Annotated in this window: 47 protein-coding genes (2 of these 47 running past the window's edge); 20 read left to right on the top strand and 27 right to left on the bottom strand. The window is 70.9% G+C overall.

The features are described from left to right. Positions 1 to 694, top strand: the 3' portion of a protein-coding gene (locus ACH34S_RS28040) for a hypothetical protein (protein ID WP_395955790.1). Its footprint begins 38 nt before the window's first position; only the last 694 of its 732 coding nucleotides appear in the window; the start codon falls outside the window, past its left edge; its stop codon occupies positions 692 to 694. 20 nt (positions 695 to 714) lie between these two features. On the opposite strand, the gene ACH34S_RS28035 is transcribed toward ACH34S_RS28040, so the two are convergent. The 5 genes from ACH34S_RS28035 to ACH34S_RS28015 are packed head-to-tail and all read right to left on the bottom strand — an operon-like array spanning position 715 to position 7,085. Next, on the bottom strand, positions 715 to 2,391 hold the full coding sequence (locus tag ACH34S_RS28035) for an ABC transporter family substrate-binding protein (protein WP_395955789.1): 1,677 nt from the start codon (positions 2,389 to 2,391) through the stop codon (positions 715 to 717). Beyond that, positions 2,388 to 4,226 (bottom strand): dipeptide ABC transporter ATP-binding protein, encoded by a 1,839-nt coding sequence (locus ACH34S_RS28030; protein WP_395955788.1) that lies wholly within the window; start codon positions 4,224 to 4,226, stop codon positions 2,388 to 2,390. The genes ACH34S_RS28035 and ACH34S_RS28030 overlap by 4 nt, the downstream gene beginning before the upstream one ends. Beyond that, positions 4,223 to 5,038, bottom strand: a complete 816-nt coding sequence (locus ACH34S_RS28025; RefSeq protein WP_395955787.1) for an ABC transporter permease — start codon at positions 5,036 to 5,038, stop codon at positions 4,223 to 4,225. The genes ACH34S_RS28030 and ACH34S_RS28025 overlap by 4 nt, the downstream gene beginning before the upstream one ends. Positions 5,039 to 5,040: 2 nt before the next feature. Then, positions 5,041 to 6,045 (bottom strand): ABC transporter permease, encoded by a 1,005-nt coding sequence (locus tag ACH34S_RS28020; RefSeq protein WP_395955786.1) that lies wholly within the window; start codon positions 6,043 to 6,045, stop codon positions 5,041 to 5,043. A 59-nt stretch (positions 6,046 to 6,104) separates the two neighbouring features. Then, complete coding sequence (locus tag ACH34S_RS28015) at positions 6,105 to 7,085, bottom strand: hypothetical protein (RefSeq protein WP_395955785.1); 981 nt, start codon at positions 7,083 to 7,085, stop codon at positions 6,105 to 6,107. A 102-nt stretch (positions 7,086 to 7,187) separates the two neighbouring features. Between ACH34S_RS28015 and ACH34S_RS28010 the strand changes: the two genes are divergently transcribed. Next, positions 7,188 to 7,799 (top strand): TetR/AcrR family transcriptional regulator, encoded by a 612-nt coding sequence (locus tag ACH34S_RS28010; protein WP_395955784.1) that lies wholly within the window; start codon positions 7,188 to 7,190, stop codon positions 7,797 to 7,799. A gap of 393 nt (positions 7,800 to 8,192) precedes the next feature. After that, positions 8,193 to 10,157: a sensor histidine kinase gene (locus tag ACH34S_RS28005; protein ID WP_395955783.1), complete on the top strand. Its 1,965-nt coding sequence runs from the start codon at positions 8,193 to 8,195 to the stop codon at positions 10,155 to 10,157. A 310-nt stretch (positions 10,158 to 10,467) separates the two neighbouring features. On the opposite strand, the gene dapF is transcribed toward ACH34S_RS28005, so the two are convergent. After that, complete coding sequence (gene dapF / locus ACH34S_RS28000) at positions 10,468 to 11,307, bottom strand: diaminopimelate epimerase (protein ID WP_395955782.1); 840 nt, start codon at positions 11,305 to 11,307, stop codon at positions 10,468 to 10,470. Positions 11,308 to 11,337: 30 nt separating this feature from the next. Continuing rightward, positions 11,338 to 12,228 carry a tRNA (adenosine(37)-N6)-dimethylallyltransferase MiaA gene (miaA, locus tag ACH34S_RS27995; RefSeq protein ID WP_395955885.1) on the bottom strand — a complete coding sequence of 297 codons (891 nt, stop codon included), beginning with the start codon at positions 12,226 to 12,228 and terminating at the stop codon, positions 11,338 to 11,340. 118 nt (positions 12,229 to 12,346) lie between these two features. On the opposite strand from miaA, the gene ACH34S_RS27990 reads away from it, so the two are divergent. Further along, positions 12,347 to 12,574, top strand: coding sequence for an antitoxin (locus tag ACH34S_RS27990; protein WP_395955781.1), 228 nt, complete (start codon positions 12,347 to 12,349; stop codon positions 12,572 to 12,574). An 11-nt stretch (positions 12,575 to 12,585) separates the two neighbouring features. Here the strand turns inward: ACH34S_RS27990 and ACH34S_RS27985 are convergent, their stop codons facing one another. Together ACH34S_RS27985 and miaB are read right to left on the bottom strand one after the other, a co-directional pair. Beyond that, on the bottom strand, positions 12,586 to 13,332 hold the full coding sequence (locus ACH34S_RS27985; protein WP_395955780.1) for a hypothetical protein: 747 nt from the start codon (positions 13,330 to 13,332) through the stop codon (positions 12,586 to 12,588). Between the two features lie 52 nt (positions 13,333 to 13,384). Continuing rightward, a complete protein-coding gene (gene miaB / locus ACH34S_RS27980; protein WP_395955779.1) occupies positions 13,385 to 14,926 on the bottom strand; it encodes a tRNA (N6-isopentenyl adenosine(37)-C2)-methylthiotransferase MiaB in 1,542 nt (513 codons plus the stop codon). A 281-nt stretch (positions 14,927 to 15,207) separates the two neighbouring features. On the opposite strand from miaB, the gene ACH34S_RS27975 reads away from it, so the two are divergent. The 5 genes from ACH34S_RS27975 (at position 15,208) to ACH34S_RS27955 (ending at position 21,134) form a co-directional block, all read left to right on the top strand. Further along, on the top strand, positions 15,208 to 15,930 hold the full coding sequence (locus tag ACH34S_RS27975) for an amino acid ABC transporter ATP-binding protein (protein ID WP_395955884.1): 723 nt from the start codon (positions 15,208 to 15,210) through the stop codon (positions 15,928 to 15,930). 106 nt (positions 15,931 to 16,036) lie between these two features. Beyond that, on the top strand, positions 16,037 to 16,906 hold the full coding sequence (locus tag ACH34S_RS27970) for a glutamate ABC transporter substrate-binding protein (RefSeq protein WP_395955778.1): 870 nt from the start codon (positions 16,037 to 16,039) through the stop codon (positions 16,904 to 16,906). A 181-nt stretch (positions 16,907 to 17,087) separates the two neighbouring features. Next, on the top strand, positions 17,088 to 17,771 hold the full coding sequence (locus ACH34S_RS27965) for an amino acid ABC transporter permease (protein WP_395955777.1): 684 nt from the start codon (positions 17,088 to 17,090) through the stop codon (positions 17,769 to 17,771). Continuing rightward, a complete protein-coding gene (locus ACH34S_RS27960) occupies positions 17,768 to 18,760 on the top strand; it encodes an amino acid ABC transporter permease (protein ID WP_395955776.1) in 993 nt (330 codons plus the stop codon). The genes ACH34S_RS27965 and ACH34S_RS27960 overlap by 4 nt, the downstream gene beginning before the upstream one ends. A gap of 259 nt (positions 18,761 to 19,019) precedes the next feature. After that, on the top strand, positions 19,020 to 21,134 hold the full coding sequence (locus ACH34S_RS27955; RefSeq protein WP_395955775.1) for a prolyl oligopeptidase family serine peptidase: 2,115 nt from the start codon (positions 19,020 to 19,022) through the stop codon (positions 21,132 to 21,134). Between the two features lie 208 nt (positions 21,135 to 21,342). Here the strand turns inward: ACH34S_RS27955 and rny are convergent, their stop codons facing one another. The 4 genes from rny to recA form a co-directional block, all read right to left on the bottom strand. Then, on the bottom strand, positions 21,343 to 22,914 hold the full coding sequence (gene rny, locus ACH34S_RS27950; RefSeq protein WP_395955774.1) for a ribonuclease Y: 1,572 nt from the start codon (positions 22,912 to 22,914) through the stop codon (positions 21,343 to 21,345). A gap of 346 nt (positions 22,915 to 23,260) precedes the next feature. Continuing rightward, positions 23,261 to 23,740, bottom strand: a complete 480-nt coding sequence (locus ACH34S_RS27945) for a regulatory protein RecX (protein WP_395955773.1) — start codon at positions 23,738 to 23,740, stop codon at positions 23,261 to 23,263. 121 nt (positions 23,741 to 23,861) lie between these two features. Then, positions 23,862 to 24,095, bottom strand: a complete 234-nt coding sequence (locus ACH34S_RS27940; protein ID WP_395955772.1) for a hypothetical protein — start codon at positions 24,093 to 24,095, stop codon at positions 23,862 to 23,864. A 14-nt stretch (positions 24,096 to 24,109) separates the two neighbouring features. Next, on the bottom strand, positions 24,110 to 25,246 hold the full coding sequence (recA, locus tag ACH34S_RS27935; RefSeq protein ID WP_395955771.1) for a recombinase RecA: 1,137 nt from the start codon (positions 25,244 to 25,246) through the stop codon (positions 24,110 to 24,112). 243 nt (positions 25,247 to 25,489) lie between these two features. Between recA and ACH34S_RS27930 the strand changes: the two genes are divergently transcribed. Beyond that, a complete protein-coding gene (locus ACH34S_RS27930) occupies positions 25,490 to 26,359 on the top strand; it encodes an ATP-grasp domain-containing protein (protein WP_395955770.1) in 870 nt (289 codons plus the stop codon). 8 nt (positions 26,360 to 26,367) lie between these two features. On the opposite strand, the gene ACH34S_RS27925 is transcribed toward ACH34S_RS27930, so the two are convergent. Further along, positions 26,368 to 26,562, bottom strand: coding sequence for a DUF3046 domain-containing protein (locus tag ACH34S_RS27925; protein ID WP_395955769.1), 195 nt, complete (start codon positions 26,560 to 26,562; stop codon positions 26,368 to 26,370). Between the two features lie 9 nt (positions 26,563 to 26,571). After that, on the bottom strand, positions 26,572 to 27,870 hold the full coding sequence (locus ACH34S_RS27920) for an alpha/beta hydrolase fold domain-containing protein (RefSeq protein ID WP_395955768.1): 1,299 nt from the start codon (positions 27,868 to 27,870) through the stop codon (positions 26,572 to 26,574). A gap of 118 nt (positions 27,871 to 27,988) precedes the next feature. On the opposite strand from ACH34S_RS27920, the gene ACH34S_RS27915 reads away from it, so the two are divergent. After that, positions 27,989 to 32,581, top strand: a complete 4,593-nt coding sequence (locus ACH34S_RS27915) for an ATP-dependent helicase (RefSeq protein WP_395955767.1) — start codon at positions 27,989 to 27,991, stop codon at positions 32,579 to 32,581. A gap of 36 nt (positions 32,582 to 32,617) precedes the next feature. Here ACH34S_RS27915 and secA2 read toward each other — a convergent pair whose 3' ends face one another. After that, on the bottom strand, positions 32,618 to 34,945 hold the full coding sequence (gene secA2, locus ACH34S_RS27910) for an accessory Sec system translocase SecA2 (RefSeq protein ID WP_395955766.1): 2,328 nt from the start codon (positions 34,943 to 34,945) through the stop codon (positions 32,618 to 32,620). Positions 34,946 to 35,175: 230 nt separating this feature from the next. Between secA2 and ACH34S_RS27905 the strand changes: the two genes are divergently transcribed. Next, a complete protein-coding gene (locus ACH34S_RS27905) occupies positions 35,176 to 35,307 on the top strand; it encodes a hypothetical protein (RefSeq protein ID WP_395955765.1) in 132 nt (43 codons plus the stop codon). 122 nt (positions 35,308 to 35,429) lie between these two features. Here ACH34S_RS27905 and ACH34S_RS27900 read toward each other — a convergent pair whose 3' ends face one another. Then, positions 35,430 to 36,656, bottom strand: a complete 1,227-nt coding sequence (locus ACH34S_RS27900; RefSeq protein ID WP_395955764.1) for an ROK family protein — start codon at positions 36,654 to 36,656, stop codon at positions 35,430 to 35,432. A 269-nt stretch (positions 36,657 to 36,925) separates the two neighbouring features. On the opposite strand from ACH34S_RS27900, the gene ACH34S_RS27895 reads away from it, so the two are divergent. From ACH34S_RS27895 to ACH34S_RS27865, 7 genes are all read left to right on the top strand, one after another. Continuing rightward, entirely contained in the window at positions 36,926 to 38,191 is a 1,266-nt protein-coding gene (locus ACH34S_RS27895) for an extracellular solute-binding protein (RefSeq protein WP_395955883.1), read from the top strand. Between the two features lie 22 nt (positions 38,192 to 38,213). Then, the gene (locus ACH34S_RS27890; protein ID WP_395955763.1) at positions 38,214 to 39,185 is read left to right on the top strand and encodes a carbohydrate ABC transporter permease; all 972 of its coding nucleotides are present in this window, start codon (positions 38,214 to 38,216) and stop codon (positions 39,183 to 39,185) included. After that, positions 39,182 to 40,072, top strand: coding sequence for a carbohydrate ABC transporter permease (locus ACH34S_RS27885; RefSeq protein ID WP_395955762.1), 891 nt, complete (start codon positions 39,182 to 39,184; stop codon positions 40,070 to 40,072). The genes ACH34S_RS27890 and ACH34S_RS27885 overlap by 4 nt, the downstream gene beginning before the upstream one ends. Further along, positions 40,069 to 41,535, top strand: a complete 1,467-nt coding sequence (locus ACH34S_RS27880) for a glycoside hydrolase family 3 protein (protein WP_395955761.1) — start codon at positions 40,069 to 40,071, stop codon at positions 41,533 to 41,535. The genes ACH34S_RS27885 and ACH34S_RS27880 overlap by 4 nt, the downstream gene beginning before the upstream one ends. A 397-nt stretch (positions 41,536 to 41,932) precedes the next feature. Further along, positions 41,933 to 42,397 carry an RrF2 family transcriptional regulator gene (locus tag ACH34S_RS27875; protein ID WP_395955760.1) on the top strand — a complete coding sequence of 155 codons (465 nt, stop codon included), beginning with the start codon at positions 41,933 to 41,935 and terminating at the stop codon, positions 42,395 to 42,397. A gap of 9 nt (positions 42,398 to 42,406) precedes the next feature. Further along, entirely contained in the window at positions 42,407 to 43,198 is a 792-nt protein-coding gene (locus ACH34S_RS27870; protein ID WP_395955759.1) for a DNA-formamidopyrimidine glycosylase family protein, read from the top strand. A 285-nt stretch (positions 43,199 to 43,483) separates the two neighbouring features. Next, a complete protein-coding gene (locus ACH34S_RS27865; protein ID WP_395955758.1) occupies positions 43,484 to 44,368 on the top strand; it encodes a LysR family transcriptional regulator in 885 nt (294 codons plus the stop codon). A gap of 120 nt (positions 44,369 to 44,488) precedes the next feature. Here the strand turns inward: ACH34S_RS27865 and ACH34S_RS27860 are convergent, their stop codons facing one another. The 10 genes from ACH34S_RS27860 to ACH34S_RS27815 all read right to left on the bottom strand — a co-directional run bounded on the left by ACH34S_RS27860 (position 44,489) and on the right by ACH34S_RS27815 (position 57,306). Next, positions 44,489 to 44,956 (bottom strand): DNA starvation/stationary phase protection protein, encoded by a 468-nt coding sequence (locus ACH34S_RS27860; RefSeq protein WP_395955757.1) that lies wholly within the window; start codon positions 44,954 to 44,956, stop codon positions 44,489 to 44,491. A gap of 179 nt (positions 44,957 to 45,135) precedes the next feature. Beyond that, positions 45,136 to 45,492 carry a helix-turn-helix domain-containing protein gene (locus ACH34S_RS27855; protein ID WP_395955756.1) on the bottom strand — a complete coding sequence of 119 codons (357 nt, stop codon included), beginning with the start codon at positions 45,490 to 45,492 and terminating at the stop codon, positions 45,136 to 45,138. Positions 45,493 to 45,603: 111 nt separating this feature from the next. After that, positions 45,604 to 46,923, bottom strand: coding sequence for a CinA family nicotinamide mononucleotide deamidase-related protein (locus ACH34S_RS27850; protein ID WP_395955755.1), 1,320 nt, complete (start codon positions 46,921 to 46,923; stop codon positions 45,604 to 45,606). Between the two features lie 615 nt (positions 46,924 to 47,538). Continuing rightward, positions 47,539 to 48,144, bottom strand: coding sequence for a CDP-diacylglycerol--glycerol-3-phosphate 3-phosphatidyltransferase (pgsA, locus tag ACH34S_RS27845; RefSeq protein ID WP_395955754.1), 606 nt, complete (start codon positions 48,142 to 48,144; stop codon positions 47,539 to 47,541). Beyond that, a complete protein-coding gene (gene rimO, locus ACH34S_RS27840; RefSeq protein WP_395955753.1) occupies positions 48,141 to 49,562 on the bottom strand; it encodes a 30S ribosomal protein S12 methylthiotransferase RimO in 1,422 nt (473 codons plus the stop codon). Before rimO ends, pgsA begins: the two co-directional genes overlap by 4 nt. A 50-nt stretch (positions 49,563 to 49,612) precedes the next feature. After that, positions 49,613 to 50,365 (bottom strand): RodZ domain-containing protein, encoded by a 753-nt coding sequence (locus ACH34S_RS27835; protein WP_395955752.1) that lies wholly within the window; start codon positions 50,363 to 50,365, stop codon positions 49,613 to 49,615. Positions 50,366 to 50,571: 206 nt separating this feature from the next. Beyond that, positions 50,572 to 53,211 carry a DNA translocase FtsK gene (locus ACH34S_RS27830; protein WP_395955751.1) on the bottom strand — a complete coding sequence of 880 codons (2,640 nt, stop codon included), beginning with the start codon at positions 53,209 to 53,211 and terminating at the stop codon, positions 50,572 to 50,574. A 94-nt stretch (positions 53,212 to 53,305) separates the two neighbouring features. After that, entirely contained in the window at positions 53,306 to 54,991 is a 1,686-nt protein-coding gene (locus tag ACH34S_RS27825; RefSeq protein WP_395955750.1) for a ribonuclease J, read from the bottom strand. Beyond that, on the bottom strand, positions 54,988 to 55,926 hold the full coding sequence (gene dapA / locus ACH34S_RS27820; protein WP_395955749.1) for a 4-hydroxy-tetrahydrodipicolinate synthase: 939 nt from the start codon (positions 55,924 to 55,926) through the stop codon (positions 54,988 to 54,990). Before dapA ends, ACH34S_RS27825 begins: the two co-directional genes overlap by 4 nt. 351 nt (positions 55,927 to 56,277) lie before the next feature. Further along, complete coding sequence (locus ACH34S_RS27815; RefSeq protein ID WP_395955748.1) at positions 56,278 to 57,306, bottom strand: hypothetical protein; 1,029 nt, start codon at positions 57,304 to 57,306, stop codon at positions 56,278 to 56,280. 266 nt (positions 57,307 to 57,572) lie between these two features. Between ACH34S_RS27815 and ACH34S_RS27810 the strand changes: the two genes are divergently transcribed. After that, on the top strand, positions 57,573 to 57,671 hold the 5' portion of the coding sequence (locus ACH34S_RS27810) for a hypothetical protein (RefSeq protein WP_395955747.1). 78 nt of this gene lie beyond the right edge of the window; only the first 99 of its 177 coding nucleotides appear in the window; its start codon is at positions 57,573 to 57,575; its stop codon lies beyond the right edge, outside the window.

Here is a 57,671-nt window from a genome sequence, read left to right as displayed (position 1 = left end):
GCACCGCCGGAAAAAGAAGAGCAACGCGGGGAGGCTCGGGCTCGCCGGGGCCCTCGCCGGAGCCGTGGGCATCGCCGCCGTGGCCGCCGGGATCGTCGTCCTCCGCCCGGACGGGGAGTCCGGCACGGATCCCGCCCGTCCGGCGTCCGCCGGTCAGGGCGACGGCGCCGGGGCGCAGGGCCCGTCCGTGCCCGCCCCGAAGACCGGTCCCCCGATCGGCTTCACGACGCCGGAGGGCTACGGCTACAGCCTCGCCGCCATCAAGGCGGGGACGGACAAGCAGCCGCTCGGCGCCACCGGGGCCCCGCCGTCCGGCACGACGTACGCCTACGCCGACTACGTCCTCACCAACAGCCAGCGGCGGCCCGTGCTGCTGGACTATCCGGCCGACTTGTTCCTGCCGAAGGCGCAGGTCCCGTCGTCCACGCGGGAGCGGTGCATGCCGCAGCCCGGCATCCCGGACGCCATGTGCACGCTCCCGAACCAGAGCAAGATCACCGCCCGGGTCGGCGGGGCGAAGGAGCCCGTCGACGAGAACGGCAGCTTGATGATCCCGGCGGGCGCGTCGTACGTGGTGCGGATCGCCACCGAGCTCCCGGTCGACGCGGGCATCTCCGCCGACGACCTGCGGCTGTACGTGTGGAACGCGCGTTTCACCAACGACCGCAAGGGCGTCCAGCTCGCGTTCCCCTGAGGGTGGTCTCGCTGGTCTTGTTATCGGGGTGCTGTGAACCCGATGTCCTGGTAGGCGGGCTCGAAGAAGCCACAAGCCCCCATATTGGCCAGACCCGCGCGTGTGGCGACGAGCTGGGGACGCTGATACAGCGGCAAGACCGATGCTTGTTGCCAGATGAGCCGATCGGTTCTGTTCACGAGGACGTGAATTCTCGCCGGGTCGATCTCTGCGATAGCGCGATCCATGGCGGTGTCTATGGCCGCCGTACCGATGCGGGAGAAATTCTGCTGGACGCGGTCGCCGTGGGGTCGCGCGAAGACGGCCTGCATCGGCGACACCGGGAAAGACGTGCCGAGCCAGGAGAACGGGACGATGTCGAAGTCTCCGGGCGCGACGTACCGGTCGAACGCGTCGTCGGCGGGCACCGGGACGATGTCCACGCGGACACCGATGCGTTCGAGCAAGGCGCGGGTCAACTCCCCTTCCCGTTTGCTGATCGGAACTCCGGAGGGGACGACGAAGCGTAGGGAAAGCGTCCGTCCCGCTTTGGTCCGGTACTTGCCGTGGCTGGGGAGCGTCCAGCCTGCCTCGTTCAGGAGTTCTCTGGCGCGAGCCGGATCGTACCTTCCGAGGTCTCCGGAGTTGTCCTGGTAGCCGTCCTGGGTGTTGACATAGAAATGGTTGCCGAGCGTCTGTACGGGCACCCCGAGCCCGGACAGATCGGCGCTGGCGATGATGCGCCTATCGATCCCGAGCATGACGGCCCGCCGCACCCGAACATCGGACAGGGCGGGGCCCTTCGCATTGAGCGTGAAATGCCGCCAGTCCGGACCGCCCGCCCGGCGTACCGCTGCTCCTGGAACGCTCTGGACGCGTTTCAGGGCGCCCGCGTCGAGACCGATGTCCATCAGGTCGATCTCGTTGTTGGTGAACGCGCCGGGCATCGCGCTGGTGTCCATGGCGCGGTAGACGATCCGGTCGAGTTTCGCGGGTGCTCCCCACCAGGCGGGGTCACGGACGATGGTGAGAGTCTTGGCCGTCCGGTCGATTTCCTGGAATTTGAACGGGCCGGATGTGACAGGCAGGCGATTCATCCAGCCGGTGTTGAACGCGCGTGGCGTGGAGTAGGCGACGGCAGGGTAGAGCGGGCTGAACAAGCTGCGCCAATCCGCGTACGTCCCATCGAAAGTCACCTTCACGGTGTGCTCGCCTGCGCCTCGCTCGACGCGCCTGATTCGGCTATAGCCGGTGGTGGACGAGACCTCGTACCGCGTGTCACGTCCAGAGAGCGCGTGCGTCTGGGCGACGAAGTCGGCCTGTCCGATGGGGCGGCCGTCCGACCACCTGGCCTTCGGGTTGAGCCGGTAGGTCACGGTCTGGCCATGCTTCGTGCGCTTCAACGTCGCCGACCGCAGATATTCGGGAACAGGGCGCGGCGTGGCCTTCTCGCCGGCCCGCATCAAGTACGGCAGGACTCCCTGAGTGACGTGCTCGACCGCTCCTTTGGTGCCATTGACATGGTTGAAATTCCACTGGGTCGAAAACTCCGGCAGTGGCCAGCGAAGCGTCCCGCCGTCCACGACACGGTCACGCGGGGTCGGATTGACATCGGACGCTGGAAGGCGTCCGGACGCCGTTTGGCTGAACGACTCCCCCGCCGCACTGCAGCCACCCAAGGCCAGCAACAACAAGACGCAAACGACGACACGTGTCATAGTCCGGCCCTAGCTTCGACAAGCGGATAGTGGCAGGCGACAGACTGATCTGCGTCGCCCTCAGGCCGCAGCGGACGGGACGCCGGTTCGTGTTCCTCGCACAGACGTCCGTCGACGGCGGTCAGCGTGGCGTAGCGCGGACACCGAGAACGGAATCGGCATCCCATGGGCGACGAAGCCGGGTCAGGTGGCTCGCCCTGCAAAAGGACAAGGGGACGACGCCGCTCCAGAACCGGATCAGGCAACGGGACGGCGTCGAGCAGCGCGCGTGTGTACGGATGGGCTGGGGCGCCGTACACGTCCCCTACCGAACCGGTCTCCGCGATACGGCCCATGTACATGACGGCGACTCGATCTGCGATCCGGTGGACGACGGCCAAGTCATGAGCGACGAACAGGTAAGCCAGGCCGAGCCGCTCACGCAGTCTCTCCAGCAGGGTGGTGACTTCGGCCTGAACTGACACGTCCAAGGCCGCTAATGGCTCGTCCAGGAGCAGTAGACGCGGCTCTAATGCCAAGGCTCTGGCCAGGCCCACGCGCTGCGCCTCCCCGCCTGAGAGACCGTGCGGGAATCGCCGGGCATGCTCTGGCCCTAACCCCACCAATTCCAGTAGCTCTTCGACACGGCCACCAACCCTGGACGCCGCTACACCATGCGTGGTCAGCGGTTCGGCAAGGATGGATGCCACACGCATTCGCGGATTGAGGGACGCGTAAGGGTCCTGGAACACGACCTGGACATCGCGTCGCAAAGCTTTGCGCTGGGCGGCGCGCAAGGCCGCCGTGTCATGTCCGAAGACTGCGATGCGTCCACTCTGCGGGCGTGACAGCCGCAGGATCTCCATCAGGGTCGTGGTCTTGCCGCTTCCCGATTCGCCCACCAGCGCTAAGGTCTCGCCCTCTCGGACGTCGAAACCGATACCGTCCAAGGCCCGTACCGTCCCGGCTCGGCGTCGCAGCAATGCGCCCCTATAGAGCGGGTAGTGGCGGACGAGCCCGTCCACCGCCAGCACCACGGACCGCCCAGCGCGCTCAACCCCCGCTCTAGGGGCAGACGACTCCCCGATACGCGGAACCGAGCACAGCAACGCCTTCGTGTAGGGGGTGGCCGGCCGCCGGTAGATCTGCTCCACCGGCCCTTGCTCGACGGCGCGTCCCCCGTGCATCACCATCACCCGGTCTGCGAATCCGGCGACGACGCCCATGTCATGGCTGATCAGCACGATCGCCGCGCCGGTGGCGTCCTGGGCGGCCCGCAGCACGTCCAGGACCTGCGCCTGGACGGTCACGTCGAGCGCGGTCGTCGGCTCGTCCGCGATCAGCAGGCCGGGTTCGTTCGCGATCGCCATGGCGATCACCACGCGCTGCCGCATCCCGCCGGACAGCTCGTGCGGGTACGCACGAGCAACCCGGGCGGCGCCCGGAATACCGACCAGCCCGAGCAGTTCGACGGCCCGCGCACGTGCCGCCGCACGGGTGGCCTTGGAATGGATCAGGACCGTCTCGGCGATCTGGTCGCCGACCCTGCGGACGGGCGTGAGCGCTGACAGCGGATCCTGGAAGATCATCGACAGGTCATCGCCGCGTATCCGGGAGAGCTCGGCGTCAGACCGTCCCAGCAATTCCTCACCGCGCAATCTCACCGACCCGGCCACATGGGCGCTCTCCGGCAGAAGCCCGATCAGCGCGAGCGCGAGGGCCGTCTTCCCCGCCCCCGACTCGCCGACGATTCCGAGCACCTCCCCCGGACCGACCGTGAAGCTCACGTGCCGTACGGCGGCGTGCGCCTGCGGCGCGTAGCGAACCGTCAGATCCGTGACCCGCAGGACGGTCAACGCGCACCTCCCGAGGCGGGGTCGAGGCCGTCACGCAGACCGTCGCCCAGCAGATTCACCGCCAGAACGATGAGCACCAGCAGCCCGGCGGCGAACCCGAACGGCAACGGATAGGCGGCCACGGCACCGTGTCCGTCGGCGATCAATGTGCCGAGCGACACGTCCGGCGGACGGACGCCGAGCCCCAGATACGACAGCCCGCTCTCCGCGACGATCGCGACGCCGACGCTGAGGCTCGCATCCACGGCCAGCAGCGACGCGAGCTGCGGCAGGACGTGCCGGACGATCACGCGCGGCGCGCCCACGCCCAGGAACCGGGCGGCCAGCACGTACTCGCGGTCGCGCAGCGAAGCGGTCATGGCGCGCACCATCCGCGCCGTGATCATCCACATGAACGCGGCGAGGAGCGGGATGAGCACGGGCGCGCCCCCATCAAGGTGCGGGGCCAGCAGAACGACGATCAGGAAGGGCGGCAGGGCGAGCAGCAGGTCGACACCCCACATCAGGGTCCGGTCGAGGCGTCCGCCCGCGTATCCGGCGGCGGTGCCGACGACGGCGGCGATTCCGGTCGAGATCACCGCGACGGCGAGACCGATGAGCAGCGACGTCCGCGCTCCGCGCAGGGTGACGGCGAAGACGTCGCGCCCGCTCTCCGTCGTGCCGAGCCAATGCTCCGCTGTCGGCCCGGACCTGAGGGCCGCGAAGTCCGTGTCGTCCCAGCTCCACGGCGCCACGAGCGGCCCAGCGAACACGAGCGCTAGCAATGTCGCGAGCAGAACGAGCCCGGCGACGGCCCGCCGGCTCCGGATCACGATCACACCGCCGCCCGGACGCGCGGGTCGAGGGCGCCCTGCAGAACGTCCGAGATCAGCCCGGCCAGGGCGACCCCGCACACCGCGATGCAGACGATCGCCGCGACCGCGTTCACGTCCCCGCGCGCGATGGAGTCGACGAGCCACTCCCCGGCCCCATGCCAGCCGAAGATCTTCTCTGTGTAGATGCCGCCGAGGAGCAGCAGGCCAAAGGCATAGACGAAGTAGGTCGTCACCGGAGCCAACGCCGTGCGCAGCCCGTGCCGCAACAGTGCCCGACGCCGTCGCAGTCCTCTGGCCCGCGCAGTGCGCACGTAGTCGGCGTGCAGAACGTCCAGCATCATGGCGCGCTGGTAGCGGCAGTAGAGGCCGAGTTGTGCGAGTGCGATGGTGACCGTCGGCAGCAGCAGATGCCTGACCCGGTCAGCGAGCCCGCCGAGCACCCCGTGGGACGCACCAGCCGTGGACTCCCCGACCCACACGAAGACCTGCACGCCCACAACGCCGTTCACCAAGCTCGCCGCGATCTGCAGCACCACCGCCAGAACGAACACCGGTGCGGCCACCAGCAGATATGAACCGAGACAGATGAGTCTGTCGGCCATCCGTCCGCGCCGTGTCGCCGCGTAGGCGCCCAGAAGGACGCCCACAACGCTCCCTAGGACGGCGCCCGGGGCCAGCAGCCGGAGACTCACCCCGAGCCGTCGCCATAACTCGGCGTTGACCGCTTCGCCGTCCCACGTCCGGCCGAAGTCGCCGCGGACGACGCCCGCCGTCCAGGTCAGGTACCGGTCGGCCAGAGGCTCCCGGTCGTTCAGGTTGAGGGCGGTGAGCCGGGCGTCGACCACGGCTTCGGGTGGACGGGGCGCCCTTCCTTCCAAGCCGGCGCGCGGATCGAGCGCGGCGGCGGCGAGCGCGTAGGCGAGGCTCATCGCGAGGACGGCCAGCGCCAGCCGGCCCGCCAGCCGGCGCAGCAGGAACGCCGCCATGTCTTCCCTTCGGACCACCCAGAAGAATCACAGAATGCTACTGAGCGATCACATACTGCGCGGGAAAACGGCAGATGTCAGGCGATGGCGGGTTCGCGGCCCGGCGCGGTCTCGTCGCGGGCGCGTCCGCGCAGCCCGCCGACCGTCAGCAGGACGAATCCCGCGGCGGCCCACGCGACCAGGACGGTCGCCGCCCCGGTGGCGCCCGCGCCGTCGAAGAACGCCGTCGACCGCAGCAGCGTCACCGCGGCCCCGGGCGGGAGGAGCTGGCCGATCTCGCCCCACGGCTGCGGCAGCAGCTCCGGCGCCGAGGTGGCGGCCGACAGGGGGTTGCCGAGGAACAGCAGCGTGAGCGCGCCGAGGCCGAGCCCGGCCCGTCCGACGGCGGCGGCCAGGCCGACGACCGTGCCGGTCACGGCCAGGATGGTCAGCGACATCACCCCGGCGACCGCGAGGTAGGAACCGGGCAGCAGGGACAGCCAGCCCTGCGCGATCCCCGCCACCCCGAGGCCGCCCAGGGCGGCGAACAGGACCACCCCGGCGGCCCGCCACGCGGCCTTCGGGATCGCGAACGTCAGCAGCACCGCGGCGGCGAGCCCGGACATGATCAGCGGCAGCGCGAGCGCCCCGAACCCGGCGCCGCGCGGGTCGTCGGAGTCGGCCGCGACGACGTCCTCGACAGGCGCCGGCGCGCCCCCCGGCTGGGCGAGATTCTGAGCCAGGGCGCTCAGCTGCTGGGCGATGACCGGCGACGCGGCGGACGCGGTGAGGACCTTCGGGCCGGACGGCGTCGTGACGACGGCGCCGTACGCCTCCCGGTCGGCGAGCGCCGCGCGGGCGGCGGCCTCGTCCCGTTCCGTCCGGACGTCGAACGCGCCGGGGCGTTCACGGTCCAGCCTTTCCGCGACGGCGGCGGCCTGCGGACCGGCCACGACGACCGGGACGTCGCGCGGCGCCACCCGCGCCGCGGGCCAGGAGAACGCGATGATCATGACGAGCTGGAGCAGCGCGGCGGCGAGCGCGATGCCGGCGGTGCGCGAGGCGAGGGAGGCCCGCATGGACTCCTCCTAAAACGAATGTCCGTTCTCTTTTCTTGCCGCCAGCGTCGCACCCACCGTCCGAGCTTGTCAAGAAACGAACGTTCGTTTTAAATTGGACCCATGCCGCGAGTCAGCGAAGAGCACCTGGAGCGCCGCCGGCGCCAGATCCTGGACGCCGCCCGCGTCTGCTTCATCCGCAAGGGCATCCACGCGACGTCCATGCAGGACATCTTCGCCGAGTCCGGGCTCTCGGCCGGCGCCGTCTACCGGTACTACAAGAGCAAGAACGAGATCATCGAGGCCAACATCTCGGCGGTCATCGGCGATCTCAACGCGTTCTTCGGCCGGCTCGCCGACAGCGATCCGCTGCTCCCGGTGGACGAGCTGATCGAGCAGTTCGCGTCCAGGGTCGTCAGCCTGTCCGGCCCCGACGGCCCGCTCCGGCTCGCCCCGGCCGCCTGGGCGCTCGCCATGCACGACCCGGAGATCGCCGCGTACATGGCCGGCAACATCAACGGCATCCGCGAGACGTGGACGCGCTACCTGCGCCGCCTGGTCGACGCGGGGTTGCTCCCGCCCGGCGCCGACGTCGTCGCCGCGGGCAAGACCTTGTTCGCGATCCTGCCCGGCTTCGTCCTGCAGCGGCTCATCCTGAAGGACGTCTCGCCCGAGGAATTGCGGCGCGGCATCAGGGCGATCAGCCGCGAGAGCATGTTGACTCTGATGGCCTGACCGGCCGCGAACGCGACCCAAGGCTCCCCTTGGGCATCCGAATCATGACATTTCGGTCACCCGGATACCCTTGCCCCAAAGAGGGATCGGCGGCGATCCGGAACCCGTCCCGGCGGAGGCTCAGAGCCGTCGCCTGCGGCGCATCCCGTCAGAGCCCGGCGAACGAGGCCCGCCGGCACGGACCGGCATACCCGGCCGCAGACTCTGACCTGCGCCTTCCGTTCTCACCACCGGATTCCGCGGTTACCATCACGGCACGCGCCCAGTGCACCGAGACCGCCACGATCTCGACCGACCCCCAGCCGGTGTCCTGAGGCGGACGACCCCTACGACTGCAGCTCAGGGAACTGTAAGTTTTAACATCCCATTACTTTTGGGGTCCCCAAGGAGCACATGGTGGAGACGGCAGAACACGACCGCGGCGCGGGCCGCGTCGCGTTCCCCATCGCACTCGGGGCCGTCCTCATCGTCGCCACGTCCCTCTACCTCGGCACGAGGCTGCCCGAGGCCCGGCGGATGGTCTGGTGGCACCCCGAGATCCTCGTCGCGCTGACCTGGACGCCGGTCGGCGCGATCCTGCTGCGCCACCGGCGCGGGCTGACGGTCGCCTGGCTCATGCTCGGCTCCGGATTCAGCGCCTCCCTGTACGTCCTGTCGCTCAACCTGGGCCCCTGGTTCGAGCTCCACGACTGGACCGGAACCGGCTTCGTGCAATGGCTCGCCACCTGGCTCTGGGTCATTGACACCTACGCCCTTACCCTCGTCCTGCCGCTGATCTTCCCGGACGGGCGGCTGGTCTCGCGCTGGTTCCGGCCCGTGCTCGTGCTCGCCTGCCTCGTCCCGGTGATCGTGACCGTCCACCTGACGATCGACCCGGACGTGCGGGAGTGGCACAACGGCGTCTCGGTCTACCCCTTCGACGAGATCCCGGTGGCCATCACCGCGATCATTCTCGCCACCCTCGCCGCGGCGCTGTTCTCGCTGGTGGTCCGGTTCATCCAGGCGGCGCCCGACGTGCGCCGGCAGATCGTCTGGGTGGTGTACCCGGGCGTGATCGCCGAGGGGATCATCTACGCGGGCGAGAACGGCCCGATCGGAGACCCGGTGCGCAACATCACGATCGTCGCCGTCCCGATCTGCATCGCCTTCGCGATCACCAGGTACCGGCTCTACGATATCGATCTCGTGGTCAGCCGGACGCTGGTGTACGCGGGCCTCGTCGTGGTGATCACCGGCGTCTACTTCGCGCTCGTCGGCGCCGCGAGCCTGCTCGCGCACGGCGAGGGCACGCTCGCCGGGCTGGCCGGCGCGATCGTCGCGGGCGCCTTCTTCGAGCCCGTCCGGCGCCGCCTGCAGCGCACCGTGGACGGGGTCATCCACGGCGAGCGCGACCCGTACCGCATCGCCGACCGCCTCAACCGGCGGCTGCAGACCGCCGCCGACGCGGCCGCCGCGCTCGCCGTCGCCGCCGAGGTGGCGCGCTCGGCCCTGCACGCCACCGGCGTCACGATCGAGGTCCTGGACCGCGACGGCCGGCTGATCTCCGCGGAGGACGGCGTGCTCGGCGCCCGCCCGCAGCTCATCCCGCTCGTCTGGCACGGGGAGCCGGTCGGCCGGCTGCTGTTCGGCGTCACCCGCACGCCGGACGCCCGCCTGTCCGGCATCCTGGCCCGCAACCTCGCCGAGCTGGCGAACGCGGCGCGGCTGGCCGCGGACGTCCAGCGCTCCAGGGAGCGCATCCTGCGCACCCGCGAGGAGGAGCGGCGGCGGCTGCGCCGCGACCTGCACGACGGGCTCGGCCCGACGCTGGCGAGCCTCGCGATGACCGTCGACGCCGCGCGCATCACGCTGAAGACCGACCCGGAGGCGGTCGACGAGCTGCTGGAGAACCTGCGCGCGACGATGGGCCGCACGATCGGCGACATCCGGGACCTGGTGTACGGGCTGCGTCCGCCCGCGCTGGACGACCTGGGGCTGGAGGGCGCGATCCAGGCGCTCGGCGGCGTCGTCGCGACCGGCGACGGCCCGCAGGTCAACGTGCACGTGGACGGCGACCTCAAGGGCCTGCCGGCCGCCGCCGAGGTCGCCGCGTACCGGATCGTTCAGGAGGCGCTCACCAACGTGCACCGGCACGCGAAGGCGGGCTCAGCGGTGGTGCGGCTGCATCTCAACGGCGATCTGCACGTCACCGTCGACGACGACGGAGTCGGGCTGCCCACGCAGGTGCGCTCGGGCGTCGGGATGTCGTCCATGCGGGAACGTGCGGCGGAACTCGGCGGATCGTGCACCGTAGGGCCCGGCCCCCAGGGTGGAACGCTCGTCCGCGCCAGACTTCCCGTCAACGGCGCTCATCCGTAGCTGCACGACAACACTGCCTACGGATCAGATTTTTCTGCGAAACCGCCACCACAACGCTGAAGCCCACCCCAGTGGGCTGAAAAGACACCCGGTGGGAGGGCCGGTGACCGCCCCCCGCCAAGAAGGTCGCCACCGGCCCTCGGGCTCCGTACGGCACCGGGGCTCCCATCCCGATCCGTACGGGCCATTCACCAGAGGGTGTGCAAGAAAGAAGTTATGCGGCGGAAGGTCCCGTTGGTGAGGGACACTTGTCCCGATCGAGCCGGGACGGTGCCGGATCGTGTTCACCCCTGGTCGGACGGGGATTCCATCAGATCCAGCCGGGCCAAGCCTCGCCCTCGGCGACCAGGACCGCCGGACCTGTCAGGCAGGCGGCCTTTCCGTCGAGGGCGACGCCGACCCGTCCACCGGGAACGTCCACCGTCCAGTCAGACGTCCCGGATGCCCCGATTGTTCCCTGAATCGCGGCGGCCGCCGCGGCGACCGCGACGGTCCCGGTCCCGCAGGAGCGGGTCTCGCCGGAGCCGCGCTCGAACACCCGCATCTCCACGTGCCGCTCCCCCACGAAGCGGAAGAACTCGACGTTCACCCCCTGGGGGAAGACGTTGGGGTCGAAGCCGGGGGCGCGCGACAGGTCCAGCGCGGTGACCGGGCCGTCGACGCGGCACGCCAGATGCGGATTTCCCACGGACACGCGCTCGCCCTGGAACACCGTCCCGGCCAGGGTCGCCTCGCCGGGGCCGAGGAGGTCGGCCGGGCCCATCTCGACGCTCACGTCCCCGGACGCGCCGAGCGTCACCCGCCGCAGCCCCGCCCGGGTCGCCACGTCCCACTCGCCGGGCGCGGCGAGGCCGGCGTCGACCAGATAGCGGGCGAAGACGCGGATGCCGTTGCCGCACATCTCGGCGAGGCTCCCGTCGGCGTTGCGGTAGTCCATGAACCACTCGGCGTCCCCGAAGGAGTCCCCACCGGGCACCACCCCGGGGTCGGTCGCCTTCGTCCGGACGACCCGCAGGACGCCGTCCGCGCCGATCCCGGCGCGCCGGTCGCACAGCCGCGCCACGGCGTCCGGAGTGAGCTCCAGGGCGCCGTCCGGATCGGGCAGGATCACGAAGTCGTTCTCGGTGCCATGTCCCTTGACGAACCGCATCCTTCGATCATATTGCCCCCGACCGGAGCGTTATCCGACCAGCGCCAGCGCGCGATCTACCAGGTCGGACGCGTCGTAGGGAAGCCACTGGACGCGCGGATCGCGCCGGAACCACGACTCCTGGCGGCGGGCGAACCGCCGCGTCAGCCGGACGGTCTCCTCCCGCGCCTGCTCCTCCGTCCACTCCCCCGCCAGGAACCTGAGCACCTGTGCGTAACCGAGGGCGCGTCCCGCGGTGAGGCCGTCGCGCAGGCCGCGCTTCTCCAGTGCCCGCACCTCGTCGACGAGCCCCGCGTCCCACATCCTTCGCACCCGCAGGGCGATGCGCTCGTCCAGCTCGTCCCGGGGGACGCTCAGCCCGAGCTGGACGACCGAGTCGTAGCGGTACCGGTGCTCGGGCAGGGTCGCGCTGAACGGGCGGCCGGAGATCTCGACCACCTCCAGCGCCCGGACGATCCGGCGCCCGTTGCTGGGCAGGATCGCGTCCGCCGCGGCCGGGTCGAGCTCGCGCAGCCGGGCATGCAGCGCTCCCGGCCCCACCTCCGCCAGCTCGCCTTCGAGGCGCGCCCTGACGGCCGGGTCCGTCCCCGGGAACTCCAGATGGTCGAGGGCGGCCCGCACGTACAGGCCGGAGCCGCCGACGAGCACCGGCAGCCGGTCCCGCTCCCGGATCCCCGCGATCGCGTCGGCGCTGAGCCGCTGGTATTCGGCGACGCTCGCCGTGACCGTCACGTCCCAGACGTCCAGGAGGTGGTGCGGGACGCCGCGCATCTCGTCCTGGGAGAGTTTGGCCGTGCCGATGTCCATGCCGCGGTAGAGCTGCATCGAGTCGGCGTTGACCGCCTCCCCGCCGAGGCGCAGCGCGAGCTCCACGGCGAGGTCGGACTTGCCGGCGGCCGTCGCGCCGACGATGGCGATCACATCTGGAGAGGTCACAGGCTTAATTGTGGCAACAGAACGGGTATAGCCGGGTTGTACGGGTGTCGTGCGGGTTCGCGCGGCGCCGAGGACGAGACGAGGGATCCGGGGGGATACACCAATGTCCATCGTCGACAAGGTCAAGCAGATGCTCGGGCAGCACTCCGACAAGGCCCGCGAGGGCGTGGAGAAGGCCGGCGACAAGATCGACGAGCGTACGGGCGGCAAGTACACCGACAAGATCGACAAGGCGCAGGAAAAGGCCGGCGAGCAGATCGACCGCAACGCCGAGGGCGGCGGGCAGCCGGGCGGCGGCCAGCAGCCGGGCGGCCACCACGAGGGCGGCTAGCCCGGCGGCGATCAGCCGTCATGGCCCGCACGTGACCAGCCCGCCACGAAGTAGCCCACTCCGTACGGCGCTTCGTCGGCGAGAACACGCCCCGTAAACCGGCCCGGGCCGCCCACATCGGCGCCGCCCGCGCCGGCGAGCACCTGCCACGCCGCGCGCCCGGCCGCCTGGACCTCCCGGGAAAGTCCCGGATCCAGCGCGGCCAGGGCGGCGGCGTCGGCGTCTCCGAACGCCCGCGCCACCCCCTCGTCGTAAGGGCCCGCACGCTCGTCGAGGTAACCGGGCGCCTTTTCCGAACGGCACGCCGATCCGTCGCCCATGACCAGCAGCGCGACGCGTCCGGACGACTCCGCGAGATCGCGTCCGAGAGCCAGGCATTCGGCCGGTGAGGCGTCGAACGCGACCGCCTGATAGCGGACGCCGACACCGGCGCCGGTACCGGCGCCGGTACCGGCGTTCTGCCGGTCGAGGAGCCAGCGCCCGAGGGAGAGCGACAGCGGGAGCGCCTCAGCACCGTCCTTGGGGTCGTCAGGGCTCGTCCAGGCGAGACCGTAGGGCTGGAGCGTCGCGTAGGCGTCCGGCCCGTAGGAGCGCGTCTCCGGCGCGCCGCCCACCACGATCAGCGCGTCCTCGCCCAGCAGTGGCCGGACGGCGTCGTCGCACGCGGCGCGCAGCGCGTCGAGCTCCGGCGCCGCCTCGCCCGCCATCGCGGGCACGAGGATGGGCGGATGCGGGCACACCGCGGCCGTGACGAGCACGCTGCCTCCTGGAGCCGGGCCTCAACGGGGAACACCCCGATCATGCCGGAGGTCAGGGGCGGGTCGAGCAGCCCGTGACGGGCGCGTCGGGCTCGGCCGGACGCCCGATGGACGGCATTCCGAGCGAAACGCCCTTCGCGCCCTCGCCCTGCCCCTGGCGCGCCTCCCAGGCGTCGCCCGCGCGCGTCCGGCGGACGTTCAGCACCGGCTTGTCCGCGACGAGATGGTGCGGCGCGGCATAGGTGACCTCGACGGAGACCATGTCGCCGGGCCGGACCGGCTCGTCCGGCACGCCGAAGTGCACGAGCCGGTTGTCGGCCGCGCGGCCCGACAGCCGCCGCGTCGCCTGGTCCTTGCGCCCCTCGCCCTCGGCGACCAGGACCTCCAGCGTGCGGCCGAGCTGCTTCTTGTTCTCCGCCCAGGAGATCTCCTCCTGGAGGGCGACGAGCCGCTCGTACCGCTCCTGGACGACCTCCTTCGGCAGCTGGCCGTCCATGGTCGCGGCGGGGGTGCCGGGACGCTTGGAGTACTGGAACGTGAACGCCGACGCGAACCGCGCCTCCCGCACCACGTGCAGCGTCTCCTCGAAGTCGGCGTCGGTCTCGCCGGGGAAGCCCACGATGATGTCGGTCGTGATCGCCGCGTCCGGGATCGCGGCCCGGACCTTCTCGATGATGCCGAGGTAGCGCTCCTGCCGGTACGAGCGGCGCATCGCGCGCAGCACCGCGTCCGACCCGGACTGCAGCGGCATGTGCAGCGACGGCATCACGTTCGGCGTGTCGGCCATGGCGGCGATGACGTCGTCGGTGAAGTCCTTGGGGTGCGGGGAGGTGAACCGGACCCGCTCCAGCCCCTCGACGCCGCCGCACGCCCGCAGCAGCCCAGCGAACGCGGACTGGCCGTCAGACGTCATCGACCGCACCTCGTCGGGCGCGTCGGCCAGGGCCCCGAACCCGGAGCCGTAGGCGTTGACGTTCTGGCCCAGCAGCGTGATCTCCAGGACGCCGTCGGCGACGAGCGCCTCGACCTCCGCGAGGATCTCGCCGGGGCGGCGGTCCTTCTCCTTGCCGCGCAGCGACGGGACGATGCAGAACGTGCACGTGTTGTTGCAGCCGACCGAGATCGACACCCACGCCGCGTACGGGGACTCCCGGCGCGTCGGCAGCGTCGACGGGAACGTCACCAGCGACTCTTCGATCTCGACCTGCGCCTCGTCCTGGACGCGGGCCCGCTCCAGCAGCGCGGGCAGCGACCCGATGTTGTGGGTGCCGAACACCACGTCCACCCAGGGGGCGCGCTTGACGATGGTGTCGCGGTCTTTCTGCGCGAGGCAGCCGCCGACGGCGATCTGCATGCCCGGATGCCCGTCCTTGACCGGACGCAGATGGCCCAGGTTGCCGTAGAGCCGGTTGTCGGCGTTCTCCCGCACCGCGCACGTGTTGAACACGACGACGTCGGGTTCGGCCTCCCCGGCGCGTACGTAGCCGGCCGACTCGAGGAGCCCGGACAGCCGCTCGGAGTCGTGGACGTTCATCTGGCACCCGTACGTACGGATCTCGTACGTGCGGGGAGCCGTCTCCATTGGCACACTCATGACGGTTATCAAGGGTACGGGCCTTACGCCACATCGCAGAACCGGTAATTGTCCCGGTCACCCCGCCCGTCCAAGCCGCATCGATGATCACGCTGCGCCACCGCGGACCCCGTTCTACATGGGTATTCGTGATCGTATCGGTACCGCGCGGCGACTTTCACGCCGCTGCCGATGACGTAAAGTCCGAGCGCATGACGGACAGCGAAGGCGGGCCCGACCTCACCAAGGGCGGGCCGGAGGACCCCATCGAGCCGGCCGCCGCGGATGACCGGCCTCTCGTCGTGGTCGAGAACGTCAACAAGCACTTCGGCGAGCTGCACGTCCTGAAGGACATCAATCTCACGGTCGACCCGGGCGAGGTGGTCGTCGTCATCGGCCCCTCCGGCGGCGGGAAGTCCACCCTGTGCCGGGCGATCAACAGGCTGGAGCCCATCGACGGCGGCAGGATCCTCCTGGACGGCAAGGAGCTGCCGAAGGAGGGCAAGGAGCTGGCGAAGCTCCGCGCCGACGTGGGCATGGTGTTCCAGTCGTTCAACCTGTTCGCCCACAAGACGATCCTGGACAATGTCACGCTCGGGCCGATCAAGGTCCGCAAGCAGGGCAAGCAGGAGTCCGAGAAGCACGCGATGGAGCTGCTGGACCGGGTCGGCATCGCTAACCAGGCCCACAAGTACCCCGCCCAGCTGTCGGGCGGCCAGCAGCAGCGGGCCGCGATCGCGCGCTCCCTGGCGATGCGGCCGAAGGTGATGCTCTTCGACGAGCCCACCTCGGCACTGGACCCGGAGATGGTCAACGAGGTTCTCGACGTCATGACCGGCCTGGCCCGCGAGGGCATGACGATGATCGTCGTCACGCACGAGATGGGGTTCGCGCGGAGAGCGGCGCGGAAGGTCGTGTTCATGGCGGACGGCCAGATCGTGGAAGAGAACACTCCCGACGAGTTCTTCACCAACGCGCGCACCGAGCGCGCCAAAGACTTCCTGTCAAAGATCCTCACGCACTGAATCGGTTTCGTTCCGGCGCCCGCACGGGGTCTGGATCATCCGGCCACAGGACGGCGATGATGCACCGGCCGCGGGGCACCGGCAGAGAGCAGAGGTAGGACGAGAAATGCGAGTACGTCGTTTCGGCGCCCTGATCGGGGCGGGGCTGGCGCTGTCACTGGCGGTCGGTGCGTGTGGCAGCGACACGGAGAAGACCGAGGCCAAGACGGTCGTCCAGAAGGCCAAGGACAGCAAGAAACTGACCATCGGCATCAAGTTCGACCAGCCGGGGCTGGGCCTGAAGAAGCCGGACGGCACCTACGACGGCTTCGACGTCGACGTCGCCAAGTACGTCGCCAAGCAGCTCGGCGTCCCGGAGAACGGCATCACGTTCAAGGAGACGACCTCCGCGAACCGCGAGGCGTTCATCGGCGGCGGCCAGGTCGACCTGATCTTCGCCACGTACTCCATCACGGAGGCGCGCAAGGCCCAGGTGACCTTCGGCGGCCCGTACTACGTGGCCCACCAGGACACGCTGGTCACCGCCGACAACAACGACATCAAGAAGGCGGCGGACCTCAAGGGCAAGAAGCTCTGCAAGGCCGCCGGGTCGAACTCCTTCCGCCGCATCACCGAGGGCCCGCCGGACGGCAAGCTCAACATCCAGGGCGTCAACCTGGTGGACGCCGGCAGCTACTCCGAGTGCGTGAGCAAGCTGAAGGCGGGCGCGCTCGACGCGGTCAGCACCGACGACCTGATCATCGCCGGGTTCGCCACCCAGCAGAAGGGCTCCTTCAAGGTCATCAACGACCCCTTCACCGACGAGAAGTACGGCGTCGGCATCAAGAAGGGCGACACCGAGACCTGCGAGGCCGTCAACAAGGCCATCGCCCAGATGTACTCCGACGGCACCGCCAAGACCATGCTGGACAAGCACTTCTCCGGCGCCGGGCTGCAGCTGGTCACGACGGTCCCGCAGATGGAGGGCTGCGCCTGATCGGCGGGCCGCGCCCGACCGCGAGGCCGGGTGCGACCGCCGGCGGCCCCGGCCGTCGCCGGCCGTGCCCGCCGCCCCGCCATGCGTGACGTCCGTCATGCCGGCGCGTCCCCGGGGCACCGCTCCCCGGGACGCGCCGGCCTGGCCCGACAATGCTGGAACGCCATGAAACAGCTGAGCAATGTTTGATTTCGGCCCGTTCTTCGACAACATCGGCGAGATCCTCGACGGGTTCCGGGCGACCATCTACCTGGCGGCCGCCGCCGCAGTGCTCTCCCTGATCATCGGCACGGTCCTGGCGAGCTTCCGGGTCTCTCCGGTCCCCGTGCTGCGCGGATTCGGCACGGGCTACGTCAACATCGTGCGGAACACGCCGCTCACCCTGGTGCTGCTGATGTGCAGCCTGGGCCTCAACGACATCCTCGCGCTGCAGTTCTCCGAGGACACCTCCACCACGTACTACTGGTGGGCGGTCCTCGGCCTCTCGGCCTACACCGGGGCGTTCGTCTGCGAGACGCTCCGGGCGGGCATCAACACCGTCCCGCTGGGGCAGGCGGAGGCGGCGCGCTCGATCGGCCTGACCTTCTTCCAGTCGCTCCGGATGATCATCCTGCCGCAGGCCTTCCGGTCGATCATCGCCCCGCTGGGCAGCGTGTTCATCGCGATGATCAAGAACACGACGGTGGCGGCCGCGGCGAGCTACGCCGAGGTGGCGCTGGTCACCAAGACGATCGTGGACAAGCCCAGCTTCGCGAGCGGCGTCATCCCGCTGTTCCTCGGCGTGGCCATCGGCTTCCTGATCCTGACCCTGCCGACCGGATACTTCTTCGGCTGGCTGGCCAAGCGGATGGCGGTGGCTCGATGAGCAAGGAAGCGACCGTACTCTTCGACATCCCCGGGCCGCGGGCGCGCGCGCGGAACGCGATGCTGACCGCCGGCATGTCCGTGGTGTTCGCCGCCGTCTTCGCCGCCCTGGTCTGGCGCCTGTACGACAAGGGCCAGTTCGAGGCGAAGCTCTGGACGCCGTTCACCGAGTGGACGGTCTGGCGCCACCTGCTCCTGCCCGGCCTGCTGAACACCCTGAAGGCGGCGGCCCTCGCGACGGTCCTGGCGCTGGTGTTCGGCGCGGTGTTCGGCCTGGCGCGGCTGTCTGACCACTGGTGGATCAGGGTCCCCGCCGGGGCCGTGGTCGAGTTCTTCCGCGGCATCCCGCTGCTGATCCTGATCTTCCTGGCGTTCTTCGTGCCGAACAAGATCAGCCCGGAGATCGCCGAGTCGCCGCTCGGGCAGGCGCAGCGGATGTCGGTGGACTACTTCTTCTTCATCTTCGGGGTGGAGAGCAACGCCGGCGTCGTCACCGTCCCCGCGTTCGCGGCGGTCGTGTTCGGCCTGACGATGTACAACGGGTCCGTGCTCGCCGAGGTGGTGCGCGCGGGCGTCCTGTCGATCCCGAAGGGGCAGTCGGAGGCCGCCTACTCGGTGGGCCTGCGCAAGAACGGCGTGATGCGGCTCGTGCTGCTGCCGCAGGCCGTCACCGTGATGATGCCTGCGATCGTGAGCCAGATCGTCGTCCTGCTCAAGGACACCGCGCTCGGGTTCATCATCGCCTACGGCGAGTTCCTGCAGGCCGGCTTCAAGACGGTCCCCGCCAACTACCACAACAACGTCCTGCAGGCGGGCATCGTCGTCGCGATCATCTACATCGCGATCAACATGTCGCTGAGCCGGGTCGCGACCTGGCTGGAGCGCCGCAGCCGCCGCAGCCGCAAGACGTCCGGCAAGACCCTCGAGGCGGGCGGCCCGCCGCCGGTCGCGGGGGTGGGCTTCACCCAGCAGCCCGCGTCGCTGGACTGAACCCCGCCGGCCCGGACCGCGTTCGCGTCGCGAGGGGCGCCGCCGATTTCCGGCGGTGCCCCTCGCCGTTCCGGCGGAGTCCCCCACCGTTTGCGGCGGCGTTCCCCCGGGGCGTGCGGGCCCCTAGGGGTGTTCGGGGACGGCCGGGCCGCCGGCACCGAAGTTGACCATGGGAACCCGGTGGCCTGCAGATATCTTTCCGAGTTCAAACGGCCCGTCATGGCCCCAACCCGTCCCCGTATGCGGGACGATTCCTGGTATGACCGCTCGTGCGACCCTCCCTTACGGCTCCTGGCCTTCCCCCATCTCCGCGGCCGACGTCGCCCGCGCCCGGCTGCGCCTCAGCTTTCCCACCGTCGCGGGCAACGACGTGTGGTGGCAGGAGACGCGGCCGGAGGAGGGCGGGCGGACGACGGTCATCCATCTCAAGGGCGGTCACCGCACCGAACTGCTTCAGGCGCCGTGGGACGCGCGTACGCGCGTCCACGAGTACGGCGGGCGGTCGTACCTGAAGGTGCAAGGCGAGGGCGGTCTCTCGATCGTGTTCGCCAACTACGAGGACCAGCGGCTCCACCGCCTCGACGAGGGCGACCCGAAGCCGTACCCGCTGACTCCCGAACCGGCCGTCCCTGCCGGGCTGCGGTACGCCGATTTCGTCCTGTCCCCCGACGGGACGGAGATCTGGTGCGTCTGCGAGGGCCACATCGCCGCCCCCCAGGAGGCGCCGGCCGCCACGAGCGCGGGAACGGACACGAGCACAAGCGGCGACGCGGGCGTGAGCGGGGACACGGGCACGGGCGAGTCCGGGACGGAAGGCGCGGAGCCGCCGGCCGCCGCCGCGGACGACAAGCCCGTCACCATGGGCATCAGGCGCGCGATCGTCGCCGTCCCCCTGGACGGCAGCGCCGCCGAGAACGCGGGCGCGATCCGCGAGCTGGTCACCGGCGCCGACTTCTACGCCTCCCCCTCGCCGTCCCCGAGCGGCGGCCACCTGGCCTGGGTGCAGTGGAACCACCCGCGCATGCCGTGGGACGGCACCGAAGTGCGCGTCGCGGCGATCGAGAACGGCACGACGGTCGCGCCCCGCACCGTCAAGGGCGGGCTCACCGAGTCGGCGCTCGCGCCGGTCTGGCGCGACGACAGCTCCCTGTACGTCATCTCCGACTGGCCCGGCTGGTGGAACATCTACCAGGTCGGGCTGCACGGCGAGTCGCCGCAGGCGCTGTACCCGGCGGAGGAGGAGTTCGCCGGGCCGCTGTGGCAGCTCGGCGGCATGCCCTACGCGCTGCTCGGCGACGGGCGCCTCGCCGTCCTGCACGGTGAGGGGAACCTGCGGCTCGGCGTCTACGACCCCGAGACGCTGGACCTCGTCGACCTGGAGGTCCCCTACGAGCACTGGGAGACGCAGCTGTCCACGGACGGGACGACGATCGTCGGCATCGCGGGCGGTCCTGACCTGCCGACGTCCGTCGTCCGGGTCGACACCACGACGGGGCGGGTCGAGGGGCTGCGCAGGGAGCTGGCCGAGCTGCCCGACGTCGCGTACCTGTCCAGGCCGCGCGCCGAGCAGCTGGAGGGGCCGTTCGGGCGCCCCGTCCACGCCTACATCTACCCGCCGACCAACCCGGAGGCGGCCGCGCCGGAGGGCGAGCTGCCGCCGTACGTCGTGTTCGTGCACGGCGGGCCGACGGGCCGCGCCTCCACGGTGCTCAACCTGGAACGGGCGTACTTCACCAGCCGCGGCATCGGCGTCGTCGACGTCAACTACGGCGGGTCCACCGGCTACGGCCGCGCCTACCGCGAGCGGCTGCGCCGCCAGTGGGGCGTCGTCGACGTGGAGGACGCCGTCGCCGCCGCGCAGGCCCTCGTGGACGGCGGCATCGCCGACCCGGCCCGCCTCGCCATCCGCGGCAACTCCGCGGGCGGCTGGACGACGCTCGCCGCCATCACCCAGACGGACGTGTTCAAGGCCGCCACGTCCTACTACGGGGTCAGCGAGCTGCAGAGCTTCGTCAAGGCCACGCACGACTTCGAGTCACGGTACCTGTTCGGCCTGATCGGCCCGCTGCCCGGCTTCGAGCGCGCCTACGAGGAGCGGTCACCGCTGAACAACGCCGGCCGGACAGCGTGCCCCGTGCTGCTCCTGCAAGGCCTGAACGACCCGGTGGTGCCGCCGGACCAGTCCGAGCGCTTCGCGGTGGCGCTCGCGGCGAAGAAGGTGCCGTACGCGTACCTGACGTTCGAGGGCGAGTCGCACGGCTTCCGGCGCGCCGACACCGTCATCCGCTGCCTGGAGTCCGAGCTGGCCTTCTACGGCCAGACCCTCGGCTTCGAGCCCCGCGGCATCGCCCCCATCGACCTGACCGTCGGCTAGCCCGCGTTTCAAAGTCCCGGCCCACTTCGCTCGCCTGGCGGCGCGCTACGTGACCGGGGCCTGAGCGAACACGGCATCGCTTCACGATCTGCCCGGGTTCGCTCGCCTGCGGCTTCGCCGCAACGGGCAGGTCATGCGTTCGGGCGCGTGGCCGAGGCCACTTCGAGACAGGCCCTGGCCCCCGAAGGCCCTGGCCCCCGAGGACGGATCAGCGGGCGAACTCGATGGCGCGGGACTCGCGGACGACGGTGACGCGGATCTGGCCCGGGTAGGTGAGCTCGTCCTCGACCTGCTTGGCGATGTCGCGGGCGATGACCTGCGCCTGGATGTCGTCGACGGAGTCGGGCTTGACCATCACGCGGATCTCGCGTCCGGCCTGCATCGCGAAGACCTTCTCCACGCCCTCGTGCTTCTCGCGGGCGATCTGCTCCAGCCGCTCCAGCCGCTTGACGTAGGCCTCAAGGGATTCGCGGCGGGCCCCCGGGCGGCTGCCGCTGATCGCGTCGGCGGCCTGGGTGAGCACCGCCTCGACCGTGCGGACCTCGACCTCGTTGTGGTGCGCCTCGATGGCGTGCACGACGTCCTCGTGCTCGCCGTACCGGCGCGCGATCTCGGCGCCGATCAGCGCGTGGCTGCCCTCCACCTCATGGGTCAGCGCCTTGCCGATGTCGTGCAGCAGCGTGCACCGCTTCGCGATCTCCACCGGCAGCCGCAGCTCGCTCGCCATGACGCCCGCGAGGTGCGCGGACTCGATCAGGTGCTTTAGCACGTTCTGCCCGTAGGACGTCCGGTAGCGCAGCTGGCCTAGGAGGGCGATGAGCTCCGGGTGCATGTCGGCGATGCCGACCTCGACCAGCGCGTCCTCGCCCGCCCGGACGCACAGCTGCTCCACGTCGCTCTTGCTGCGCTCGTAGATCTCCTCGATGCGCTGCGGGTGGATCCGGCCGTCCAGGACGAGCTTCTCCAGCGTCAGCCGCCCGACCTCGCGCCGCACCGGGTCGAAGCAGCTCAGCAGCACCGCCTCGGGCGTGTCGTCGATGATCAGGTTCACGCCCGTCGTCGTCTCGAACGCGCGGATGTTGCGGCCCTCGCGGCCGATGATGCGGCCCTTCATCTCGTCGCTCGGCAGGTGCAGCACCGACACGACCGATTCGGCGGTCTGCTCGCTCGCGACCCGCTGGATCGCCAGCGTCACGATCTTGCGGGCGCGCTTGTCGCCCTCCGCCCGCGCGGCGTTCTCGATCTCCCGGACGATCGGGATGGACTCCCGCTTCGCCTGGTTCTCGACCGCCGTGATCAGCTCGCCCTTGGCCTGCTCGGCGGTGAGCCCGGCGGCCCGCTCCAGGATCTTGCGCCGTTCGTCCTCGACGCCGTCGAGTTCCTGCTTGCGGGTCTCAAGGGCCTTCTTCGTCTCGGCGAGGCGCCCGGACCACTCCTCCAGCCGCCGGACCTCGCCGTCCAGGCGCTGCTCCCGCTCCGCGAGGCGCGCCTCCCGGCGTTCGAGGTCTTCCCGGACGGTGCGCAGTTCGTCGCGGAGGGACCGGCCTTCCGCCTCGGTCTCCGCGCGCGCCTCCGACGCGATCCGCTGCGCGTCCCGTTCGGCCTTCTCCAGGACGGCCTGGGCGTTCTGCTCGGCCTTCGCCCTGATCTCGTCGCCCTCGCTCCGGGCCCGGGCCAGCTCCGCCGCGGCCTTGCCGGGCAGGCCCGGACGCCACAGCACGACGATCACGAGAGCGACCAGGGCCACCAGCAGCGCTGCACCCAACAGGACGCTCTCCATGAGGCAGATCCTTCCTCGCCGCGGGTCCGTCCGGAGTCGGGACCCTGCCTAGCGAGGATTTACTCGCGTCCAGCGGACGGCCGGAGACACGCCAACGCCGGGCCGCGCACCGCGCGCGCCACCGATGACCCAGGCCGAATCCGGTCGACGAACGTGTCCTGTATGCCTCTCAGCTGCTGGAACGTGCTCGGTCGTATGACAATCCGCGAGACGCGGAGTAACTCCTCACTGCCGTAACGGTAAGCGGCATAGAGGTAATGAGCAAGCAAACGCAGGGCATTCCGGACTAACCGAACGTCAACGTAAGTCCTTTCTTACCGGATTCTTTGCGGCCCCGCCCGTCCGGTCAGTCGAGGGGCGGGTCGTCGGGCAGGACCTCGGGGTCGGCGCCTTCGTCTGCCAGGGCTTCTCTCACGATCCGGTAGGAGAGGCCGGGCGAGTAGCCCTTGCGGGCGAGCATGCCCATGAGGCGGCGCATGCGCTTGGCGGGGTCGACCCCGGCCGTGGACGGGAGTTTTCGGGCGACGAGAGCGCGGGCGGTCTGTTCTTCCTGGGCAGGGTCAAGCGATTCGACGGCGTCACTGACGGTCTCGTCCGCGACGCCGCGCCGGCGGAGCTCGGCGGCGAGGGCACGCCTGGCGAGGCCACGGCCGGTGTGCCTGGACTGGACCCACGCCTGCGCGAACGCCTCGTCATCGATCAGGCCCACGTCGCTGAAGCGCCCGAGTACCCGTTCGGCGACGTCGTCGGGGATGTTCTTGCGCCGCAGCGCGTCCGCTAGCTGCGCCCGTGTGCGCGGGGACGCCGACAGCAGCCGGAGGCACACTTCGCGCGCCGCACTTTCGGAATCCGCAACGCGCCCGGCACTGCCTTTCCCGGCCTCTGGTGCCTCCCCCGGCTCACCCCACGATGCCCCGCTCATGCGTCCCACTCCATCCGCTCCGGGCTCAGCGCCCCGGCGGCGGGTGCGGGGCTGCATGGGTGGCGTTGTGGGGGGTACGGGCGGGGTGCCCGGCCGGATGGGCGCCCGGGACGCCGAGCCGAGCAGGCTCGACGTCCGGGCCCGTGGGAGCGGCGGCGCCATCGGGGAAGGTCCGTGCACCGGTGATGCGGTGCCGGGTAAGGCGCCGCCGCCCTGCATAGGAGATCATCGCCCACTCTTCGTCAAGAGTCACCCTCATCAAGGGATTCTCGGTCAGGAATCACCCGTTTTGGCCTTTGTGGTCTTCCTTCCGGCGGGCTTGGCGGCGGCCGGGGCGGCCGGGGCGGCGGGATCGGCGGCGTCCGGCGCGAGCGCGGCGGCGGATGCGGCGGCGGGCTCGGCCTCCTTGTCGACCTTCGGGCCGATGCCGAGCTTCTCCTTGATCTTCTTCTCGATGCCGTCGGCCAGGTCGGGGTTGGCCTTGAGGAAGTTGCGGGCGTTCTCCTTGCCCTGGCCGAGCTGGTCGCCGTCGTAGGTGTACCAGGCGCCGGACTTGCGGACGAAGCCGTGCTCCACGCCGAGGTCGATGAGCCCGCCCTCGCGGCTGATGCCGAGGCCGTAGAGCAGGTCGAAGTCGGCGACGCGGAACGGCGGGGCCATCTTGTTCTTGACGACCTTGACGCGGACGCGGTTGCCGACGGCCTCGGTGCCGTCCTTGAGGGTCTCGATGCGGCGGACGTCCAGCCGGACGGAGGCGTAGAACTTCAGCGCCCGGCCGCCGGTGGTGGTCTCCGGGGACCCGAACATGACGCCGACCTTCTCGCGAAGCTGGTTGATGAAGATGACGGTCGTCTTGGTCTGGTTGATCGCGCCGGTGAGCTTGCGCAGGGCCTGCGACATGAGGCGGGCCTGGAGGCCGACGTGGCTGTCGCCCATCTCGCCCTCGATCTCGGCGCGGGGGACGAGCGCGGCGACGGAGTCGATGACGACGATGTCGATCGCGCCGGAGCGGATCAGCATGTCGGTGATCTCCAGGGCCTGCTCGCCGGTGTCGGGCTGGGAGACGAGCAGGGCGTCGATGTCGACGCCGAGCTTGGTGGCGTACTCGGGGTCGAGGGCGTGCTCGGCGTCCACGAACGCGGCGATGCCGCCCTTCTTCTGGACGCTGGCGACGGCGTGGAGCGCGATGGAGGTCTTGCCGGAGCCTTCGGGGCCGTACACCTCGACGACGCGGCCGCGGGGCAGGCCGCCGATGCCGAGCGCGATGTCGAGGGCGATCGCGCCGGTGGGGATCACTTCGACGGGCGCTCTGGCCTCCTCGCCCATCCGCATGACCGAGCCCTTGCCGAACTGCCGCTCGATCTGGGCGAGTGCGGTCTCGAGAGCCTTCTCCCGGTCGTTCGCTGCCATGTGAGATGTCCTTCTCGTCGTGACTGTCGGCTCTCGGCCGCTGCTTGCGTTGTCGACGGCGACGTTACGGCGGGCCTCCGACACTTTCGAGACTCCGGTGGAATTGTGGATGACGCCGCGTGCCCGCACCACCTTACCGAACATTAGTTCGATCATCGTCCGTTGCGCCGATTCGGGTGGAATCTCCGTGCGCTTCCCGGTTCTGACCCCGTACGCTGGCGCCGTCCACGGAGGGTTCCAATCATGACGCTGACCGTCCTCTTCTGCGTCGATCCGCTCCATCCCCGGCGCGTTGACCCCCATTTCTCCCGCGAGGCGGCGGCCGTCCGCGACCACTACGGCGAGATCGCCCTGATCGACCACGACGCGCTGCGGCGCGGCGAGGTGGACGACGCGGTGCGCGCCGTGCCGTCCGATCTGGGTCCCGTCTGGTATCGCGGCTGGATGCTCACGGGCGAGGAGTACGCCGCCGTGTCCGCGATGCTGAAGCAGCGGGGAACGGTTCTGCTCACGCACCCCGACGACTATCGGCGGGCGCATGAACTGCCTGGCTGGCACGACACTTTCGCAGGTCTGACCCCGCACAGCGTGTGGCGGCCCCTCGGTGTGGGTCAGGACCCCGGCGAGCTGAGCGAGCTGGGTGAGCTCGTCAGGCCGCTGAAGAGCGGGCCCGGCATCGTCAAGGACTACGTGAAGTCGTGCAAGCACGAGTGGGAGGAGGCGTGCTTCGTCCCCGACGTGAAGAACCTCGCCCAGTTGCATGACGTCGCGTCCAAGATGGTGGCGTTGCGCGACGACCATCTGGCGGGCGGTCTCGTCGTGCGCGAGTTCGAGGAGTACGACGGTTCGGGTGAGGCGCGCGTGTGGTGGGTGGACGGCGAGCCCGCCCTGGTGGGCCCGCACCCCGATAGCCCTGGCATGGAGCCCGATCCCGTGCTGGACATGGTCGCTCCGGCCGTGCGCGCGCTGGGCTGCCGCTTCATCACGACCGATCTCGCGCGGCGGACGGACGGCGCGTGGCGTGTCGTGGAGGTCGGCGACGGCCAGGTCAGCGACCTGCCGTCGTCCGTGGACGCGATGGACCTCTACGCCCATCTGCCCGTACCCGACTGACGGTGCGCCTACTGCAGCTTCGAGGGGACGTTGAAGGTGGCGACCACCGCCCGCCAGACCCTTTTGGCGGATTCGCCGTCGGCGAGGGCCTGTTCGATGGTGCGGCCGTCCAGCTCGGCCATCACATAGTCCTTGGCGACGCTTTCGGCGTAGGCCTCGCCGAACTGCTGCCTCATCCGATCCCAGAAGACTGTCAGCCGCACCCGTCCACGCTATCCGACCGAACGGTCCTGCAATGACTGCTCGACCTCGCCGGGGACCGCTGGGCGGGCGCCCTGGCGGTGCTGGCGGTGGAGCCCGGTCAGGTAGCGCTCGACGGCTTCGATGACGCGGGCCGTCCGGTAGGAGGGGAAGACGTCGAACGCGTGCTGCGCGCCCTTCATTTCGGCGTAGATGACGGGTGCAGCGGAGACGTCCCGTAGCCGTTCGACGAATCGGCGTGCCTCCGCCACGGGAATGAGCGAGTCGCCGCTTCCGTGGATGACGAAGAACGGCGGTGCGTCCTCGCGCAGGTACGTGACAGGGGACGCCTTGGCGTACGCGTCGTGGTTCTCCGCGAACGGCAGCTTGACCACCATCCGCTCCAGGAGCGGCATCGCGCCCATGGGGCGGCGCCAGGGGCCGGCGTCGACGAGGTTGTAGACACCGTAGAAGGGCACTGCGCCCTGCACGGTGGTGTCGGCGTCTTCGAAGCCGGGCTGGAATTCGGGGTGGTTCGCGGTCAGCGCGACCATCGCCGCCAGGTGCCCGCCTGCCGAACCACCCGTCACGCAAAGGAAATCAGGGTCGGCGCCGTATTCCTCGGCGTGCTCCCTGTACCAGGCGACGAAGTGTTTCAGGTCGATGAGGTGTTCGGGCCAGGTGGCGCGCGGGCTGAGCCGGTAGTTGACGTTGAAGCCGACCCATCCCTGGACGGCCATGTGGTTGAGCAGCGGCAGCCCTTGCTCGCGTTTGTCGCCGATGATCCATGCGCCGCCGTGGATCTGCATGAGTCCCGGGCGCAGTTCGCCGGTGGAGCGTCCGCCGGTGGAGCCTTCGGTGGAGCGTTCGCGTGCGTAGACGTCCAGTTTCAGGCGGAGGCGTCCGTCCTGCCGGTACACGACGTTGCGTTGGACGCGCACGCCTCTGCGCGGGATCAGGCACAGCGGCGGCATGACCAGGTGCGGTAGCGGGTAGCGGGGCGCGCCCTCCGGGTCCAGGTCGAGGGGCGCTCCGCACTCGCGCAGGGTGACGACCGTGCGGCGGGTAGCGAGGAGTGTTGCGGCGATGCCCGCCATGCCGAGGATCGTCAGGGCGAGGCCCGTCCAGCCGGCCCAGCCGTCCAGCCCGCCCAGGCCCACCACCGGCGCGGTCGCGGCGGCCCACGCGACGAGCACCTGCGGCGCCAGTTCGATGGTCAGCCAGCCGTAGAAGAAGCTCGGCGCGACCAGGGCGGCGCTGCGGCGGGGCGCGTGCGCGTTCACGGCCAGCAGCGCGATCAGGAGGCCGAAGGCGAGGAGGACGTAGGGCATCGAGGCTCCCTGCGGGGCGAGTGTCCTACCCGTAGACCTTGCCCGTACAAGCGCTTGCTTACAACGTGACACGGGCCACGCTTCGCGGAATGTCGGACCCGCGAGGCAGTATGGCCGCATGGGCGGTGACGTGCTCGAACGATTCTCTCCGGCGACCCGGGACTGGTTCGCCGGGGCCTTCGCCGCGCCCACCCCCGCCCAGTCCGGCGCGTGGGAGTCGATAGCGAGCGGCGACAACACGCTGGTCGTCGCGCCGACCGGGTCCGGCAAGACCCTGGCGGCGTTCCTGTGGTCCCTCGACCGGCTCGCCACCGAGCCCGCCGGCGAAGATCCGCTTCGCCGCTGCCGCGTCCTGTACGTCTCGCCGCTGAAGGCGCTCGCCGTCGACGTGGAGCGCAACCTGCGCGCCCCGCTGACCGGCATCCGGCACGCGGCGCGCCGCCTCGGCCTGGCCGAACCCGGCGTCCGGGTCGGGATGCGGTCCGGCGACACCCCCGCCGACGAGCGCCGCCGCCTGGCCGTCAAGCCGCCCGACATCCTGATCACGACGCCGGAGTCGCTGTTCCTGATCCTCACCTCGCGGGCGCGCGAGTCGCTGCGCGGCGTCGAGACCGTCATCATCGACGAGGTGCACGCCGTGGCGGGCACCAAGCGCGGCGCGCATCTGGCGCTGTCCCTCGAACGCCTCGACGCGCTCCTCGAACGCCCCGCACAGCGGATCGGCCTGTCCGCGACCGTCCGCCCGGCGGACGAGGTCGCGGCGTTCCTTGGCGGGGCGCGCCCCGCGACGGTCGTCCAGCCGCGCTCCGACAAGGTCTTCGACCTCGACATCGTCGTCCCCGTCGAGGACATGGGCGAGGTCGGCCAGTTCGTCGACGACTCCGGCGCGGCCGACCCGCGCCAGCGCAGCATCTGGCCGCATGTCGAAGACCGCCTGCTCGACCTCATCGAGGCGCACCGCTCGACGCTGGTGTTCGCCAACTCGCGGCGGCTGGCCGAGAGGCTCTGCGGACGGCTGAACGAACTCGCCTATGAACGCGCCACAGGCGCTCCCCTGCCCGAGAACCACTCCCCTGCGGAATTGATGGCGGAGGCGGGGTCGTCCAGAGGCGCACCACAGGAAATCGCCCGCGCGCACCACGGCTCGGTCTCCAAGGAGGAGCGGGCCGGTATCGAGAACGCTCTGAAGGAGGGCCGCCTTCCCGCGGTCGTGGCGACGTCCAGCCTTGAACTGGGCATCGACATGGGCGCCGTCGATCTGGTCGTCCAGGTGGAGTCGCCGCCGTCGGTGGCCAACGGCCTCCAGCGGGTCGGGCGCGCGGGCCACCAGGTCGGCGCCGTGTCCAAGGGCGTCATCTTCCCCAAGTACAGGGGCGACCTCGTGCAGACGGCGGTCGTGGCCGAACGCATGCGCGGCGGCGAGATCGAGGAGCTGCGCTACCCGCGCAACCCCTTGGACGTCCTCGCCCAGCAGATCGTCGCCATGGTCTCCATGGACGAATGGACCGTCGACGACCTGGAATCCATGGTCAAGCGCGCCGCCCCCTACGCCACGCTCCCCCGTTCCGCGCTTGAGGCGACCCTTGACATGCTCGCCGGGCGCTATCCCAGCGACGAATTCGGCGAGCTGCGTCCACGCCTCGTCTGGGACCGCGTGACCGGTGTTCTGCGCGAACGTCCAGGGGCGCAGCGCCTCGCGGTGACCAGCGGCGGGACGATCCCAGACCGCGGCCTGTTCGGCGTCTTCCTCGTCGGCGAGAAGGCCTCGCGGGTGGGGGAACTCGACGAGGAGATGGTGTACGAGTCCCGCGTCGGCGACGTGTTCGTGCTCGGCGCCAGCTCGTGGCGCATCGAAGACATCACCCCCGACCGCGTGCTCGTGTCGCCCGCGCCGGGCCAGCCGGGCAAGCTGCCGTTCTGGCACGGCGACACCCTCGGGCGTCCCGCCGAGCTGGGCCGCGCGCTCGGCTCGTTCACCCGCGAGCTGGCGAGCCTGCCCGCCGAGGACGCCCGCGAACGCGTCTCCGCCGCCGGGCTGGACGAATGGGCGTCCGCCAACCTCGTCTCGTACGTGAACGAGCAGCGGGAGGCGACCGGTCACATTCCCGACGACCGCACCATGGTCGTCGAACGGTTCCGCGACGAACTCGGTGACTGGCGCATGGTCGTCCACTCGCCGCTGGGCGCGCGCGTGCACGCGCCGTGGGCGCTCGCCATGGCGGGCCGTCTGCGCGAACGGTACGGCGTCGACGCGCAGGCCATGCACGCCGACGACGGCATCGTCATCCGCATCCCCGACATGGACGAGCCCCCCGGGCTCGACCTGGCCGTCTTCGACGCCGACGACATCGAACGCGTCGTCGTGGACGAGCTCGGCGGCTCCGCACTGTTCGCCGCACGGTTCCGCGAGTGCGCGGCGCGTTCGCTGCTCCTCCCGCGCCGCCGTCCCGACAAGCGCATGCCGCTCTGGCAGCAGCGCCAGCGCGCCGCGCAGCTCCTGGCCGTCGCCAGCAAGTACCCGTCGTTCCCGATCGTGCTGGAGACGATGCGGGAGTGCTTGCAGGACGTGTTCGACGTCCCCGGCCTGGTGCAGCTGATGCGCGACATGTCGGGACGCAAGATCCGCATGGTCGAGGTGGAGACGCCCGAGCCGTCGCCCTATGCGCGTTCCTTGCTGTTCCACTACATCGGCGCGTTCATGTACGAGGGCGATTCCCCCCTCGCCGAGCGCCGCGCCCAAGCACTCGCACTCGATTCCACGCTTCTCGCCGAACTCCTTGGGCAGGCCGATCTCCGCGAGCTGCTCGATCCCGACGCGGTCGCCGAGATCGAACGCGAGCTCCAGCGCCTCGCCACCGATCGCCGCGCCCGCGACCTGGAAGGCGTGGCCGACCTCCTCCGCACCCTCGGCCCGCTCACCACGGCCGAAGCCGCCGAACGAACCCTCCCCCCGGACGGGCCGGACGCGTCCGGCGCCGTGCTCATGCAGGTGTCGCGCTGGCTGGCGGAGCTGGAGGCCACGCGGCGCGCGATCCGCGTGCGCATCGCGGGCGAGGAGCGGTGGACCGCCATCGAGGACGCCGGGCGGCTTCGCGACGCGCTCGGCGCGCCGCTGCCCGTGGGCGTCCCGGAGGCGTTCCTCGAACCCGCCGACGATCCGCTCGGCGACCTGATCTCCCGGTTCGCGCGCACGCACGGCCCGTTCCGGCCTGGCGAGCCCGCCGCGCGCTTCGGCCTCGGCACGGCCGTCGTCGTGGAGACGCTGCGGCGGCTGGCGGGCGCGGGACGGGTCGTCGAGGGCGAGTTCCTCCCCGTCGAGGCCGTGACGGGCCCCCTCACCAGCGAATGGTGCGACACCGGTGTGCTGCGGACGCTGCGGCGCCGCTCCCTGGCCCGGCTGCGCGCGGAGGTCGAGCCGTCGCCACCGGAGTCGCTCGGCCGTTTCCTGCCAGTCTGGCACGGGATCTCCGGCGGTTCCCGGCTGCGCGGCGTCGACGCGCTCGTCCAGGCGATCGAGCAGCTCCAGGGCGCGGCGGTGCCCGCGTCCGCGCTGGAGTCGCTGATCCTGCCGTCGCGGGTTCCCGGCTACAGCCCGGCGATGCTGGACGAGCTGACGTCCGCGGGCGAGGTCGTGTGGGCGGGGCAGGGCGGCCTGCCGGGCGGCGACGGCTGGGTGGCGCTCTACCTGGCCGACACCGCGCCGCTCCTCATGCCGGAGCCCGCGGAGATCACGCTGACGCCCGCGCACCAGGCCGTCCTGGACGCGCTCGGCGACGGCGGCGCGCTGTTCTTCCGGACGCTGTCCGACCGGGTGAACCAGCACCTCAGCGCCAACGACGCCGACCTCGTCACCGCCGTGTGGGACCTGGTCTGGGCCGGTCACCTCACCAACGACACCATGGCGCCCTTGCGTGCGGCGCTCGGCTCCGGCCGTCCGACGCATCGTTCCAGGACGACCCGTCGTGGACGCCCCGTTCTGCCGTCCAGGACGGGTCCGCCCACGGTCGCCGGGCGCTGGTGGCCGCTCCCCGAACGCGAGACCGGCGCGACGCTCCGTTCGCATGCCCTCGCCGAGGCGCTGCTGGAGCGGTACGGCATCGTCATCCGCGGCGCGGTCGCGGCGGAACGCACCCCCGGCGGCTTCTCCGCCGTCTACCCGGTGCTGCGCGCGTTCGAGGAGACCGGGCGCTGCCGCCGCGGATATTTCGTGGAGGGCCTGGGCGCGGCCCAGTTCGCGCTTCCCGGCGCCGTCGACCGGCTCCGCGCGCTGCGTCCGGCGGAGGCCACTCCCCCGGACGACATCTCCGCGCTCTGGGAAACGCCCCGCAAAACCGGGAACCGGGCGCTCGTCATGGCGGCCGCCGACCCCGCCAACCCGTACGGCGCGGCGCTGCCCTGGCCGGGCCGCGACGACGAGGTCGCCAGCGGCCACAAACCGGGCCGCAAGGCCGGGGCGCTCGTCGCGCTGGTCGAGGGACGGCTCGTCCTCTACGTCGAGCGCGGCGGCCGGACGCTCCTCACCTGGGACGACGACCCCGCCGTCCTGCAACCGGCGGTCGACGCGCTCGCGCTCGCCGTCCGGGAGGGCGTGCTCGGCAAGCTCACCGTCGAACGCGCCGACGGCACCGCGATCACCGATTCACCCCTGGCCGCCGCACTGGAGTCCGCGGGTTTCCATCCGACCCCACGCGGCCTTCGCCTCCGCGCCTGACCTCCGCGCCTGACCTCCGCGTTCAAGCCCGGCCTTTCAGCGGCGGCGCTTGAACATGTTGATCATGCCGCGGAGGGCGCGCTCGTCGAGGGAGCCGAACGGGTTGTCGTGGACGAGGTAGGTCCACGTCGCCGACGGGCGCTTGAGGTCGGCGGCGTCCAGGTCGATGCCGTCCTCGGAGGCGGTGAGGGCCTCGAACGCCGCGATCGACCGCTTCCGCGCGTCCGCGAGGAGGCGCTTGCCCGCCGGGACGGCCTCGCGGTTGAACTCGATCAGCGGGTCCATGCCACGGCCCAGCGACCGCAGATGGATGCCTTCGCGCAGGTCGGCGAGGAAGGCGAGGTGCTCGGACCAGCAGCGGTCCAGCTGGTAGAGGACGATCTGCCGCGCGGCCGCCGCCACCGCGTCCGCGCCCGCGATCTTGGTGAGTTCGGCGTGCCGGTCGGGGGCGTCCTCGGCCATGGCCCGGTCGGCGGCGTCGCCGGTCAGGACGGCGTCGCGTTCGGCGAGGACCTCGCGCCGCTGGAGCCCGATCAGGTGGTTGTAGCGCCAGGTGTTGCGGTGCAGTTCGAGGTCGACGCCCTCGGCGACGCGCTGCGCGTGGCCGACGATCCAGTGCGCGCCCTTGTCGGTGATGAGCCCGTCGTCGTCTCCGGACGCCTTCGTCTTCTCGTCGGGGGCGAAGCGGGTGACGAGGTCGTCCTGGAGGCTGGTGAAGAACACCGAGCCGCCGGGGTCGCCCTGGCGTCCGGCGCGGCCGCGGAGCTGGTCGTCCAGGCGGCTGCTGTGGTAGCGGCCGGTGCCGATGACCAGGAGGCCGCCCGCCTCGGCGACCCGGTCGTGGTCGGAGCCCTCGACGTCGGCGGGGGCCGTGCCGGGCGGCGCGGACGGGCTGCCGCCGAGCCGGATGTCGGTGCCGCGCCCCGCCATCTGCGTGGACACGGTGATCGCGCCGTACGCCCCGGCCTCCGCGATGATCGCGGCCTCCTCGGCGTCGTTCTTGGCGTTGAGGACGACCCGGTCGAGCCCGGCCCGGGACAGGCGCCGCGCGAGCCGTTCGGATTCGGCGACGTCGCCGGTCCCGACCAGCACCGGGCGGCCGGCGGCGTGCGCCGCGCTGATCGCCTCGACGATCGCGACCTCCTTGTCGGCGGCGGTCGCGTAGAGGCGGTCGGGCTCGTCGTCGCGGACGCAGGGCCGGTTCGGCGGGACGACGGCGATCTGCAGCGAGTAGAACTCGGTGAGCTGCCCGGCGACCGCCATCGCCGTCCCGGTCATGCCGCACCGCACCGGGTAGCGGCCGACCAGCTCCTGGACGGTGATCGAGTCGAGGATCTCGCCGCTCGGGGACGCCGCCAGCGCCTCCTTCGCCTCGACCGCGGCCTGGAGGCCGTCCGGCCAGCGCTGCAGCAGCGCCACCCGGCCGCGCGACTCGCTGATCAGCTTCACCTCGCCGTCGCGGACGAGGTAGTCCACGTCGCGGTGCAGCAGCACCTCGGCGTGCAGCGCGACGTTCACGGCGGTGAGGGTGTCGAGGTGCTCGGAGGCGTAGAGGTCCAGGTCGAGGACGCGTTCCACCTCCTGGGCCCCCGCCGGGGTGAGCTGGACGTTGCGCGCCTCGTCGTCGGTGGCGTAGTGCAGGCCGGGCCGCAGCCGCCGGACCAGGTCGGCGTAGCGGGGGTCGGCGGAGTCGAGGTCGGCGGCGCCCGCGAGGACGAGCGGCACCATCGCCTCGTCCACCAGCACCGAGTCGGCCTCGTCGATCAGCGCGACGGCCGGTTCCGGCTGGACGACGTCGCCCGCGTCGACGGCGAGCCGGTCCCGCAGCAGGTCGAAGCCGATCTCGCTGACCGGCGCGTAGGTGACGTCGGCCCGGTAGGCGGCGCGCCGCTCATCCGGCGTGGACGACTGCCCGACCCAGGCGACCGACACGCCGAGCATCGCGTACAGCGGGCCCATCCATTCGGCGTCGCGGCGCGCGAGGTAGTCGTTGACCGACATGACGTGGACCTGGCGGCCGCGGAGCGCGTACCCGGCGGCGGCGAGGGCGCCCGACAGGGTCTTGCCCTCGCCGGTGGCCATCTCCGCGACGTGCCCGGACAGCAGCGCGAGCGTCCCGATGAGCTGCACGTCGAAGGGGCGCTCGCCGAGCGTCCGGCGCGCGGCCTCCCGGCCGAGGGCGCACAGCTCCGCGAGGTCCTCCTCCTTGCGGAGGGCGGACGCGGCCGCGGTCAGCTCGCCGTCGGACAGCTCCCGGACGCGCGACTCCCGCTCGCCGGCCTCGTCCACCAGGGCGCGGAAGGGCGCGAGGTCGACGCTGCCGGGCTTCTGGACGAGCCGTCGCAGCCGCTCACGCAGCGCCATGGTGTCCCCTCGGTTCAACGATCACGGTTCCCCCAACGGGCCGGTACGGGAGTGCGTTCCCAGCCATGATCCCAGGGGAACCCCCGCTCGTCCCAGGGGTCTTCTCCGCACTTGGTCTGACCTCGAATTCATTCCCTGGACGGATCCCCTGAGCCCCTTCGCTCTGGGAAGATGGGGACATCACGGGGTAGCGGAGGCGGGGGGATCGCCACCGCGGAACAGGGTTCGCCATGACATCCACGGCACGCAAGGCGGCGGCGCTGCGGCGCAAGCGGCAGGTCATCAGTCAGACCGTCATCGATCGGGCATTGAACGACCCGCGGCGCCATCGGGAGCAGGCCGCCGCGTCCACCGCCAAGTAGGAACGCCGGCGAGCGCCTCCGCCCCGCGGGGGCGCTCAAGGTGTTCCGGCGCCCGCACGGTTCCAAGCCGCCCGCCCTGGTAGCCCCCGTCCTGGGAAACCCCGCCCTAGGACGTTCCGGCCTCAGGACACTCCGGCCGACGAGAAGACGTCGTCGCGGGCCTTCACGAGCGCGGCGTGCAACGCACCGCGCAGTACAGGGTTGCCTTCTACCCCCGTCATCTCCACTGCCGGACGGGTCGGGCTGATCCGGCCGACGATCTCCTCGATCCGGGTGGCGAGGGGCCGTCCGCCGGCGCGGCCGAGGTTGCCCGACAGCACCACGAGCCCCGGGTCCAGGACGATGTTGACCGAGGTCACGCCGTAGGAGATGCGGCGGGCGAGATCGTCCAGGAACGGGCCGCCGCGGCTCTCGTCGGCGGCCGCCGCGCGGACGCACTCCACCGCCGTGGCCTCCTTGACCCCGTACTCGTGCGCGAGGGCGCGGACCGCGTCCGCGCCGACGAGCGCGCCGTAACCGCCGGCGAGGGTCGGGATGCCCCAGGTCGTGGACTCGGTGACGCCCTCGTCCGCCGCGACCCGGCGGGCGGTGCCGAGCGGCAGCGGCGCGCCCGGGACGGGCAGGTAGCCGATCTCCCCCGCGCCGCCCGACCGGCCGCGGTGCAGCCGGCCGCCCAGCATCACCGACAGGCCCATACCGCGGTCCAGCCACATGAGGGCGAAGTCGTCGGCGCCGCGCGCGGCGCCGTAGGCCCGTTCGGCGATGGCGGCGAGGTTGACGTCGTTCTCAATGGTCACGGGACGCCGCAGATCGGTGCGCAGCGCGGCCAGGACGCCCTCGTGCCAGGACGGAAGGTCAAAGGAGAACTGCACGTCGCCGGACTGCGGGTCGACGACGCCCGGCGTGCCGATCACGAACGCGCTCAGCTTCGACAGCGCGACCTTGGCCGAGCGGCAAGCCTTCACCACGGCGGCGTGCACCATCCGGACGGGCTCGTCCGCGCCGTTCGGATCCACCGTGACCTGGGCGACTATGTGCCCGGTGATGTCGGACACACCCGCGGTGACGCCGTCCGGGCCGACCTCCAGGCCCGCGACGTAGGCGCTCGACGGGACGACCGCGTACAGCGCCGCGTTCGGCCCCCGCCCGCCGGCCTGCGACCCGACGACCGCGACCAGCCCGCGGTCCTCCAGTCTCGACAACAACTGGGAGGCGGTTACCTTGGACAGCCCCGTGTGCTCGCCGATCTGCGCACGGGTCAGCGGACCCTGCTGGACGAGCAGGTCCAGGGCCGCGCGATCGTTGAGCTCACGCAGGAGCCTCGGCGTCCCCGGGCGGTTGGCGACCATGCTGGTACCCCTCGAGTTCTCAAGTGTCTCAATCCGCTAACGGCAGTTTTGTTTAGGAAAGTTTCTTGTTAGTTTACGCCCAAGCGCCGACCGGTCCGGTACCCCGGATCGGGGGCGCGCGCAGAGCGCGGACTGGCGAGCAGGGCGCCCGCGAGCGTGGCGAACGCGAGAGGGGCATGGCTGGGACCCTAAAGGGTCCCCATATCCCCTCGCACCGCAGGCCACAAGGCCGCGCGAGGCGATGCCGGAAAGGATCCCCAGTGAAGTACATGAAGATTGCGGCCGTCGCTGCCGCGATCGCCCTGGCCGCCACGGCCTGCGGCGGCGACGACGGCGGCGGCGAGGAGAAGGGCGCGGCGAAGGACCCGGCCCAGCTCAAGGTGTGGATGATGGGCGAGGGAACGACGGAGCAGACGAAGTTCCTGGACGCCGTCGAGGCCGAGTTCAAGACCAAGCACCCGAACACGGACGTCCAGATCAAGTACGTTCCGTGGCCCCAGGTGGCTACAACGTTCCAGAAGGCGGCGGCCGGCGGTGAGGGCCCGGACGTCACCGAGCTCGGCAACACCGACGTCCAGTCCCACATCGAGCAGGGCAACCTCGCCGAGATCAGCGACGAGTTCAAGGGCTGGGCGGACGGCGGGACGCTGAACAAGACCGCGCTCGCCAACGACCAGCAGAACGGCAAGACCTACGCCGTGCCGTGGTACGGCGGCGTCCGCGCCGTCTGGTACCGCACGGACCTGTTCCAGGAGCTGAACATCCAGCAGCCGAAGACCTGGGCCGAGCTGACCGCGGCGGCGAAGAAGATCCAGGACTCGGGCAAGGCGAACGGCATCGCCGTGCCGAGCGACCAGACCAACGCGCTGGTCAGCTTCATCTGGGGCAACGGCGGCGAGGTCGCCGTCAAGGAGAACGGCAAGTGGGTCGGCAAGCTCGACCAGCCGCAGGCCATCGAGGCCGCCAAGTACTGGTCCGGCCTCGTCAGCACCGAGAAGGTCGCGCCCACCAGCTACATCGGCAAGCACGAGCTCGACGGCCCGCAGCGTGACTTCGCGCTCGGCAAGGTCGGCATGTACTTCGACGGCAGCTGGGCGCTCAAGGAGATGAAGAAGCTGGCCCCCAAGAACGAGAGCAAGTGGGCCATCTTCCCGATCCCGACCAAGACCGGTGGGAACGCTCCGGTGATGGCGGGCGGCTCCGACCTGGCCGTCTGGAAGGACAGCAAGGCCAAGGCCGCGGCGTTCGACTACATCACGGTGCTGAACAACGCCAAGAACGCCAAGGCGTGGGCCGACTACAGCGGCTTCTCCTCCATGCGCTCGGACGTGAAGTTCTCCGACCCCAAGCTCGAGCCCTTCACCAGCATCGCCAGCAACACCAAGTTCACGCCGATCAGCGCCGGCTGGGGCGAGTTCGAGCAGGCCAAGAAGGTCCTGCCGAACGCGATCAAGGCGATGATGCAGGGCAAGTCCGCCGAGGAGGAGATGAAGAAGGCGAACGAGCAAGCCAACACCCTGCTGAACGCGTCGTAGTCCACAGCTGATCGGAACGTCCATGCTCGACACCGCACCGGCGGTGCGGAAAGCGTCCGGCCGGAGATCCTCCGGCCGGGCGCGCCCCCGCCGCGGGCCCCGCCTCGGGCCCTACCTGCTGATCGCGCCGACCGTGGCCGTGATCGCCATCCTGATGTTCTGGCCGATGATCCAGATCGGCATCATGTCGTTCCAGAAGGTCGGCAACCGCCAGCTGCGCGGCGAGCCGGCCGAGTCGGTCGGCACCGAGAACTTCAAAACGATCCTCAACGACCCGTTCTTCTGGCAGACCCTCAAGCAGACCGTCCTGTTCGCCATCGTCGCGGTGACGCTGACCCTGCTCGTCGGGACGCTGGTCGGTCTGCTGCTCAACAAGCTCGGCAAGCGGATGTCGTCCTTCGTCGCCGGCGGCGTCATGGTCGCCTGGGCCACCCCTCCGGTCACCGCGGCGATCATCTTCACCTGGCTGTTCGGCTCGACCGGCGGCCTGGTCAACTGGACCCTCGACCTGCTGCCCAACTTCCTCGTCGGCGGCGGCTGGAACGGCCACAACTGGTTCGCCACGCCGCTGTCCACCTACACCGTCCTCACCGTGTGCGTCGTCTGGCAGGCGTGCCCCTTCGTCGCCGTGTCCGTCCTGGCCGGCCTGAAGAGCATTCCCGGCGAGCTGTACGAGGCCGCCCGGGTGGACGGATCGGGCCCGTGGCGGACGTTCTGGAGCCTCACCTACCCGATGCTCAAGCCGATCTTCCTCGTGCTGCTGGTCATGTCGATCATCTGGGACTTCAAGGTCTTCACGCAGCTGTTCATCATGTCCGGGATGGCCAACCGCGACGCGTTCAACCTGTCGCTCTACGGCTACTCCGAGGCGTTCGGGTCGCTGAATCCGAAGCTCGGCATGGGCTCGGCGATCGCGCTGGTGCTCACGGTCATCCTGCTCATCGTCACCGCCGTCTACGTGCGGGTCATGGTGCGCCAGGGGGAAACGAAATGACGACCATGACGACACGGCGCGCGGCCGGAACGCGGCGCCGTCCCCCCTCCAAGCGCATGCGCGCGAAGATCCTGCTGAACACGACGGGGGTGGTGGTCTTCTTCCTGGCCGTCTTCCCCGTCTTCTGGATGGCGTCCACCGCGTTCAAGCCCAACGAAGAGATCTTCAGCACGACGCCGAAGCCCTTCCCCACGAACCCGACCCTGGACCACTTCGACGTGGTCCTGAACGGCGGCATCGCCGAGGTCAGCTTCTGGGAGTACTTCCGCAACAGCGCGATCCTCGCGCTCGTCACGGTCCTGGCGTCGAGCCTGCTCGCGCTGCTGGCCGCGGTCGCCGTGGCGCGGTTCCGGTTCCGGTTCCGCACCACCTTCCTGATCATGCTGCTGATCGTCCAGATGGTGCCGCTGGAGGCGCTGGTCATCCCGCTGTTCCTGGACCTGAAGCATCTGGACCTGCTGAACAGCCTGTCCGGCCTCGCGATCGTCTACATCGGGTTCGCGGTGCCGTTCGCGATCTGGATGCTGCGGAGCTTCGTCGCCGCGGTACCGCGCGAGCTGGAGGAGGCGGCGGCCATCGACGGCGCGGGGCCGATCCGGACGTTCTTCCGGGTCATGCTGCCGCTCGTCGCGCCCGGCCTGGTCGCCACCAGCATCTTCTCGTTCATCACCGCCTGGAACGAGTTCATCTTCGCCTTCACGTTCCTCGACGACCAGAACAAATACACCCTCCCGATCATGCTGCAGTTCTTCTTCGGCCGCAGCGGTAACGCTTGGGGGCCCATCATGGCAGCGTCGACGCTGCTCACCATTCCCGTCATCGTGTTCTTCCTCCTCGTCCAGCGCCGTATGGTGTCCGGCCTCACCGCCGGGGCGGTGAAGGGGTGACGACCGACGACATCGCGACCAGCGCGGACATCGCCCGGCTGGCACGCGGCACCCTGCTCCCGTCCTTCCCCGGCCCGACCGCACCGCGCTGGCTGCTGGACGAACTGGAGGCCGGCCTCGCCGGCGTCACCCTGTTCGCCCTCACCGGCAACGTGCAGAGCCCGGAGTCCCTCGCCGCGCTCACCGCGCAGATGCGCAAGGCCGGCGACCCGTTCATCACGATCGACGAGGAGGGCGGCGACGTCACCCGCCTCGGCGGTCACCAGACGGGCAGCCCCTACCCGGGCAACGCGGCGCTCGGCGCCGTCGACGACCCGGAGCTGACCCGGCGGATCTACCGGTCCCTCGGCGCCGAGCTGGCCGACGTCGGCGTGAACTTCAACTTCGCGCCGTCGGTGGACGTCAACACCGCCGACGACAACCCGGTGATCGGCACCCGCTCGTTCGGGTCCGACCCCGAGCTCGTCGCCCGGCACGCCGCCGCGTCCGTCATCGGCACGCAGGAGGCGGGCGTCGCGGCCTGCGCGAAGCACTTCCCCGGCCACGGCGCCACCGTGGACGACTCGCACCTGTCGATCCCGCTCGTCGACGCCGACCTGGAGCTGCTGGACCGGCGCGAGCTGGTCCCGTTCCGGGCGGCGATCGAGGCCGGCACCCGCGCGGTGATGACCGGGCACCTGAACCTGCCCACCATCACCCGCGGGGTGCCGGCGACCCTCTCCCCCGAGGCGATCACCGGGCTGCTCCGCGAGCACCTCGGCTACCAGGGGGTGATCGTCACCGACGCGCTCGACATGGAGGGCGCGAGCGGCGCGATCGGCATCCCCGAGGCGTCCGTGCGGGCGCTGATCGCGGGCGCCGACCTGCTGTGCCTCGGCCCGAGGGAGCACGCCGAGACCCTGGCGGCGACGCTCGCCGCCATCGGCGAGGCCGTCCGGACCGGGCGGCTGTCCACGGAGCGGCTGCAGGACGCGGCGAACCGCACGCGCGAGCTGAAGGAATGGCTCGTCGGGCACTCGCCCGCCGTCGTCGACCGGGCCGCCGGCCTGGAGGCGGCCCGCCGCGCCATCCGCGTGTCGGGCTCGCTGCCCGGCTGGGAGGGCGCGCCGCTCGTCGTGGAGACCGAGTCCACCGGCAACATCGCCATGGGCCCGACCCCCTGGGGGCTCAGCCCGTGGGCACCCGACGCCGTCCAAGCCGACGGGGCGGACGGGGCGGCGAACCAGGTCCTGGACCGTGCCAATGGACGCGGCCTGATCATCGTCCTCCGCGACGCGCACCGGCACGCCGCCCAGCGCGCCCTCACCACGGCCCTGCTCACGGCCCGCCCGGACACCGTCGTCGTGGAGATGGGACTGCCCGTGTGGCGCCCCGGCTCCGCCGTGTACCTCGCGTCCTACGGCGCCGCCGCCGCCAACGCCCAAGCCGTCGCCGAACTCTTGGGCCTGACCCCCGCCACCTGACCCCCCGCCACACGCAGAACCCGCGACGCGCCCACCGGACAACAGCCCGGTTCCGATGGGCGCGTCGTGCTGTGTTTATTGCATTTTTCTCCTTCTTCGGGCCTTGGCGGCCCTCCATCGTCGAAAAACGCGCGCGATCGCTGCATCGCTTCGGTCGCCTGGCGGCTCGCTGCGCGATCAGGTTTCTCGCAGGCTCGAAACCTGCCTTCGGACGCGATCGCAGGCGTTGGGGTCGTCGCGGGGCTGGGGTGGTGGCTGGGCTTGTTGGTTCCGGGGTCGTGAACACCCAGGTCGTCGCATGGTTGCGGTGGTGGCCGGGGTCCTCGCGGGGGCTGGGGTGGGCGGTTTGGGGGGTCGCGGTGCTGGAGCGGTTCAGTAGGCGAGCGATAATGGTCCTATGCGATTGTCCGCCCGGGTCGACTATGCGTTGCGCGCCGCTGCGGAGTTGGCGGTCGCCGGAAGCCGTCCGGTGACCGCGATACAGCTCGCGGAGGCGCAGCAGATCCCGCCCAAATTCCTTGAGAACATCCTCGGCCAGCTGCGCCGGTCCGGTCTCGTCCGGAGCCAGCGGGGACCCGAGGGCGGCTACTGGCTGGCGAAGCCGGCCGACCAGATCTCCCTCGCCGACATCATCCGCGCCATCGACGGGCCGCTGCTCGGCGTGCGGGGCGAGCGCCCCGAGCACGTCGGCTACCAAGGGCCCGCCCGTTCGTTGCAGGACGTGTGGATCGCGCTGCGCGCCAGCGAGCGGTCCATCTTGGAGCAGGTCACGCTGGCGCACATCGCCGAAGGGAAACTCCCCGAGCCGGTCCAGAAGCTGACCGAAGACCCGTCCGCCTGGGAAAGTCCTTCTTTCATCTGAGGGCCCTCCATGCCAGAGGGTGACGTCGTCTGGCTGACCGCCCGGCGCCTGCGCGAAGCGCTCGCCGGGCGGCCGCTGGTGCGCTCCGACTTCCGCGTCCCCCGGTTCGCGACCGCGGACCTGCGGGGACGCACCGTCCTGGACGCCGTGTCCCGTGGCAAGCATCTTCTGGTCAGGGTCGAGGGCGGGCTGACCATCCACACCCATCTGATGATGGAGGGACGCTGGCAGATCCGCCGGGGCGGCCCGGTGCCGCGCGATCATCGCGTCCGGCTGGTGCTGGCGAACGCGGAGTGGCAGGCGGTCGGTTACTCCCTGGGGCTCGTCGAGCTGCTGCGCACTGATGAGGAGGACGGGGCCGTCGGCCATCTCGGGCCTGATCTGCTCGATCCCGGTTGGGGGGCGGAGATGGCCGCGGAAGCCGTCGCGCGGCTGGCGGAGGATCCCGGGCGGGCGATCGGGGAGGCGGTGCTCGACCAGACGCGGCTCGCCGGGATCGGCAACGTGTACAAGGCCGAGATTCTGTTTCTGCGGGGCGTTCACCCGTGGACCGTGGTCGGGAACGTTCCCGAGCTGGCCGGGCTCGTAGAGCTCTCTCACCGGCTGCTGGACCTCAACAAGGGGCGGCACGGCCACATCACCACCGGCGACCTGGCCCGCGGCCGCGAGCACTGGGTCTACGGGCGCGCCGGACACCCCTGCCGCAGGTGCGGAACGCGGATCGAGCGCGGCGACCAGAAGTCCCATGGCGGCAAGCGCGTCACCTATTGGTGTCCCCGCTGCCAGCCCGCGGACGGATAGGCCCAGCCACGCAGCAACCTCAACGCCTGCGGTCGCGTCCGAAGGCAGGTTTCGAGCCTGCGAGAAACCTGGTCGCGCAGCGAGCCGCCAGGCGAGACGGAGCGATGCCAGCGATCGCAATGAACAGCGGTCGGCGCCCGCCCTGTCGCCCGGGTCGCTAGGGCGGGTCGCCGCCTGTTCGGGGCGCTGGATCCGGGCGTCCCTTTAGGTGCATCCTCGGCTTGCGATCGTTCCAAGTCAATTCTCGGGTTTTCTTATTTATCTCCCAGGCTTAGCTTGGATGATATGACCCTGGACGATCTGCGCGTGTTCGTGGCCGTGTGTGCGGCGGGGAATCTCAGTGCGGTGGCCCGTGATCTGTCGTGCAGCCAGTCGGCTGTCAGCCAGCATGTGAAGCGGCTGGAACGGGAGACCGGGCTCGTGCTGCTGGAGCGGCGGCCGCGCGGGGTGGTGCCGACGCGGGCGGGACGCGTCCTGCAGCAGGCGGCGGCGGAGGGGCTCGCCGGGCTGGATTCGGCGCTGCGCCATCTCGACGATCTGCGCCGCGGTGTCGGCGGGACGGTCCGGGTCGCGACGGGGGCGACCACCGTCCGGCATTTCATGGCGGCGGGCGTGGTCGCGTTCCGGGAGCGCCATCCCGAGGCGGCGTTGCAGTTCGAGACCGCGGGGTCCAGCCGGCGGTGCCTGGAGGCCGTCCGCTCGCACGCCGCCGATCTCGCGTGGGTGACGACCGGGCCGCCCATGGAGGGGGTCGAGCAGCGGGTCTCGCGGGAGCTGCCGTGGATGCTCGCCGTCCACGCCGATGATCCGCTGGCCGGGCGGGCGGCCATCGCGTTCGAGGACCTGGCGGGGATCCGCCACATCGAGCTGCCGGAGCATTCGACCTCGCGGCTGCATCTGGAGGCGCATCTCGAACGGCATGGCGTGCGGCTGACGTCGACCACGAGTGTGGCCGACTGGGACACCGCGCTGCTGCTCGCCGAGCTGGGGCTGGGCCATGCGATCCTGCCCGCGCTGCCGGGGTGGGGGCGCGGGAGCGGGGACGTCCGGCTGATCCCGATCCCGGGCCTCCCGCCGCTCACCGCGGGGTGGGCGGCGCGGCGGTGGGACGCGCTCAGCCCGCTCGCCGCCGAGTTCGCCGACACCGTCCTGGCGCACCTGCGGACGTGAAACGGCCCCGGACCTCGCAGGAACGGTCGGCGAGGGCCGGGGCCTCGTCGGCTCCGGGACGGCGCGCCGGGGATCGCGGCGGCGCGCCGTTCAGGGCCGGCGCCTAGGGCGCTGGACGGCTCAGGTCTGCGCCTGGAACATCCAGTGCTGCTTCTCCAGATCGCGGGCGATGCCGATGAGCAGGTCCTGCGTCACCGGGTCGGGCTCGTCGGTGGCGGTGATCCGCTCGCGGAACCGCGCGATGATCTGCGCCAGGATATCGGTGACCGCGGCGACGACCTTGTCGTCGTCGAGGTACCCGGCCTCCAGCTGCGGGATCCTCGTGCGGTCGGCGACCGTGCGGGCACGGCCGTCGGGGTTCACGCCGATCGCCACGGCTCGTTCGGCCACGTCGTCCTGGCCGCCGCGGGCGAGGGCGACGATCTCGTCAAGGTGTTCGTGGACGACTTTGAAGTTGCGTCCGGTGAGATTCCAGTGAGCCTGCTTGGCGACCAGGGAAAGGTCGATCAGGTCGATGAGGGAGCCCTGCAAGGCGTCCCCTGCGATCTTCTGGGCCTCGTCGCCGATAGGGCTCTTGACCGCTCCCATGAGGGGGCTCCTTCCGCGTCGTGACGGGTAACCGTTACAACAGGGGAACCTCCCCGCAAATGCCGCGTTCATGCGTGAGACCGGGCACACCCCCGATCTCAGATGGCGCATGAACGCCTGAGAAGCGCCTGGAACGAGCCACCGGGAGGGGCCGCCGGAAACGGGCCGTCCGAAACGGATCAGGCCGCGACCATGTCGGCGCGGAACTCCCCGGTGATCTCTTCCGGTGTCTCCGGAATGCTGTCTGCGGTGATGCGCTCGTGCTCGGGCGGCGCGCCCGCCATGACGGGCTCGTGCTGCAGTTCGGCAAGGGCGAGCTGGTCGGCCACGTCCCGGAGGACGTGCGACAGCGGAACGCCGAGCGCCTTGCAGATCGAGGACAGCAGTTCGGATGACGCCTCTTTCTGTCCCCGTTCGACCTCGGACAGGTAGCCGAGTGACACCCGCGCGGCCGCGGACACCTCACGGAGGGTGCGTCCCTGGCGCAGCCGCAGCTGCCGCAGTACGTCACCGAGCAGCTGGCGAAGCAGGACCATCGTCTCGCTCCCTCCCTCAGTTCGGACCATCTGCCGGTTCCACCGTACCCGGCTTGACGGCGGCCATGGCAGACCGTTGAATTCGTGTTCGCTCGGAACGTAACGCTGTAATCAGCCCCGATCTTCCCGATCCGGCCGAGCCGTCCCGCTCCGATCCGTGATCTCAAGGCCGAGCAGGACGCGTCTCAGCAGCTCAAGGGCGTGTACGACGGTCATCCGCCGGATCACCGCGCGGGATTCGGGTCCGGCGCCCGGCACGGGGAGTTCCGGCTTGGACACGATCAGCAAGTTTTCGGGCCCCGCGACACCGAGATAGATCGTGCCCACGGGACGGCCGTCCTGCGGGTCGGGGCCCGCCACACCCGTCACGGCGAGCCCGTACGTCGCATCGAGCGCGTCCCGCACACCCGACGCCATCGCGGCGGCCACGTCCGGGTGGACGGCCCCCTGCTCGGCCAGCAGGTCCGCCGGGACGCCCAGCAGCCGGTGCTTGGCCTCGGTCGCGTACGTCACCATGCCGCCCGCGAACGTCGCGGACGACCCCGGCATCGCGGTCAGCTCGGCGCCGATGAGCCCGCCGGTCAGCGACTCGGCCGTGGCGACGGTAGCCGCGCGCTCCGCGAGCAGCCGGTGGACGACCCGGTCGAGCGTCTCGTCCTCGGCCCCGTAGACGGCGTCGCCGAGCAGGTCCCGGACGCGGGCCTCGACGCCGGTGAGCCGGGTAGCGGCGCCGGGCCCCGCGACCGTGATCCGGACCTTCACCTCGGCCGGATCGGGCAGGTAGGCGAGCCGGACGCCGTCCATCGCCTCGACCTCGGCGAGCCGCGTCGCGACGACCGACTCCCACATCCGGGCGGTGCGCAGCGTGCGGCGCGCGACGGCGGGCAGCCCGGCGATCTCCGCCAGCTCCGGCAGGACGATCTCGTCCATGATCGTGTGCATCTCGAACGGGACGCCCGGCAGCGCGTAGACGATCCCGCCGGGCAGCTCGACGCGCAGCCCCGGCGCCGAGCCCGCGGAGTTGGCGAGGATCCGCGCGCCCTCGGGGACGTCGGCCATGCGCAGCGCCATCGGCTGCAGCTCGCGGCCGGCGCGCTCGACCCGCTCGCGGAGGCGCCGTTCCAGGGCCGGGTCCCGGACGAGGGCGACGCCCGCCGCCTTGGCGAGCGCGTCGCGGGTGAGGTCGTCGTAGGTCGGGCCGAGCCCTCCGGTGGTGATGACCGCGCCGGCGCGGCCGAGCGCGGCGGTCACGGCCTCGACGATGACGTCCAGGTCGTCGCCGACGACGACGCTGCGGGTGACCTCGACGCCGTGCTCGGCGAGCCTGCGGCCGAGCCACGCGGCGTTCCCGTTGATCGTGTCGCCGAGGAGCAGCTCGTCCCCGACGGTGAGCAGTTCGACCCGCATCGCGTTCCCATCCCCGCTGTTCACCGGCCCGGCGCCTCGAATCTACCGGCGCGCGCCCGCGCGGACGGACCGGGGCCGCCGCCGGTTGACCGCGGAAATCGGCCGAATGAGGACGGGTGCGATTCCGGCCGATCGAACCGGTCCAACCGGATCTCCCCTTTCACTCGCCGTTGAAAAGCTACGGCAGCGCATTGTTTACCGTCGGGGAGTTACTTCCGTCGCCGTGTGCGGCCAATGTGCCGGCCAAGGCGCGCATCGTCGGCGCCCACTACTGACATTACGTCCACCAATTCCCAAAAGCGCAGGTCACAATGTGAGTCAAAACTCATTCGCCCGATTAGTGCGCGGAGAGATTTGCAGGGATAATTGCGTCTACGGGGCCTTGAACGGGGCTGCGGGGCCACGACCGGGGTGGGCGTGGCCCCGTAGCCCACTTCATCCCCGTACCTCCTCTGGACACCCCGGCACCGGACGTCCCTACGCATCGGTGATGAACTGGACGTGCCGTGAGCGCTCGCGGCGGAGATCCGCAGCGTCGGCGGCCTGCTCGACCTGGAGCGGCGGCGGCTCGTCCCCGACCACGCGGACCGCTTCCGGGCGGTCGGCGAACGGCCCGCGCTCCTCGGACTCTGACCCCGCTCAGGACGTGCCGGACGGCGCGTTCTCAGGGCCGCGGCGCATGCGCCAGGCCTGGAGGATGTAGTCCACGCCCGTGACGACCGTGACGATCAGCGCGGCGCCCATGGTGATCCAGCGCAGATAGTCGAGGGGGCCGGGCAGGATGTAGAGGCCGATGGCGATGACCTGCAGCATCGTCTTCAGCTTGCCGCCCTTGCTCGCCGGGATCACGCCGCGGCGGATCACGACGAACCGCAGCACCGTGATGCCGATCTCGCGGGCCATGATGACGATCGTCACCCACCACCACAGTTCCCCCATGATGGACAGGCTGACCAGCGCGGCGCCGGTGAGCGCCTTGTCGGCGATCGGATCGGCGATCTTGCCGAAGTCGGTGACGATGCCCCGGGCCCGCGCGATGTCGCCGTCGATCTTGTCGGTGATCGAGGCGACCGCGAAGACCCCGAACGCGGCGAGGCGCCAGCCGGTGCCGTCCAGGAAGAACAGCCAGACGAAGACGGGGACCAGCGCGATCCGGACGATGGTCAGCGCGTTGGCGATGTTCCAGACACCGGCCGGGGGCGGGTCGTGCGAGCCCGCGACCGGATCCGGGGCACCGGCGATCATGAGACGTCCGCGCTGAGGTCCACGCCGTCGCTGCCGGTCACGCGGGCCGCGACGATCTCGCCGAGGGCCAGGCCGGCGCCGCGGACGCGGACCGTCCCGTCCACCTCAGGCGCCTGGTGCGCGGCACGCCCCTCGAACCCGCCGTCCTCCGCCTTCTCCTCCAGGAGGACGTGGACTTCGGTGCCGATGCGGTCTTCGGCGCGCTGCGCGGTCAGCTCGTCGGCGAGGCTGGTCAGCTCCTCGACGCGGGCGGCGATCTCGGCGGGGTCGAGCTTGCCGTCGAGGTTCGCGGCCTCGGTCCCCTCCTCGTCGGAGTAGCCGAACACGCCGACCGCGTCCAGGCGGGCCGCGGTCAGGAACTCGGCCAGCTCCTCGAAGTCGTCCTCGGACTCGCCGGGGAAGCCGACGATGAAGTTGGAGCGCACGCCCGCGTCCGGGGCGAGCGCACGGATCTGGTCGAGCAGGCCCAGGAAGCGCTCCCGGTCGCCGAACCGGCGCATCGACCGCAGCACCGGGCCGCTCGCGTGCTGGAACGACATGTCGAAGTACGGGGCCACGCCGGGCGTGCCGCAGATCGCCTCGATCAGCCCCGGACGCGTCTCGGCGGGCTGCAGGTAGCTGACGCGGACGCGTTCGATGCCGTCCACGGCGGCGAGGCCGGGCAGCAGCTTCTCCAGCGCCCGCAGATCGCCCAGGTCCTTGCCGTAGGACGTGGAGTTCTCGCTCACCAGCACCAGTTCGCGGACGCCGTGCCCGGCGAGCCAGCGCGCCTCCTCCAGCACCTCCGCCGGAGGGCGCGACACGTACGCGCCGCGGAACGCCGGGATGGCGCAGAACGTGCAGCGCCGGTCGCAGCCGGACGCCAGCTTCAGCGGCGCCACCGGACCGCCGCCGCCGAGCCGCCGCCGCAGCACCCGCGGCCCGGACGCCGGAGCCAGCCCGTCAGGGAGATCGTCGGGCCCGCCGTGGCCCGGGATCGCCATGCCCGAGGACGACCGCGCGACCGGGGAGATCGGCAGGAGCGTCCGGCGGTCGCGCGGGGTGTGGGCGGTGTGGCCGCGTCCCGCCATGACGTCGTCGAGCCGGTCGCCGATGGCGGTGTAGTCGTCGAAGCCGATGACCGCGTCGGCCTCCGGCAGCGCCTCGGCGAGCTCGCTGCCGTACCGCTCCGCCATGCAGCCGGCCGCGACGACCTTTGCGCCGGAGTCGTGCGCGGCGAGCAGCGTGTCGATGGAGTCCTTCTTGGCCGCCTCGATGAACCCGCAGGTGTTGACGACCACCACGTCCGCGCCGCCCGCGTCGTCCGCCTCGGCCAGGTCCCAGCCCGCGTCCTCGATGCGCGCGGCGAGCTCCTCGGAATCGACCTCGTTACGGGCGCAGCCGAGCGTGATGAGCGAGACCTTGCGGCGTGTGGACATCCCCCTAAGGTAATGGGCCCGGATGCCCGTGAGGACCAGCAGGCCCTGGCTCAGGCGGGATCAGGGTCGTTGCGGTCGAAGCTCAGCCGCTGCACGCCCTTGCCCTTGCCGGGCGAGCCGATGTCCTTGCCGTTGACGGTCAGGTTCACGCTGCCGCCCACGCCGATCACGAGCCGGACCTTCTTCTTGTCGGTGAAGTCCTTCTCGTCGCCCTCGCGGATCATGCCGCTGAACAGCGTCCTGCCGTCGTCGCCGCGGACGTTCAGCCAGGTCGTGCGCTCGGCCACCACCCGGACCTCGACCTTGGTGCGCGGTGCCACCGCGACCGGGTCGCGCTTCTCCGGCGGCGTGGGCGCCGGGGAGGAGGTGGCCGGCGCGGGCGTCCCGGCGACCTGCTGCGCGGTGCGCCGCTCGCCGCCGCCGCCCTGCCCGATCACCTGGAACACCCCGTAGATGATCACGAGGGCGAGCGCGAGCGCCATCGCGGCGCTCCAGTTCGGCGACCGGCGCTCGCGGAACGCGACGGGCTGCTCGGGCTCGAACGCCGACACGGCCGAGACCGGCTGCGGCGCGCCGCCGTGCGTCGCGTCGAACTCGGCGACGAGCGGTTCCGGATCGATGCCGATGACCCGCCCGATGCTCCGGATGTGCCCGCGGGCGTAGAAGTTGCCGCCGCACGCGGAGAAGTCGTCGGCCTCCATGCCGCGGATCACGGTCTCGCGTATCCGCGTCTGGAGACTCACCTGTGTCACCGAGAGACCGGCCCGCTGTCGTTCCTCCGCCAAGGTCTCACCGATGCTCACGCCGGGCCTCCTTCGCGGGCGCTCGTCGCCGATCTGCTGCACACCAGTCTAGGAACCGCCATGCCCGCTGAGCGACAGCCAACACGTTCGAAACAGGGCAAGATTTCGCATCATTCCGCAACGCCCCGGCGGGCGATGCCCTCCCGCCGTTTCGGTGCCGTTTCCATGCCGCCCAGGTGACGTTCCCCGGTCACCTGAAAATGTCCTCACCCGCCGCCGCGCAGTTCCGCGAGCACCCCGGGAAGGTCATCCGGTTTCGTCAGGACGTCGCGGGCCTTGGAGCCCTCGCTCGGGCCGACGATGTCGCGGCTCTCCATCAGGTCCATGAGGCGTCCGGCCTTGGCGAACCCGACGCGGAGCTTGCGTTGCAGCATCGACGTCGAGCCGAACTGCGTCGACACGACCAGCTCGATGGCCTGGACGAGCAGGTCCATGTCGTCGCCGATATCCTCGTCGATCTCCTTCTTCGGCCCGGCGGCCGCACCGACGTCGTCGCGGTAGTTCGCCTCCATCTGCTTCTTGCAGTGGTCGACGATCCCGTGGATCTCCTTCTCCGCGACGTAGGCGTTCTGGATGCGCATCGGCTTGCTCGCGCCCATCGGCAGGAACAGCGCGTCGCCCTGCCCGACCAGCTTCTCCGCGCCCGGCTGGTCGAGGATGACGCGGCTGTCGGCCAGCGAGGAGGTCGCGAACGCCAGCCGGGACGGGACGTTGGCCTTGATGAGGCCGGTGACGACGTCCACCGACGGGCGCTGCGTCGCGAGCACCAGGTGGATTCCGGCGGCGCGGGCGAGCTGGGTGATGCGGACGACGGAGTCTTCTACGTCGCGCGGCGCGACCATCATCAGGTCGGCGAGCTCGTCCACGATGACGAGCATGTACGGGTAGGGCGTGTAGACGCGCTCGCTGCCGGGCGGCGGCTTCAGCTTCCCGGCCTTGACCGCCTTGTTGAAGTCGTCGATGTGCCGGTACCCGGACGCGGCGAGGTCGTCGTAGCGGCGGTCCATCTCGCCGACCACCCAGTCGAGGGCCTCGGCGGCCTTCTTCGGGTTGGTGATGATCGGCGTGATCAGGTGCGGGATGCCCTGGTACATCGTCAGCTCGACCCGCTTGGGGTCGACGAGGATCATCCGCACCTCGTCGGGGGTGGCGCGCATCAGCACGGAGGTGATGAGCCCGTTGATGCACGTCGACTTGCCCGCGCCGGTCGCGCCCGCGATGAGGATGTGCGGCATCTTCGCCAGGTTCGCCACGACGGTGCGTCCCTCGACGTCCTTGCCGAGCCCGACGATCATCGGGTGGTGCTCGTTGGTCGCGGCGGGCGAGCGGAGCACGTCGCCGAGGCTGACGATGTCCTTGTCGGTGTTCGGGATCTCCACGCCGATCGCCGACTTGCCGGGGATCGGCGAGATGATGCGCACGTCGGCGCTCTTCACCGCGTAGGCGATGTTCTTCGTCAGCGCGATGACCTTCTCGACCTTCACCGCCGGGCCGAGCTCGATCTCGTACCGGGTGATCGTCGGGCCGCGGGTGAACCCGGTGACCTGCGCGTCGATGTCGAACTGCTCCAGCACGCCGGTGAGCGCGTTCACGACCGTGTCGTTGGCCTTGGTGCGCGGCTTGGTGACGCTGCCGGGGCGCAGCGACGACGGGTCGGGCAGCACGTAGATCTCGCCGGACGACGACAGCGGCAGCTGCTCGGAGCTGCGCGGCGCGGGCGTCGGGTCGGGCACGTCCGCGGCGGGCGGGCCCTGCGGGACATCGCCGCCCGCGACGAGCTCGTCCGCCGGGACGCCGTCGTCGTCGTGCGGCGGCGCGGGCGGCGGGACGTCGGACTGGAACGGGTCGGGCTCGAACAGGTCGTCGGCGAGGTCGCGCTGCGGGCGGCCGGCCTTCTTCGGGGTGTCTTCGAGCAGGGGCGTGTCGTAGGGCCGGGAGTGCTCGCCGACCTCCAGCTCGCCGCCCTCGTCCTTGTCGGACTTCTTCTTGCGGCGGCGCTTCTTGGGCGCCTCGCCGTCGCCCTCGCCCTCGTTCTCGTCCTTGGCGGGGCGCTGCGGGCGGCCCTGCAGCGTCGCGACCGCCCACAGGTCGGAGACGCGCTCGGGGACGCGGTTGATGGGCGTCGCGGTGACGACCAGCAGCCCGAACCCGGACAGGAGCAGCAGCAGCGGGACGGCCACCCAGCCGCTCAGCGCCGCGTCCAGCGGCGCCGACACGACCCAGCCGATGACGCCGCCGGACTCGCGGACGCCGTCCATGTCCTTCGCGGGCGACGGGACGCCCGCCGCGATGTGCAGGATGCCGAGCACGCCGACGCTGAGCGCGGTCATGCCGATGACGATGCGTCCGGTGTCCTCGTGGTGCTCGGGGTGGCGCAGCGTCCGCCACGCCAGCAGGGCCAGCAGGATCGGCAGCGCCATCGCCAGGATCCCGAGACCGCCGCGCACGACCTTCTCCAGCGCGATGGTGACGACGCCGTCAGGCCGGAACCAGGTGACCGAGGCCAGCACGATCGACGAGCCGAGCAGCGCGAGCCCGAGCCCGTCGCGCCGGTGCTCGGGGTCGAGGTTGCGGGCGCCGTGCCCGTAGGCGCGGAAGATCGACCCGACCGCGACCGCGGCGAGCAGGTACAGCTTGAACAGCAGCTTGAAGAACCCGAGCACCGCCTGGGAGATCGGGTCCGGCTTCTGGGGGGGACGCCCGCGGCCCGAGCCGCGGCCCGAACCCCGATTCCCCTTCGAGCTGCCGCTCGAGCGCTTCCGGGGGGACGACCCGGCGGACTTACGAGCCGTGCTGCCCCCCGCACGCGAAGAGGTTTTCGTTCCCCCAGACGCACGTGTGGCCATGGTTATGAGAGTAACCGGGGACCCAAGAGGTTCCCGGGATGGCGGGCGGGCGTGTTGACGCGCGCCCGCCGTCCCGGTACCGGGCCTCCCCCGGCTAGACCTCCACGACCACCGGGACGATCATCGGGCGGCGGCGGTAGTTGTCGCTGACCCATTTCCCGACGGTGCGGCGGATGAGCTGATTGATCTGGTGCAGGTCGTTGACGCCGTTGCCGGCCGCCTCCCGCAGCACGCCCTCGATCCGCTCGATGACCTCGTCGAAGTCCTCGTTGACGATGCCGGCGCCGCGGGCGTGCACCTCGGGCCCGGCGACGAGCTTGCCGGACGTGGTGTCGATCCCGACGACGATGGACACGAAGCCCTCCTCGCCGAGGATGCGCCGGTCCTTCAGCGAGGTCTCGGTGACCTCGCCGACCGACAGGCCGTCCACGTACACGTAGCCGGCGGGGACGGCGCCGACGATGCGGGCGCGCCCGTCCACGAGGTCGACGACGACGCCGTCCTCGGCGATGACGATGCCGTCCTCCGGCACGCCGGTCAGCGCGGCGAGCTTGGCGTGCGCGCGCAGGTGCCGCCATTCGCCGTGGATCGGCATGAAGTTGGCGGGCTTGGTGACGTTCAGCACGTACAGCAGCTCGCCCGCGGAGGCGTGCCCGGACACGTGCACCAGCGCGTTCCCCTTGTGGATGACGCGCGCCCCCCACCGGGTCAGCCCGTTGATGACGCGGTTGACCGCGTTCTCGTTGCCCGGGATCAGCGAGGACGCGAGCATCACCGTGTCGCGCTCGGTGATCCGGATCGAGTGGTCGCGGTTCGCCATCCGCGACAGCGCCGACATCGGCTCGCCCTGCGACCCGGTGCACACCAGGACGAGGCGGTCGCCGGGGATGTCGTCCAGGTCTTTCTGGTCGACCATGATGTCGTCGGGGACGGTGAGGTAGCCGAGCTCGCGCGCGACGCCCATGTTGCGGACCATCGACCGCCCGACGAAGCAGACCTTGCGGCCATTGGCGACGGCCGCGTCCAGGACCTGCTGGACGCGGTGGACGTGCGAGGCGAAGCAGGCGACGATGAGCCGCCCCTGCGCGGTGTGGAACACCTCGTCCACGACCGGGCCGATGTTGCGCTCGCTGGTGACGAACCCGGGCATCTCGGCGTTGGTCGAGTCGGACATCAGCAGGTCGATGCCCTCGGCGCCGAGCCGCGCGAAACCGGGCAGGTCGGTGAGCCGGCCGTCCAGCGGAAGCTGGTCCATCTTGAAGTCGCCGGTGTGCAGGACGAGCCCGGCGGGCGTCCGGACGGCGATGGCGAGCGCGTCCGGGATCGAGTGGTTGACGGCGAGGAACTCGACGTCGAACGGGCCGAGCACCCGACGCTCGCCCTCCGCGACCACGTCGGTCACGGGTTTGATGCGGTGCTCGGTGAGCTTGGCCTCGATCAGCGCCAGCGTCAGCTTCGAGCCGACCAGCGGGACGTCGCGGCGCTCGCGCAGCAGGTACGGCACGGCGCCGATGTGGTCCTCGTGGCCGTGGGTGAGGATGACGGCCTCGATGTCGTCCAGGCGGTCCCTGATGTATTCGAAGTCGGGCAGGATCAGGTCGATGCCGGGCTGTTCGGTCTCGGGGAACAGGACGCCGCAGTCGACGACGAGCAGGCGGCCGTCCTGCTCGAACACCGTCATGTTGCGGCCAATCTCCCCCAGCCCGCCGAGCGCGACGATGCGCAGCCCGCCCTTGGGCGGCGCGGGCGGATCCGACAGCTCCGGGTGAGGATGACTCACCGGGCGACCTCCGGCGTGACTGCCTCAGGCACTTTGACTCCCCCTATCGTGAGGTCTTCACGCAGGCGCGCCGCGAACTCCGGCGTGGCCTCCACGAGCGGCGCGCGAAGCGGGCCGCCGCCGGGCAGGCCGAGCAGGTTCAGCGCTGCCTTGACGGCGATGGCGCCCTGCGTACGGGTCATGATGGCGGCGACCACGGGCAGCAGCCGCCGGTGGATCTGCAGCGCCCGCGCGTGCTCGCCGGCACGGTAGGCCTCGATCATCTCATGCAGCTCGGCGCCGACGACGTGGCCCACCACGCTGACGAACCCGGCCGCGCCGACCGACAGCCACGGCAGGTTCAGGTTGTCGTCGCCGGAGTACCAGACGAGGTCGGTCTCCGCCATGACCCGGGACGCGCCGAACAGGTCGCCCTTGGCGTCCTTGACGGCGACGATCCGCGGGTGGTCGGCGAGCTGGATCAGCGTGTCGTTCTCGATCGGCACCCCGGCGCGTCCCGGGATGTCGTAGAGCATGGCGGGCAGGCCCGTCGCGTCGGCCACGGCCGTGAAATGGCGGACGAGGCCCTCCTGCGGGGGCTTGTTGTAGTAGGGCGTCACCACGAGCAGGCCGTGCGCGCCGGCGGCCTCCGCCTGCCGCGCGAGCTGCAGGGTGTGCTCGGTGTGGTTGGTCCCGGCACCGGCGACGATCACGGCGCGGTCGCCGACCGCGTCGATCACCGCGCGCAGAAGCTGCTGTTTCTCGTCGTCGCTCGTCGTCGGCGACTCGCCGGTCGTCCCGTTGACGACCAGGCCGTCGTGGCGCCGCTCGTCGACCAGGTGGGTCGCGAGGCGCGCGGCGCCGTCGTAGTCGACGCCCCCGTCCGGCAGGAACGGGGTGACCATCGCGGTCAGCATCCGCCCGAACGGAGCGTCGGATGTTGTGCTGGGTGCCATGCATCGAACGGTACCGTTCCGGCCGCGCCAGGTGGACCCGCAGGTCCAAGCTGAGATCCACGGCATGCGGAGGCGTTACCGGACGCGGCGTGGAGCACGGCGGGGACCGCGGCCTGGAACGTGGCATGGAGGAAGCCGCCGCCACACGCTCGGGGGTACGCGTGGCGGCGGCTCCACCTCCACATCGTGGCACGCAAATGCGGCGTTACGGGGTCAGTCCGGCGACTTCCCGGACTCGGTTGCGTAACGTGACCCCGCGGTCATCTCCGGCGGCCCGACGTGCGGGTATCCCGGTACCGCGCTAATTGGGACCGTTCCGTTATCACCCGGGGCGTTCGGCGGCACGGGGGCTCAGCCGCCAGCGCTCTTTGCCGTCCGGGGCAGCCACGCGGAGCGGTAGTAGGCCCATTCGTCCGGATCGGTCGTCCAGTCCGCGTAGACGCCGACACCGAACGGGCGCTTGGGCGGACGCTTCAGGTCGTCGATCCCGCGCCTGACGCCCCGCAGCGCGACCTCCAGATCCTCCGCCCAGTCCATGAGGGGACGGTAGGTGGGGACGCCCATGAACACCGTGGCGCGGTCGCCGATGAGCTCCAGCGTGGTGCGGGTGTGCCGGGCGAAGTGCCATCCGGCGAGGGACCTGGTCGGCAGCGACACGTCGTAGGTCATGATCGCGACCTGGTCGGCGAGGCCGGCGACGTCGCGCAGGAAGTCCTCGGTCGGGCGGGGCGGGTGGTGGAACCTGCCGGTGCGCGGGACCAGGGCCTTGTAGACGGGCTGGGCCTCGTCCATGAGCGTCTGCTGCTCCAGCGCCACCGACAGGAGCCTGCCACGGGAGCGGGTCAGCTCGCTGGTCGCCCTCATGAGCGTCATGAACGCGGCGTCGCCGGGGTAGATCGGCTCGAAGTCGTAGTGGATGCCGTCGAACCCGAGGTCGAGGAAGATCTCGTCGGTCCTGAGCACCTGCGCGCGGACGGCGGGATCGTCCAGCTCGATGACGCCGTGGCCGTCCACGATGCGGACCTGGCCGAGGTAGGCCTGCGCGCGCACGCCCGGCGCGTACTTGCGGACAGCCTCGATCAGCTGCTTGGCGTGGCGGTACTTGTGGGCGGGGACGGTGCCGTCCGCCTCGAAGGGGCCGGTGTGGAAGAACACGTCGGTGATGCGGTTCTGCCGCAGCAGGTCGCCGAGGGTGCGGTACTCGGCGTCGGTGTGCGGCTCGCCGACCCACTGGTGCCGCGCCCAGAGCGCGTTCGCCTCGGTGCCGCGCGCCTCCGGTTCCTGCTGCCACCACACCCATGCCCCGCCGAACACGAGCGCCACCAGGCCGAACACGTAGGCCGCGGCCCAGCCCGCCCGGCGCAGCAGCCTGCCCAGCACACCACGACCTACCCCGCTCTTCCGCACCTCGCAATAATCCCGGATCTTTCTAGCGGATCGGACACGCCATCCCTCGGTTCGCCCTCGTCCCGCCCAGCCGCCGCCCATGAAACGACCAGGATTGGGACGTGTTCGCGCGCCGCGCGCGGCGGCCGTTGACATCGCGGGAATCCTCTGATGACCAGGCGGCTCGGCGACGTGGCCCACGGTTCTCGTCCGAAGCCGCCGGGTTCTCACCCGTTCAACGGGATGGAGGTCGAGCCGACATGCGAGTACGACCGGATCGGGCCGAACCGAGACCTCTGATCAGCACCCGCGCCCTGGTGATCATTCTGGTGGCGGTCGGCGCGGGCGCCCTGACCGCC

It is taken from the genome of Actinomadura sp. 3N508 (genome assembly GCF_044326375.1).
Taxonomy (GTDB): domain Bacteria; phylum Actinomycetota; class Actinomycetes; order Streptosporangiales; family Streptosporangiaceae; genus Spirillospora.
The sequence above is the reverse complement of the archived record's forward strand: the minus strand, read 5'-3'. Positions and strand labels throughout refer to the sequence as shown.

Coding starts and splice junctions, on each gene's coding strand:
- ACH34S_RS27990 (WP_395955781.1), top strand. CDS start 12,347: ATGTCCATCGTCGACAAGGTCAAGCAGATGCTCGGGCAGCACTCCGAC.
- ACH34S_RS27830 (WP_395955751.1), bottom strand. CDS start 53,211: ATGGCCACACGTGCGTCTGGGGGAACGAAAACCTCTTCGCGTGCGGGG.
- ACH34S_RS27855 (WP_395955756.1), bottom strand. CDS start 45,492: ATGGTCCTGCTTCGCCAGCTGCTCGGTGACGTACTGCGGCAGCTGCGG.
- ACH34S_RS27970 (WP_395955778.1), top strand. CDS start 16,037: ATGCGAGTACGTCGTTTCGGCGCCCTGATCGGGGCGGGGCTGGCGCTG.
- ACH34S_RS27900 (WP_395955764.1), bottom strand. CDS start 36,656: ATGGTCGCCAACCGCCCGGGGACGCCGAGGCTCCTGCGTGAGCTCAAC.
- ACH34S_RS27905 (WP_395955765.1), top strand. CDS start 35,176: ATGACATCCACGGCACGCAAGGCGGCGGCGCTGCGGCGCAAGCGGCAG.
- ACH34S_RS27955 (WP_395955775.1), top strand. CDS start 19,020: ATGACCGCTCGTGCGACCCTCCCTTACGGCTCCTGGCCTTCCCCCATC.
- ACH34S_RS27860 (WP_395955757.1), bottom strand. CDS start 44,956: ATGGGAGCGGTCAAGAGCCCTATCGGCGACGAGGCCCAGAAGATCGCA.
- recA (WP_395955771.1), bottom strand. CDS start 25,246: ATGGCAGCGAACGACCGGGAGAAGGCTCTCGAGACCGCACTCGCCCAG.
- rimO (WP_395955753.1), bottom strand. CDS start 49,562: ATGTCCACACGCCGCAAGGTCTCGCTCATCACGCTCGGCTGCGCCCGT.
- ACH34S_RS27915 (WP_395955767.1), top strand. CDS start 27,989: ATGGGCGGTGACGTGCTCGAACGATTCTCTCCGGCGACCCGGGACTGG.
- miaB (WP_395955779.1), bottom strand. CDS start 14,926: ATGAGTGTGCCAATGGAGACGGCTCCCCGCACGTACGAGATCCGTACG.
- ACH34S_RS27865 (WP_395955758.1), top strand. CDS start 43,484: ATGACCCTGGACGATCTGCGCGTGTTCGTGGCCGTGTGTGCGGCGGGG.
- ACH34S_RS27940 (WP_395955772.1), bottom strand. CDS start 24,095: ATGAGGGTGACTCTTGACGAAGAGTGGGCGATGATCTCCTATGCAGGG.
- pgsA (WP_395955754.1), bottom strand. CDS start 48,144: ATGATCGCCGGTGCCCCGGATCCGGTCGCGGGCTCGCACGACCCGCCC.
- ACH34S_RS27895 (WP_395955883.1), top strand. CDS start 36,926: ATGAAGATTGCGGCCGTCGCTGCCGCGATCGCCCTGGCCGCCACGGCC.
- ACH34S_RS28005 (WP_395955783.1), top strand. CDS start 8,193: ATGGTGGAGACGGCAGAACACGACCGCGGCGCGGGCCGCGTCGCGTTC.
- ACH34S_RS27965 (WP_395955777.1), top strand. CDS start 17,088: ATGTTTGATTTCGGCCCGTTCTTCGACAACATCGGCGAGATCCTCGAC.
- ACH34S_RS27930 (WP_395955770.1), top strand. CDS start 25,490: ATGACGCTGACCGTCCTCTTCTGCGTCGATCCGCTCCATCCCCGGCGC.
- ACH34S_RS28010 (WP_395955784.1), top strand. CDS start 7,188: ATGCCGCGAGTCAGCGAAGAGCACCTGGAGCGCCGCCGGCGCCAGATC.
- ACH34S_RS27870 (WP_395955759.1), top strand. CDS start 42,407: ATGCCAGAGGGTGACGTCGTCTGGCTGACCGCCCGGCGCCTGCGCGAA.
- ACH34S_RS27890 (WP_395955763.1), top strand. CDS start 38,214: ATGCTCGACACCGCACCGGCGGTGCGGAAAGCGTCCGGCCGGAGATCC.
- dapA (WP_395955749.1), bottom strand. CDS start 55,926: ATGGCACCCAGCACAACATCCGACGCTCCGTTCGGGCGGATGCTGACC.
- rny (WP_395955774.1), bottom strand. CDS start 22,914: ATGGAGAGCGTCCTGTTGGGTGCAGCGCTGCTGGTGGCCCTGGTCGCT.
- ACH34S_RS28035 (WP_395955789.1), bottom strand. CDS start 2,391: ATGACACGTGTCGTCGTTTGCGTCTTGTTGTTGCTGGCCTTGGGTGGC.
- ACH34S_RS27920 (WP_395955768.1), bottom strand. CDS start 27,870: ATGCCCTACGTCCTCCTCGCCTTCGGCCTCCTGATCGCGCTGCTGGCC.
- ACH34S_RS27960 (WP_395955776.1), top strand. CDS start 17,768: ATGAGCAAGGAAGCGACCGTACTCTTCGACATCCCCGGGCCGCGGGCG.
- dapF (WP_395955782.1), bottom strand. CDS start 11,307: ATGCGGTTCGTCAAGGGACATGGCACCGAGAACGACTTCGTGATCCTG.
- secA2 (WP_395955766.1), bottom strand. CDS start 34,945: ATGGCGCTGCGTGAGCGGCTGCGACGGCTCGTCCAGAAGCCCGGCAGC.
- ACH34S_RS27875 (WP_395955760.1), top strand. CDS start 41,933: ATGCGATTGTCCGCCCGGGTCGACTATGCGTTGCGCGCCGCTGCGGAG.
- ACH34S_RS27885 (WP_395955762.1), top strand. CDS start 39,182: ATGACGACCATGACGACACGGCGCGCGGCCGGAACGCGGCGCCGTCCC.
- ACH34S_RS28015 (WP_395955785.1), bottom strand. CDS start 7,085: ATGCGGGCCTCCCTCGCCTCGCGCACCGCCGGCATCGCGCTCGCCGCC.